Origin of the sequence: Archangium violaceum, from assembly GCF_016887565.1 — a bacterium.
Lineage (GTDB): Bacteria > Myxococcota > Myxococcia > Myxococcales > Myxococcaceae > Archangium > Archangium violaceum_B.
On record NZ_CP069396.1, the window covers coordinates 10,740,831 to 10,798,501 of the forward strand.

Annotated in this window: 43 protein-coding genes (2 of these 43 cut by a window edge); 26 read left to right on the forward strand and 17 right to left on the reverse strand. The window is 70.3% G+C overall.

What is annotated here, in order from left to right; genetic code table 11:
• A protein-coding gene (locus JRI60_RS42695) for a response regulator transcription factor (RefSeq protein WP_204221810.1) crosses the window boundary here: on the reverse strand, positions 1 to 470 show its 5' portion. 619 nt of this gene lie to the left of the window's left edge; only the first 470 of its 1,089 coding nucleotides appear in the window; it begins with the start codon at positions 468 to 470; its stop codon lies beyond the left edge, outside the window.
• A gap of 116 nt (positions 471 to 586) precedes the next feature.
• Between JRI60_RS42695 and JRI60_RS42700 the strand changes: the two genes are divergently transcribed.
• Together JRI60_RS42700 and JRI60_RS42705 are read left to right on the forward strand one after the other, a co-directional pair.
• Positions 587 to 1,789: an ABC transporter substrate-binding protein gene (locus JRI60_RS42700; protein WP_204221811.1), complete on the forward strand. Its 1,203-nt coding sequence runs from the start codon at positions 587 to 589 to the stop codon at positions 1,787 to 1,789.
• 229 nt (positions 1,790 to 2,018) lie between these two features.
• Entirely contained in the window at positions 2,019 to 2,450 is a 432-nt protein-coding gene (locus JRI60_RS42705) for a universal stress protein (RefSeq protein WP_204221812.1), read from the forward strand.
• Positions 2,451 to 2,686: 236 nt separating this feature from the next.
• Here the strand turns inward: JRI60_RS42705 and JRI60_RS42710 are convergent, their stop codons facing one another.
• Both JRI60_RS42710 and JRI60_RS42715 read right to left on the reverse strand, forming a co-directional pair.
• On the reverse strand, positions 2,687 to 2,893 hold the full coding sequence (locus tag JRI60_RS42710; RefSeq protein WP_204221813.1) for a hypothetical protein: 207 nt from the start codon (positions 2,891 to 2,893) through the stop codon (positions 2,687 to 2,689).
• A 12-nt stretch (positions 2,894 to 2,905) separates the two neighbouring features.
• Positions 2,906 to 3,112: a hypothetical protein gene (locus tag JRI60_RS42715; RefSeq protein WP_204229496.1), complete on the reverse strand. Its 207-nt coding sequence runs from the start codon at positions 3,110 to 3,112 to the stop codon at positions 2,906 to 2,908.
• On the opposite strand from JRI60_RS42715, the gene JRI60_RS42720 reads away from it, so the two are divergent.
• Both JRI60_RS42720 and JRI60_RS42725 read left to right on the forward strand, forming a co-directional pair.
• Positions 3,090 to 3,467, forward strand: a complete 378-nt coding sequence (locus JRI60_RS42720) for a hypothetical protein (protein WP_239470057.1) — start codon at positions 3,090 to 3,092, stop codon at positions 3,465 to 3,467. The two genes, JRI60_RS42715 and JRI60_RS42720, sit on opposite strands and share 23 nt — an antisense overlap.
• Positions 3,464 to 6,223, forward strand: coding sequence for a DUF4105 domain-containing protein (locus JRI60_RS42725; protein ID WP_204221815.1), 2,760 nt, complete (start codon positions 3,464 to 3,466; stop codon positions 6,221 to 6,223). The genes JRI60_RS42720 and JRI60_RS42725 overlap by 4 nt, the downstream gene beginning before the upstream one ends.
• A 2-nt stretch (positions 6,224 to 6,225) precedes the next feature.
• On the opposite strand, the gene JRI60_RS42730 is transcribed toward JRI60_RS42725, so the two are convergent.
• Complete coding sequence (locus tag JRI60_RS42730; RefSeq protein ID WP_204221816.1) at positions 6,226 to 7,806, reverse strand: DUF4388 domain-containing protein; 1,581 nt, start codon at positions 7,804 to 7,806, stop codon at positions 6,226 to 6,228.
• A gap of 86 nt (positions 7,807 to 7,892) precedes the next feature.
• Positions 7,893 to 8,696, reverse strand: coding sequence for a tetratricopeptide repeat protein (locus JRI60_RS42735; protein ID WP_204221817.1), 804 nt, complete (start codon positions 8,694 to 8,696; stop codon positions 7,893 to 7,895).
• 365 nt (positions 8,697 to 9,061) lie between these two features.
• On the opposite strand from JRI60_RS42735, the gene JRI60_RS42740 reads away from it, so the two are divergent.
• Together JRI60_RS42740 and JRI60_RS42745 are read left to right on the forward strand one after the other, a co-directional pair.
• Positions 9,062 to 14,929: an Ig-like domain-containing protein gene (locus tag JRI60_RS42740; RefSeq protein WP_204221818.1), complete on the forward strand. Its 5,868-nt coding sequence runs from the start codon at positions 9,062 to 9,064 to the stop codon at positions 14,927 to 14,929.
• Positions 14,930 to 15,069: 140 nt separating this feature from the next.
• Positions 15,070 to 16,101, forward strand: coding sequence for a metallophosphoesterase (locus JRI60_RS42745; RefSeq protein WP_239470058.1), 1,032 nt, complete (start codon positions 15,070 to 15,072; stop codon positions 16,099 to 16,101).
• Here JRI60_RS42745 and JRI60_RS42750 read toward each other — a convergent pair.
• The 3 genes from JRI60_RS42750 to JRI60_RS54785 are packed head-to-tail and all read right to left on the reverse strand — an operon-like array spanning position 16,091 to position 19,327.
• A complete protein-coding gene (locus JRI60_RS42750; RefSeq protein WP_204221819.1) occupies positions 16,091 to 16,423 on the reverse strand; it encodes a cupin domain-containing protein in 333 nt (110 codons plus the stop codon). The genes JRI60_RS42745 and JRI60_RS42750 overlap by 11 nt on opposite strands.
• A gap of 36 nt (positions 16,424 to 16,459) precedes the next feature.
• Complete coding sequence (hemW, locus tag JRI60_RS42755; RefSeq protein ID WP_204221820.1) at positions 16,460 to 17,683, reverse strand: radical SAM family heme chaperone HemW; 1,224 nt, start codon at positions 17,681 to 17,683, stop codon at positions 16,460 to 16,462.
• Positions 17,684 to 17,689: 6 nt separating this feature from the next.
• A complete protein-coding gene (locus tag JRI60_RS54785) occupies positions 17,690 to 19,327 on the reverse strand; it encodes a gliding motility protein (protein ID WP_204221821.1) in 1,638 nt (545 codons plus the stop codon).
• Between the two features lie 191 nt (positions 19,328 to 19,518).
• On the opposite strand from JRI60_RS54785, the gene JRI60_RS42765 reads away from it, so the two are divergent.
• Positions 19,519 to 22,122: a M16 family metallopeptidase gene (locus JRI60_RS42765; protein ID WP_204221822.1), complete on the forward strand. Its 2,604-nt coding sequence runs from the start codon at positions 19,519 to 19,521 to the stop codon at positions 22,120 to 22,122.
• A 125-nt stretch (positions 22,123 to 22,247) separates the two neighbouring features.
• Here the strand turns inward: JRI60_RS42765 and JRI60_RS42770 are convergent, their stop codons facing one another.
• Genes JRI60_RS42770 through JRI60_RS42790 form a run of 5 tightly spaced genes read right to left on the reverse strand, consistent with a single transcriptional unit; the run spans position 22,248 to position 30,395 of the window.
• Positions 22,248 to 27,371 carry a hypothetical protein gene (locus JRI60_RS42770; RefSeq protein ID WP_204221823.1) on the reverse strand — a complete coding sequence of 1,708 codons (5,124 nt, stop codon included), beginning with the start codon at positions 27,369 to 27,371 and terminating at the stop codon, positions 22,248 to 22,250.
• A gap of 9 nt (positions 27,372 to 27,380) precedes the next feature.
• Positions 27,381 to 27,908 (reverse strand): PilX N-terminal domain-containing pilus assembly protein, encoded by a 528-nt coding sequence (locus tag JRI60_RS42775; protein WP_204221824.1) that lies wholly within the window; start codon positions 27,906 to 27,908, stop codon positions 27,381 to 27,383.
• Between the two features lie 11 nt (positions 27,909 to 27,919).
• On the reverse strand, positions 27,920 to 29,020 hold the full coding sequence (locus tag JRI60_RS42780; protein WP_204221825.1) for a prepilin-type N-terminal cleavage/methylation domain-containing protein: 1,101 nt from the start codon (positions 29,018 to 29,020) through the stop codon (positions 27,920 to 27,922).
• Entirely contained in the window at positions 29,020 to 29,577 is a 558-nt protein-coding gene (locus tag JRI60_RS42785) for a type IV pilus modification PilV family protein (protein ID WP_204221826.1), read from the reverse strand. The genes JRI60_RS42780 and JRI60_RS42785 overlap by 1 nt, the downstream gene beginning before the upstream one ends.
• Before the next feature lie 11 nt (positions 29,578 to 29,588).
• Positions 29,589 to 30,395 (reverse strand): pilus assembly FimT family protein, encoded by an 807-nt coding sequence (locus JRI60_RS42790; RefSeq protein WP_204221827.1) that lies wholly within the window; start codon positions 30,393 to 30,395, stop codon positions 29,589 to 29,591.
• A 256-nt stretch (positions 30,396 to 30,651) separates the two neighbouring features.
• On the opposite strand from JRI60_RS42790, the gene prmA reads away from it, so the two are divergent.
• The gene (prmA, locus tag JRI60_RS42795; protein ID WP_204221828.1) at positions 30,652 to 31,524 is read left to right on the forward strand and encodes a 50S ribosomal protein L11 methyltransferase; all 873 of its coding nucleotides are present in this window, start codon (positions 30,652 to 30,654) and stop codon (positions 31,522 to 31,524) included.
• A 33-nt stretch (positions 31,525 to 31,557) separates the two neighbouring features.
• Positions 31,558 to 32,046 carry a DUF962 domain-containing protein gene (locus JRI60_RS42800; protein WP_204221829.1) on the forward strand — a complete coding sequence of 163 codons (489 nt, stop codon included), beginning with the start codon at positions 31,558 to 31,560 and terminating at the stop codon, positions 32,044 to 32,046.
• A gap of 10 nt (positions 32,047 to 32,056) precedes the next feature.
• On the opposite strand, the gene JRI60_RS42805 is transcribed toward JRI60_RS42800, so the two are convergent.
• On the reverse strand, positions 32,057 to 33,085 hold the full coding sequence (locus tag JRI60_RS42805; protein ID WP_204221830.1) for a DUF4105 domain-containing protein: 1,029 nt from the start codon (positions 33,083 to 33,085) through the stop codon (positions 32,057 to 32,059).
• Between the two features lie 156 nt (positions 33,086 to 33,241).
• Between JRI60_RS42805 and JRI60_RS42810 the strand changes: the two genes are divergently transcribed.
• The 12 genes from JRI60_RS42810 to JRI60_RS42865 all read left to right on the forward strand — a co-directional run bounded on the left by JRI60_RS42810 (position 33,242) and on the right by JRI60_RS42865 (position 47,341).
• On the forward strand, positions 33,242 to 33,547 hold the full coding sequence (locus tag JRI60_RS42810) for a hypothetical protein (protein WP_204221831.1): 306 nt from the start codon (positions 33,242 to 33,244) through the stop codon (positions 33,545 to 33,547).
• Between the two features lie 21 nt (positions 33,548 to 33,568).
• Positions 33,569 to 34,810 (forward strand): endonuclease/exonuclease/phosphatase family protein, encoded by a 1,242-nt coding sequence (locus tag JRI60_RS42815; RefSeq protein WP_204221832.1) that lies wholly within the window; start codon positions 33,569 to 33,571, stop codon positions 34,808 to 34,810.
• A gap of 69 nt (positions 34,811 to 34,879) precedes the next feature.
• Positions 34,880 to 35,614 (forward strand): 16S rRNA (uracil(1498)-N(3))-methyltransferase, encoded by a 735-nt coding sequence (locus JRI60_RS42820; RefSeq protein ID WP_204221833.1) that lies wholly within the window; start codon positions 34,880 to 34,882, stop codon positions 35,612 to 35,614.
• 126 nt (positions 35,615 to 35,740) lie between these two features.
• Entirely contained in the window at positions 35,741 to 36,010 is a 270-nt protein-coding gene (locus JRI60_RS42825; protein ID WP_204221834.1) for a GlsB/YeaQ/YmgE family stress response membrane protein, read from the forward strand.
• Positions 36,011 to 36,123: 113 nt separating this feature from the next.
• Positions 36,124 to 37,371: an RDD family protein gene (locus JRI60_RS42830; protein WP_239470059.1), complete on the forward strand. Its 1,248-nt coding sequence runs from the start codon at positions 36,124 to 36,126 to the stop codon at positions 37,369 to 37,371.
• 191 nt (positions 37,372 to 37,562) lie between these two features.
• A complete protein-coding gene (locus JRI60_RS42835; RefSeq protein WP_204221835.1) occupies positions 37,563 to 40,226 on the forward strand; it encodes a FrgA protein in 2,664 nt (887 codons plus the stop codon).
• 21 nt (positions 40,227 to 40,247) lie between these two features.
• Positions 40,248 to 41,792 carry a sensor histidine kinase gene (locus tag JRI60_RS42840; RefSeq protein WP_204221836.1) on the forward strand — a complete coding sequence of 515 codons (1,545 nt, stop codon included), beginning with the start codon at positions 40,248 to 40,250 and terminating at the stop codon, positions 41,790 to 41,792.
• Positions 41,793 to 41,942: 150 nt separating this feature from the next.
• Positions 41,943 to 43,889, forward strand: coding sequence for a tetratricopeptide repeat protein (locus JRI60_RS42845; RefSeq protein ID WP_204221837.1), 1,947 nt, complete (start codon positions 41,943 to 41,945; stop codon positions 43,887 to 43,889).
• 152 nt (positions 43,890 to 44,041) lie between these two features.
• Positions 44,042 to 44,731, forward strand: a complete 690-nt coding sequence (locus tag JRI60_RS42850; RefSeq protein WP_204221838.1) for a hemerythrin domain-containing protein — start codon at positions 44,042 to 44,044, stop codon at positions 44,729 to 44,731.
• Between the two features lie 144 nt (positions 44,732 to 44,875).
• Positions 44,876 to 45,469: a hypothetical protein gene (locus tag JRI60_RS42855; protein WP_204221839.1), complete on the forward strand. Its 594-nt coding sequence runs from the start codon at positions 44,876 to 44,878 to the stop codon at positions 45,467 to 45,469.
• On the forward strand, positions 45,466 to 46,707 hold the full coding sequence (locus JRI60_RS42860) for a M48 family metalloprotease (RefSeq protein WP_204221840.1): 1,242 nt from the start codon (positions 45,466 to 45,468) through the stop codon (positions 46,705 to 46,707). Before JRI60_RS42855 ends, JRI60_RS42860 begins: the two co-directional genes overlap by 4 nt.
• A gap of 40 nt (positions 46,708 to 46,747) precedes the next feature.
• On the forward strand, positions 46,748 to 47,341 hold the full coding sequence (locus JRI60_RS42865; protein WP_204221841.1) for a hypothetical protein: 594 nt from the start codon (positions 46,748 to 46,750) through the stop codon (positions 47,339 to 47,341).
• On the opposite strand, the gene JRI60_RS42870 is transcribed toward JRI60_RS42865, so the two are convergent.
• Positions 47,335 to 47,949 (reverse strand): O-methyltransferase, encoded by a 615-nt coding sequence (locus JRI60_RS42870; protein ID WP_204221842.1) that lies wholly within the window; start codon positions 47,947 to 47,949, stop codon positions 47,335 to 47,337. The two genes, JRI60_RS42865 and JRI60_RS42870, sit on opposite strands and share 7 nt — an antisense overlap.
• A gap of 105 nt (positions 47,950 to 48,054) precedes the next feature.
• Here JRI60_RS42870 and JRI60_RS42875 point away from each other — a divergent pair, with 105 nt between their 5' ends.
• The 4 genes from JRI60_RS42875 to JRI60_RS42890 all read left to right on the forward strand — a co-directional run bounded on the left by JRI60_RS42875 (position 48,055) and on the right by JRI60_RS42890 (position 52,352).
• Positions 48,055 to 48,624, forward strand: coding sequence for a HutD/Ves family protein (locus JRI60_RS42875; protein ID WP_204221843.1), 570 nt, complete (start codon positions 48,055 to 48,057; stop codon positions 48,622 to 48,624).
• Between the two features lie 18 nt (positions 48,625 to 48,642).
• Positions 48,643 to 49,530, forward strand: coding sequence for an ATP-grasp domain-containing protein (locus JRI60_RS42880; protein WP_204221844.1), 888 nt, complete (start codon positions 48,643 to 48,645; stop codon positions 49,528 to 49,530).
• A gap of 46 nt (positions 49,531 to 49,576) precedes the next feature.
• Positions 49,577 to 50,848 (forward strand): MFS transporter, encoded by a 1,272-nt coding sequence (locus tag JRI60_RS42885; RefSeq protein WP_204221845.1) that lies wholly within the window; start codon positions 49,577 to 49,579, stop codon positions 50,846 to 50,848.
• Between the two features lie 85 nt (positions 50,849 to 50,933).
• Positions 50,934 to 52,352 carry a sigma-54-dependent transcriptional regulator gene (locus tag JRI60_RS42890; protein WP_204229338.1) on the forward strand — a complete coding sequence of 473 codons (1,419 nt, stop codon included), beginning with the start codon at positions 50,934 to 50,936 and terminating at the stop codon, positions 52,350 to 52,352.
• A gap of 3 nt (positions 52,353 to 52,355) precedes the next feature.
• On the opposite strand, the gene JRI60_RS42895 is transcribed toward JRI60_RS42890, so the two are convergent.
• On the reverse strand, positions 52,356 to 53,201 hold the full coding sequence (locus JRI60_RS42895) for an SDR family NAD(P)-dependent oxidoreductase (protein WP_204221846.1): 846 nt from the start codon (positions 53,199 to 53,201) through the stop codon (positions 52,356 to 52,358).
• Between the two features lie 79 nt (positions 53,202 to 53,280).
• Positions 53,281 to 56,832, reverse strand: a complete 3,552-nt coding sequence (locus JRI60_RS42900; protein ID WP_239470060.1) for a hypothetical protein — start codon at positions 56,830 to 56,832, stop codon at positions 53,281 to 53,283.
• 119 nt (positions 56,833 to 56,951) lie between these two features.
• Between JRI60_RS42900 and rsgA the strand changes: the two genes are divergently transcribed.
• Positions 56,952 to 57,671: the 5' portion of a ribosome small subunit-dependent GTPase A gene (gene rsgA / locus JRI60_RS42905; protein WP_204221847.1), read on the forward strand. The gene runs 336 nt beyond the window's last position; the window shows 720 of its 1,056 coding nt (coding positions 1-720); its start codon is at positions 56,952 to 56,954; its stop codon lies beyond the right edge, outside the window.

The window sequence follows — 57,671 nt, forward strand, 5'->3', positions numbered from 1 at the left end:
TGCAGGCGCGCCTGTTCCCGCTCGGAGAATTCCATGCGCTGCTCGCGGTAGACCGTCAAACCCCCGTGCCAGTCCTGTCTCATGTCCAGCCTCACCGACATGACGTGCTCCAGGGGAGTGTCCAGCTCACGGCAGAGCTGGTACGACCGGCTGCGCGTCAGCACCTCGCGCGGTGCCATCTGCGAGTCCCGGAGCACCACGTTGGGCTGGTGCACCACCGAGCCCCGCACGAAGTCATCCCCAGCCATCTCGGGATAACGGGCCAGGAACGCCGCCAACCTGTCCGTCATCACCCATTCGTACTCGGAGAACCTGCCCGGTCTGGACACGCACCACGCCGCGTGGTCCGCCGACACGAGCTCGAACATCCATCCCTGGGCCCGGGCCAGTACCACCGGAAGCTCCAGGGAGCTGGCCAGTGACTCCTTCAGCTCGGAGATGAGCGCCCGTTCGCGCGAATCGAGATTCATGGGGTGCTGGTAAGGCTCGAGGAGATCCTTGTCCATCCCTCCCGGGAGGTACGGCATGCCAGGGGCGCCGGAGTGCGCTAGAAGGCGGGCGCCCGTGTCTCGTGGAGGAAGTCCGCATGCGCCGCCGTCCCGCCATCCCGTTGTTCCTCGCCACGCTCACCATGCTGGTGGCCGCCTGTGAGAAGAAGGCGCAGCCCGCACCCACTCCCCCGCCCGCCCCCTCTCAGGCCGCGGCCTCCCCGGGTGAGCCTCCGGCGGAGTCGGACACCGTGCTCCTGGGCCAGGTGGGCAGCCTCACCGGCAGCGAGGCCACCTTCGGCATCTCCGCGCGCAACGGCATCGCCATGGCCGTCGAGGAGGCCAACGCCGCCGGTGGCGTGAAGGGCAAGAAGCTGGCCGTGCGCGTCTACGACAGCCAGGGCAAGCCCGAGGAGGCCGCCCAGGCCGTCACGCGCCTCATCACCCAGGACAAGGTGGCCGTCATCCTGGGCGAGGCCGCTTCGTCCAACTCGATGGCCATGGCCGAGAAGGCCCAGGCGGCCGGCGTGCCGATGATCACCCCCTCGTCCACCAACCCCGCCGTCACCAAGAAGGGCGACTACATCTTCCGCGTCTGCTTCATCGACCCCTTCCAGGGCTTCGTGATGGCGAAGTTCGCTCGCGACAACCTGAAGATGAACCGCGTGGCGGTGCTGCAGGACAACAAGAGCGCGTACTCGGTGGGGCTCACGGACGTGTTCAGCCGGAAGTTCTCCGAGATGGGCGGGACCATCGCCGGCAACGAGAGCTACTCGAAGGGTGACACGGACTTCCGCGCCCAGCTCACCGCCCTCAAGAAGACAAAGCCACAGGCGCTCTTCGTGCCCGGCTACTACACCGACGTGGGCATCATCGCGCGTCAGGCGCGCGAGCTGGGCCTGACGGTTCCGCTGCTCGGCGGCGATGGCTGGGAGTCCGACAAGCTGTTCGAGCTGGGCGGCGAGGCCATCGAGGGCAGCTACTACGCCAACCACTACTCGGTGGACAACCCGGACCCGCGCGTGCAGGGCTTCATCTCCAAGTACAAGGCCGCCTACGGCGCCGTGCCCGACAGCGTGGCGGCTCTGGCCTATGACGCCGCGATGCTCTCCATCGACGCCATGAAGCGCGCGCCGGACCTGTCGGGCGCCTCCATCCGCGATGCGATCGCCTCCACCAAGAACTTCCCGGGCGTGGCCGGCACCATCAACCTCGACGAGAACCGCGATCCCGTGAAGCAGGCCGTCATCCTCAAGGTCGAGGGCGGGAAGACGAAGTTCGTCACCACCGTCGAACCGTAGGCCGCTCCCGTGGGCAGCCCATGGGCCGACGACCCTCACCCTAGCCCTCTCCCAGAGGGAGAGGGGACATACACGGTGGGCCCTGCTTCCCTGGTCTCCGGCCAGCGGCTCGACCACCTGCCAGGTCCCCTCCGGTTCGAGCCGAGTCCTGGCTTGCTCCTGAGGCGCTCCGCCCCACTCTGACTGTGTGGGGGACTCGCCCCCGGTTCATTTCCAGGGAGGAGCGGACGTGCTCAAACACATCCTCGTCGCCATCGATGGCTCGGAGACCTCGCGCAAGGCGGCGCGCTTCGCCCATGACCTGGCGCAGCAGACCAACTCGCGCATCACCCTCCTCTTCGTGCTCGAGCCCCCCCGGGTCGTACCCTTCGGGTTCCTGGACTCGGAGCTCATCTCCGGCCCCCAGCGCACCCCGGAGGAGCTAGACGCCGTGCGGCGCATGCTCGATGAGCTCGCCGCCGATCTGCCCAAGGCCCAGGTGGACAAGGTCGTGGAGATCGGCCGCCCCGCGGACACCATCGTCGCCATGGCCGATAAGCTGGGCGCGGACCACATCGTGGTGGGCGCTCGTGGCCTCAACCCCGGTGGCAAGTGGCTGCTCGGCTCCGTCAGCGATCGCGTCGTCCAGCACGCCGGCCGCCCCGTCACCGTCGTCCACTGACCCGGTGCGTCATCGCACCACGTCATACGCGTGGCTCGTGCACCCGCCTGCACACAGCCGCCAAGTCCGCTTCGCATGCACCTGGGGTGAGCCCCCGCAACCCCACGAAAGTCCGAGCCCAAACATCCGGCACGACACTCGCTAGGCTGTCGGCGCATGAACATCAAAGGGGGAAAGATGATGGGGCAGCGGACTCGGGCCGTCGGGGCAGTCGTCTGGTTGTTGGTCGCGGGTTGTCAGACGCCTGGAGCCGTGGGCTCGGGCGGCATGAGCGCCTCCGACTCGAACTCGAACTCGGGTGACTCCGGCTCTGGCAACTCCGGCAACTCGAACTCGGGCGATTCGAACTCGGGCGACTCCGGCTCTGGCGACTCGAACTCGGGTGACTCCGGCTCTGGCGACTCCGGCAACTCCAGCCAGTCCAACTCGGGCGAGTCCTCCAAGGCCGACTCCAGTCAGTCCAACTCGAGCCAGTCCGAGAGCAGCAAGACCTCGGGCCAGACGAGCGGCGGCTCCTCGAAGTCCTCGGAGGCCTCCTCCCAGAGCTCCGCGGAGAGCTCGAAGACGAGCTCGGAGAGCTCCAAGAGCAGCCAGTCCAACTCCAGCGCGGTGGTCTCCGTCACCACCATCGGCGCCACCGTGGGCGGGTTGGGGCTCCTCATCTGGCAGGCACTGAAGGTCGTTCCCGCCGCGCCCGCTCCGGCGGAGGTGGGCCAGGCCGCCCAGGTGTACCTGCGCGCGCGCACCCACCAACTCCGGGAGGACCTGGCGCTCGGTGCCGGTCCCACCATCGAGGACCTCGCCGCCATGGCGCGCATCCGCCGCGAGAACCTCCGCGTCTTCGGCCGGCTGCTGCGCGAGCACCGCGGGGAGCTGCTCACGCTCGCCGACTCCTCCACACTCACGCCCGAGCGCGCCATCGCCTGGCTCGAGCGCGTGGGTCAGCTCTCGCGCACCGACCCCCGGCTGGATGCGGATCGGCGCGCGTTCCTCGCCTCCTACGGGGTCGTGGAATGAGAGTCCTCCCAGCGCTGGTGGCAGGGCTCCTGATGGCGCTGCCCGCCAGCGCCGAGGAGACGCTCGCGGAGCGTATTCACAGGTTGGAAACGGAGCACGGACTGGTGTTGCGCGCTCCCGCCTCCGAGGACGCCGCGCTCGTGGCGGAGGTGGAGGCCGGGCTCGCCGCGCTCCCTCCCGCGCTGCGCCGTGTTCCCGGCGGACCGCTGGAGCTGGTGCTGCACCCGGATCCGGCGCCGCTCGGCATGGGCAATGAGTCCCCGAGGCGGCCGGAGTGGAGCGAGGGCCGGGAGCGCTTCCACCTCTATGCCTTCGTTCCCACCCAGGAGCGGCGCGCCACGCTGCGCACGGCCCGGCTCACCGACGCGGAGCTGGAACGGCTGTGGCGGCGGCGCGCGGTGGTGCACGCGGTGATGCAGCGCTGGGACGATGCGCGCGGATGGAGCCGCACCGCGCGCTGGCGCCGGCTGGCCGGTTGGCTCGCGCCCTTCGAGCGGCCCCTCACCTTCACCGAGGAGGCACGCCTCTCCTACGAGGGCGCCTTCAGCCGGGCACGCGGGCAGAAGAGCGCGTCGCTGGACCTGGTCACCTTCGCGGAGGAGCTCTTCGTCCCGGTGGAGTCACTCCGTGAGGAGGCGCTCTCCGTGGACGATCGGGTGCGCTGCCAGGAGCTGTCCAGATCACGGGCGCTCGGTGAGCTACTGGAGGCGGACGGGCTGTGGACGCCACCGCCGCGAGGCCACTGCCCCGCCTTCGACACATGGGCGGACGTGGGGAAGCTGTCGCACTTCGAGCTGCTGCTCGCCGTCTCCACGGGCCGGCAGCCCGAGTCGCTCTTCGGCCACCTGCTGATGAGACCCGTGTGGCGCGAGGGCGAGACGCCGCGAGGGCCGAGCTTCGAGGCGGTGGTGCAGCCCGTGGCCCTGACGGGGATGGAGACGGGAGGTCCGAGCTACATCGTGAAGGGGCTGTCCGGAGGCTTCTCGCTGGGCTTCCTCACCGCGACGCGGGGAGACCTGTCGCACGAGACGCTGGAGCTGGAGCAGCGCACCATCCGCCGCTACCGCCTGCGGCTCACCCCGAGCGAGCAGGTGCGGCTGCTGGAGCGCGTCTGGGAGATGGAGCGGCGCGGCTACCTGCCCTACTACTTCTTGACGGACAACTGCGCGAGCGCGCTCCTCTTCCTCGTCAACAGCGCGCTGGAGGGAGACCGGAGGGTGCGCACGCCCGGAGTGCTCTGGGTGCTGCCGAGTGCCACGTTGGATTCGTTCGCCCGGTTGGAAGTGACGGGTCCGGACGGGAAGCGGCAACCGCTCCTGGAGTACGTACCGGATGCGCTCGAGTCCACCGGGGAGCGCGCCTGGAGGGCGCACGAGTCACGCGAGGAAGCGCTCGATGCACTGGCCACGAAGGTGAGTGCCGAGGTGCACACGCGGCTGCGCCTGCTGCACCGGCGCCTCCAATCTCCCGAGCCGGAGAAGCGCCGCGAGGCGTGGTCCCGGGTACCCGCGCTGGTGGAGGCCGCGCTCGCCTCCGTGCCGGAAGCGGAGCGGGAGTCCGTGCGCACGCTGATCCACGCCTATGTCGCCTGGTCGGTCCGGGTGGAGCGCTCGGAGATGGACCGGGCCGAGGACGAGCGGATGAAGGTGGAGCGCAACAGGCTCGTGAAGATTCAAGGGCCGGTGCCCACGCCCCAGGACGGCCTGCGCGAGCGCCAGCAGCTCTTCGAGCGAGAGGACGAGCTGCAGCGGCGGCTCGCGGTGCTCGATCGCATCGCCTATTTCCAGCAGGCGCTGGCCACCGCGCAGCGGCGCGAGCCCACCCGGAACGAGGCCCGCACGCTCGCGCGAGCCGAGGCCGTGGAGGCCACCTTCGTCACCGCCACCGATGTGCAAGGCGAGCTCCACTCCGGGACGCTCTCCGAGGTGGACCCGGTGGACTTCCTCGAGCGCGACCACGCGCGGAAGGTGCGGGAGGAGAGCGAGCTGGCCTCGCGGGCCCTGCCGTACTCGGGCGCGGGGCGGATGTCGGTGGCGCTGGGAATGGACCGGCTCCCCTCGGGACACGCGCGGCCGGTGGTGACCCTGTGGACGTCGGGGCTGAGCGAGGCCATGGGCGAGACGTACCTGCATGGCATCCGGCCCGGGAATGATCTGCGCGTGCTCGATGGAGAGATGCGCGTGGAGCCGAGGCGCGGAGTGCCTCGCGTTCTGGACTCCCGGCTCACCCTGCTGGGCTACCGCACCCTGCTGCGGGAGCCCCCCTGGCACCGGCGCACGCTGTTCGACGAGCTGGGCTGGGGCATGGAGGCGCTGATGGAGACCCGGGAGGCGGGAACGGACCTGCGGTACCGGGCCACCGCCCAGGGCGAGGCGCTCCTGGTGGTGGACGAGGGCACCCACTTCCACCGCTACACCACGCTGGGCGTGGGGGCCCGGACGGGGATGCGTTGGGGTCTGGACGAGCTCGTTCCCGTCGTGGGCCCCCGGCTCACCTTCTCGCAGCGCGTGGGCCTACCCGGCTCGGTGGCCAACGCGGTGCGCCTGGAGGCCGCCTGGTCCCCCCTGTTCATCCTGTCCCGGGGGTTGCGGCACGAGGCGGAGGCCTCGCTCCGGATGGACCTGCTCGTCGGACACTGGGGACGCCGGGGCATCCGGCTCTCACCCCGGGCCCAGGTGCGCTGGGAGGGCACGCTCGACGGCTGGCCCTCGGGCAGGGCCGAGCCGCGCCTGGACCTGGCCGTCGAGCTGATGTGACCTCAGCGCTTCACGCGCTTCATCGTGTCCTGGATGAGGTCCACGTACCGGCGGTTCTTCGGGTTGAGCTTGAAGGCCTTCCGGTACGCGTCCTCGGCCAGCGCCCACTGGGCCTCGCCGCGCGCCGCCTCGCCCGTGAAGAACCACGCCTCCTCGCAACCCGGCTCCTGCTTCACCACGTCCGCCAGCTCCTGCAGCGCCAGCTTGCCGTGGGCCTCCGGCTTCATCAGGTAGCGCGCCCATGCCCGGTACGCCCGGTAGAGCGGCTTCGGCTCGATGTCGCACGCGTACTCGAAGTACTCGAACGCGCCCGCGTAGTTCTCCGCCTTCAGCCGCTTCATCGCCTCGTCGAACTGCGTGGTCGCGTCCAGCAGGTCCGTGCGGATGCGGAACTGCTCCGCCGTCGACGGCCGTCCCGTCCCCGCCTTCTTCTCGCGCGCCGCCTGCCTCCGCTTGCGCCACAGCGCCGCCTGCTCCACCTCCGACAGCGCTCCGTACGCCCGCGCGTACGCCACCAGCAGCGCCTCCGCCTTCTCCTTCAGGTCCGGCGTCTGGAAGCGCAGCGGCGAGAACTTGTCCGCCAGCCCCAGGAACGCCTTGCGCAGCGCCACCGGCTGCGGGTTCTCCGGCACGCCCAGCAGGTCGAAGGGATCCTGGCTCCGGTGCGACAGGAAGGCGCTCAGCAGCGCGTTCTTCACCGCCTCGTCATCATCCGAGAACGGCACGCCCGAGGGCCCCGCCGACGCGAGGGCCGCCGCGTCCACGATCTCCAGGCTGCCCGGCAGCGGCGTCAGCGCGGGGCCCGGCAGCGGCGCCGGAGTCGCGGCCACCGCCGAGGGCGCGGGCTGCGGGCGCTTGTCCACCTCCTCCGCGAAGTCCGCCAGCCCCAGCAGGCAGAAGGCATACAGGCGGCGCAGCGTGGAGTCGGTGTCCAGCCCCGAGCGCTGCATCAGCTCCGGGAAGGTGGGCCGGAAGCGCAGCGCCTGGAACAGCCGCGCGTCCTTCGAGGACAGCTTCGGCCCCTCCACCCCCGGCACCTGCGCGAAGCGCCGGTCATCCGTGAAGGTGAAGTGCGTGGCCACCTCGTCGAAGGGCATCATGCTCGCGATGCCCGTGAGGATGAGCTGCGCCGGATTCATCCGCACGCTGGTGTCCGGCGGCTCGATGTCGGCGATGAGCCGGTAGCGCGCATCCGTCCAGCGGAAGCAGTCCAGCAGGCTCATGGCCATGTTCGCCTGCATCTGCTTGTACAGGTCGAACGGGCTGATGAGCCCCTTCTGCACCAGCAGCCCGCCGATGGCGACGTCCGTCTGCACGCTCTCTGCGAGCGCCTTCTGGTAGTCCACCTCCGACAGCTTCCCCTTCTCCACCAGGAACTTGCCCAGCGTCTCGTGCAGCAGGTTGCTGGAGAACGACACCGGCGCGCCGTCCTCGAAGGTGATGCGCTTCTCGCGCTGGCGGACCTTCAGCTCCAGCGTGCACGTGCGCTCCTCGATGGACAGCGCGTGCAGCAGCAAGGGAAACGGCGTCTCGGCGAGCGCCCCCTCGCGCTGCCTCAGGACCAGGGCCGGGGTGGGAAACATGGAGCCCGCAGCTTAGAGGCCCGCCCCCGCGCCTACCAAGACCTCGTCCTTTTCCGGCGGAAGACCTGGTCAGCGACCGGGCGGCCTCACTCGCCGTCGGCCGCCATCCCCGGGTCGTCGTAGTACCCGTACCCGTCCGGCGAGGGCCCGGGGGCCTGAATCTGGCTGAGGACGGAGAAGCCGAGCGCCAGGACCACCACCAGCGCCACCCCGTAGGCGATGGGACGGCTGGGACGTGCGCGCCAGGCCCACAGCCGCTCGCGCCGGCGCTGGAAACCGGGGGCGGCCACGTACTCCTTCCAGGCCTCCTCTCGCACCAGGGCCCCTTCCCCATCCTTGCCGCTCGCGTCGAGCGCCCGCGCCAGCAGCACCCGCCCCTCCACCGTCCCGGGCCGAGCCGCGCGCAAGCGCTCCAGCGCCTCGATGGCGCCCTTCGTGTCCCCGCGCGCCAGCCGGAAGCGCCCGAGCTCCAGGTCGATGGACCCCATCTGATAGCCGGGGTCCAGCTTCGCGGCCTCCTTCAGCAGCAGCTCGCCCCGGGCCGCGTCCCCCGCGCCCAGGTACGCCACGCCGAGCAGGAACAGCGTCCTCACGTCGTCGTCCCCTGCCTCCAGGTTGGGCTTGAGCACCTCCACCGCCGCCGCGTACCTGCCCCGTCCCAGCCTCAAGTCCGCCAGTTCCACGCGCGCCTGGCGGTCATGCGGGTTGGTCTGCAGCACCCGCTCCAGCTTCGACGCACGCTGCCAGCGACCCAGCGCCCGCAGGGGACTCGGCAGAATCCCCACGGTGTAGCGATCCGCCACAAACACGAAGGCCAGCACCAGCACCGCCGCGAGCAGCGGGCTGCCCGTCACCGCGGAGAGCACCATCCACAGGAACCACGAACTCATGGGCCTCGCGTATATCAGGAGGCCCTGGCTCCGTACTCCCTACACGGAGAGTGTGGCGCGTCAGGCAGGGCGTCTGACGTGTCGGAAGGGCGTCTGACACGTCGGAGAAATCGAGTGGGGTGTGGCGAATCGCCACAGTGGCGGTCCGCCACAGTCCTCCTGCTCGCTCCCCGAGTGGGCGAATCCCGGGTTTCCCCAGGTCGTTCGCACCTGCTCGGGCCGGAATTCGCGCTCCAAGTACGTGCTGTCATATGCTGGACACAATCGCACCTCGTGGCTCCGCGCTTGCATCAGCCACGCGTGAGACCCGTTCAACACCCCACACCGTGGCCCACATGCAACCTTCCCATCCTCAAGCTCCAGCAGTGAGCCGCCTCGCGGCGCTGGCGTATGCGCCGGCCCTGCTGCTCGCTCTCGCCGTGTTGCTGCCGGCCGCCCAGGCCCGCGCGCAACAGACGTGTACCGTCACGAATGACGGTACCAATGGTGGCCAGACCACCACCTATACCAACGACACCATCGCCTGCGGCACCGCGACTGGCTCCAAGACGCAGAACCAACCGCCGTGCCTGCGCTACGAGCGAGACCTGCACGGCAACTTCGCGCTCACCGGCAATACGCTCGCGCAGGACTGCCGGCCCGCGTACCAGACGACTCCCGCGACTCCCACTCCGCTCGTCGGGACCGTCACCAATCCCAACAACTGCTATCTCTACGACAGCTCCCCGGATCTCTTCTGGACGTTGGACGACGCGGGCGGCGCCACCGCCAAGGTCCTCACCACCAGCAACGCGGCGGCGGAGTCGACGACCGCCAGCAGCCAGTCCAATCTCGTGCTGCCCGCGAAGGCCAAGGTGATGTACGCGCGCCTCTACTGGGCGGCCACCCGCTTCAACACCAGCGGCAACGGCGACCAGAAGGCGGAGCCGGACCTCACCGTCAAGCTGTCCCGGCCGGGAGTTGGTGGATTCGCCGAGAGGACCCTCCAGGCCGACGACTGGCACTACGAGTCCACGAGCGCCGGTCACTACCAGTACCAGGCCACGGTGGACATCACGGACCTCGTGAAGGGGTTCGGCGGGGGCATCTTCCGGGTGTCGGACGTGCAGGCGCTGTCGCTGGACCGCAATGGCACCATGTACTCCTTCAGCGGCTGGTGGATGGTCGTCTTCTACGAGGTGGAGGGCGTGACCAAGCGGCACCTGAAGCTGTTCGACGGCATGAAGGTCGTGACGCCGATGGGCCCGGCCACCACGGTCGTCCTCAATGGCTTCTACGTCCCGGACTACGCCGTCGACGCGAAGCTGGGCCTCGTGGCCTTCGAGGGAGAGATGCCGGGTATCGCCGGGCAGGATGACGGCGACTCGTTCTGGTTCAACGGCCAGCGGATCAGCAACGACCTGAACCCCGCGAACGATTTCTTCAACAGCTCGCGCACCTGGACGCGGCAGAAGACCGACGCGGGGACCTACACGACGATCGAGCAGACCGATACGCCGCTCACGGGGCTCGACCCGAAGCCCGATGGAGGGACGCTCAACACGGTCCCGATGAGCAAGACGGGAGATCTGCCCCAGCTCACCGGCACGCCCGGAAGCATGTCGGGCATGGATCTGGACGTGGTGGACGTCACGGTGGCCTACGGTGACAAGTGCGCCGTGACGAAGACCATCAGCCTCAACAGCGGCGGTGACCACTTCTGGCTGGGCGGCTTCATCACCTCCATCACCACCCAGGCCCCGGACTTCACCAACACCATCAAGGAGGTCACCCTCGTCGAGAAGCCGGACGGCACGCCCCGCACGGACGGCACCATCCGCCCAGGCGACACCATCGAGTACACCATCAGCACCACCAACGAGGGCGACGACCACTCCAAGGGCACCGTCCTGACGGACCGCATCCCCGACGCGCTGACCTACGTCCCTGGCACCATCCGGGTCATCCCGGTGGATGCGACCACCTGGAGTTCGAAGACGGACGCGCCGCTCGATGACGTCGCCGAGTACGACGCCCAGACGATCACCATCCGCCTCGGCACGGGCGCCACGGCTACCCAGGGCGGCCGCGTGGCCATGGGGCAGAGCACCAAGGTCTCCTTCAAGGCCAAGGTCCGGAGCGACTACACGGGCAACGTGGACAACCAGGGCTTCATCGAGGCCGGTGGCGAGCTGGGTATCGACCCGGTGAAGACGCCCACCCGCGCTCCGGATGGCGCCGGTCCCACGCGCATCAACGTCGCCATCGTCCCGGTGCCCAAGATCACCACGCCGGCCCATGGCAGCTCCACCAACGACAACACGCCCACGTACTCCGGCACCGCCCTGCCGAACACCACGGTCACCGTGAAGCTCCCGGACGGCACGGTCCTCTGCACCACAACCGCCGATGCCGCCGGCAACTGGACCTGCACCGGGACGAGGAACCTGCCCGAGGGCTCCAACACCATCCAGGTGACGGCCGAGGACGCCAGCCACAACGTGAGCCAGCCGGCCACCAGCACCTTCACGGTGGACACGGTGGCGCCCGCCGCGCCCACCATCACCTCGCCCGCCAACGGCTCCACGATCACCGAGCAGCGCCCGACGTACACCGGCACGGCCGAGCCCAACTCCACGGTCATCGTGGTCGTTGACGGCAAGGAGATCGGCCGCGTGACCGCGAGCTCGACGGGTGGTTGGTCGCTCCCCTCGCCCGACTACCTCACCAACGGCCCGCACACCGTCACCGCGACCTCGATGGACGCGGCCGGCAACACCAGCCCCCAGGCCAGCTCGACGTTCACCGTCGCCGCGACCGCGCCGGAGACCACCCTCACCGGCAAGCCGCCGAACCCCAGCTCGAGCGCCACGGGCACCTTCACGTTCACCTCGCCCACGGCCGGGGCCACCTTCGAGTGCAAGCTCGACGGCGGGAACTGGACGCCGTGCACCAGCGGGCAGAGCTACACGGGCCTGACCGATGGCGACCACACCTTCATGGTGCGGGCGAAGGATCCTGTCAGCGGCAACGTGGACCTCACGCCGGAGACGTACACCTGGAAGATCGTCCGCGACAGCGATAACGACGGCATCCCCGACAGCCTCGAGGACAAGAACAACAACGGCCAGGTCGACCCGGGCGAGACCGACCCGACGAAGACCGACAGCGACAACGACGGCATCCCCGATGGCGTCGAGGACAAGAACCACAACGGCCAGGTCGACCCGGGTGAGACCGACCCGACCAAGACCGACACCGACGGTGACGGCATCCCCGATGGCATCGAGGACAAGAACCACAACGGCCAGGTCGACCCGGGTGAGACCGACCCGACCAAGACCGACACCGATGGCGGCGGCGTGTCCGACGGCGTCGAGGACAAGAACCACAACGGCCAGATCGACCCGGGTGAGACCAATCCGCTCGACCCCGCGGACGACAAGGTGGACAACAAGGACTCGGACGGTGACGGCATCCCCGACTCCATCGAGACGGCTACCGGCACCAACCCGAACGACGCCGACTCCGATGACGACGGCATCACCGACGGCAACGAGGACAAGGACCACGACGGCGTCGTGGACGCGGGCGAGACCAACCCGCGCAACCCCGACACGGACGGCGACGGCATCCAGGACGGCACCGAGTCGGGCCTGACCTCGCCCCAGGGCTCCGGTACCAATACGAGCGTCTTCGTCCCCGACGCGGACCCGAGCACCACGACGAACCCGCTCGACCCCGACACCGATGACGGTGGCGTCAAGGACGGTGACGAGGACAGGAACCACAACGGCCGCATCGACCAGGGCGAGACCAACCCGAACGACCCCAAGGACGACAAGGACACCGACGGTGACGGCGTGCCCGACGTCATCGAGGTCGACCGGGGCCTCGACCCGAACGACTCGGACACCGACAACGACGGCGTCGCCGATGGCCGGGACGGTCTCACCGACACGGACGGGGACGGCCTCATCGACGCGCGTGACCCGGACAGCGACAACGACGGCATCAAGGACGGCACCGAGCTGGGCGTGACGCGAGGCAATGCTCCCGCGGGCACCGACCTCAACTCGCCGGACTTCGTGCCGGACGAGGATCCGTCCACCACCACCAACCCGAAGAACCCCGACACCGACAACGACGGCATCAAGGACGGTGACGAGGACCGCAGCCACAATGGCCGTTTCGACTCTGACGAGACCGACCCGAACGACCTGGACACCGACAAGGACGGCCTCCAGGACGGCGAGGAGGACAGCAACCACAACGGCCACTTCGAGTCCGGCGAGACCGACCCGAGGGACCCCGACACCGACCACGGTGGCGTCAAGGACGGCGACGAGGTGAAGAGCAACCGCAACCCGCTGGACGACATGGACGACCTCATCGTGGCCGGCCGTGGCTGCAGCACCTCGGGTGGCTCGCCCCTGGTGTGGCTGGCGGCGCTGATGCTCGCCGTGCCGCTGATGCGCTCGCGGCGCTCCTCGCGCCGTGGCACCGCGGTGGCCGGCGGGCTGCTGGGCCTCCTGGGTGTCCTGTCCGCTCCGGCGGCGGACGCCCAGGCTCCGGCCTCCTCCCCGCTGTCCCAGTCCGTCGACGTGCAGCGCTACAAGCCCGGCCCCGGTGCCACCGACATCCTCGGTGTCTCCGGCGCCAAGGTGGACGGCCACCTCGGCTGGCACCTGGGGGCCTCGCTCAACTACGCGAGCGACCCGCTGGGCTTCCTCGACCCCCGTCAGGACGACTTCATCTACCAGATCGTCGCCCACCAGGTGACGCTGGACCTGATGGGCTCCATCTCCCTGTGGGAGCGGTTCGAGCTGGGCGTGGCGCTGCCCATCACGTACCAGGCCTCGCAGAGCGACGGCACCTCTCCCGTGCCGGCCCTCCAGAGTGGCGTGACCGGCGCCGGCCTGGGTGACGTGCGGCTGGTGCCCAAGGCGCACCTGCTGTCGGCGGGCCGGTTCGACCTGGGTGTCGTCGTCCCCGTGCTGTTTCCCAGCGCGGGCGGCAAGGCCTTTCGCGGCAGCTCGAGCGTGAGTGCCCGGCCCCAGCTCATCGCCGAGTGGGGCAACGAGAACGGCCTGCGGCTGGTGGCCAACGTCGGCGCCAACCTCCAACGCGCGGAGCAGGTGCGCAACCTGCGCACGGGCAACGAGCTGATGTACGCGGTGGGCGCCCAGGTGCCCCTGTCCGAGAAGCTCGCGCTCCGGGCCAACCTCGCCGGCGCGTTCGGGCTGAAGGACCAGGACATGGAGGAGCGTCCGCTGGAGTTCCTCGCGGCGGTGCAGTACCGCATCAATCCGGGACTGGCGGCCCACGTGGGCGGTGGCCCGGGCATCACCCGTGGCTACGGCACGCCGGGCTTCCGCGTCTTCGCCGGCATCGACTGGACGCAGCCCGGTGAGCACGCCCCGCCCCCTCCCGCCAACGCGGATGGGGATGTGCTCGCGGACGACCAGGACAAGTGCCCCACCGGCGCCGAGGACGTGGACGGCTTCGAGGACGAGGACGGCTGCCCCGACCCCGACAACGACGGGGACGGCATCCTCGACACGCAGGACAAGTGCCCCCTCCAGCCCGAGACGAAGAACGGCTTCCAGGACGACGACGGCTGCCCGGACGAGGTCCCGCCTCCGCCGCCCGTGGACTCGGACAAGGACGGCCTCATGGACGACAAGGACAAGTGCCCCAGCGCCGCCGAGGACGCGGATGGCTTCCAGGACACCGACGGCTGCCCGGATCCGGACAACGACAAGGACGGCGTGGCGGACTGGGAGGACCAGTGCCCCAACCAGCCCGAGGTCATCAACGGCGTGAAGGACGAGGACGGCTGCCCCGACGAGGGCAAGTCCAAGGTGCGCCTGGAGGCCAAGCGCATCGTCATCCTGGAGAAGGTCTACTTCGCCACGGGCAAGGACGTCATCCTCGCCAAGTCCTTCGACCTGCTGAATCAGGTGGCGTCGGTGCTCAAGGCCAACCCGCAGATCGAGAAGCTGCGCGTGGAGGGCCACACGGACGACCAGGGCAACGACGCCAGCAACCTGAAGCTGTCGCAGCGCCGCGCGAACAACGTGCGCGCCTTCCTCCTGCGTGAGGGCATCGCCGCGGATCGCCTCGAGGCAGTGGGCTACGGGGAGACGAAGCCCGTGGACACCAACAAGACGGCGGCCGGCCGCGAGAACAACCGCCGCGTGGAGTTCAACATCCTGAAGGTGGCTGGCGAGGAGAGCGGGCAGACCCCGTAACCCCGTCACGAGGTCCCCGGCACACAGCCGGAGAGAAGCGGCGCGAGCAGGCAACCGACCTGCTCGCGCCGTCTCCGTTTCAAGTCCCCTCTCCCTCTGGGAGAGGGTTAGGGTGAGGGTCTTCACCCGAGGCAAGCATCGTGTCCTGTCCCCCTCCCGCCCCCCGTCGACTCCTGGTTCCCCTGCTCGTCCCACTGCTGCTGGCGGCCACACCTCCCGCTCCGGCCACGCCGGCCCCGCCCCGCCTGGATGACGCGGTGCCCGACACCTTCTCGGGCGTGGAGCGCGTGGTGGCGGTGGGAGACGTGCACGGCGACGTGGACGCGCTGAAGGAAGTGCTGCGGCTGGCAGGCCTGCTCGACGACAAGGGGCACTGGAGTGGCGGCAAGGCGCACCTGGTGCAGACGGGGGACATCCCGGATCGCGGGGAGAAGACCCGCGAGGCCTTCGAGCTGCTGATGCGGCTGGAGGGCGAGGCGCAAGCGGCGGGCGGCCGGGTGCACGCGCTGCTGGGCAACCACGAGGTGATGAACATGCTCGGGGACCTGCGCTACGTCTCCCCGGGCGAGCTGGCCTCGTTCGCGGACCAGGCCACCGGGCCGGAGACGTCCGGCTCGCCGCGCGGGTTCGATGGACATCGCGCGGCGTACGGGCCGACGGGACGCTACGGCCAGTGGCTGCGCCGGCACCCCGCGGTGGTGCGCATCGACGACACGCTCTTCGTGCACGGAGGAGTCTCGCCGGAGGTACCGGCGAAGACCCTGGCCGAGCTCAACCGCTGGGTGAGGCAGGACCTGTTCCCCGGAAACCCACCCGGCGGCGCGGCGAATCCGCAGGGGCCGCTGTGGTTCCGCGGCTACGCGCTGGGCGAGGAGCAGGGCGCGGGGCTCGCGCTCGACGAGGTGCTGAAGCGGTTCGGCGCGAAGCGGATGGTGATGGGGCACACCACGGACCGCGATGGAAAGGTCCGCACGCGCTTCGGAGGAAAGGCGGTGTTCATCGACACCGGCCTGAGCACCGGCTACGGCCGCCATCTCGCCGCGCTGGAGCTTCGCGGTGGCAAGGTCACCGCCCTCTACCGAGAGGGACGCGTGGAGTTGGTGACGCCCGTGCCGCCCCCGCTCCCGATCGCTCCCAAGCAGACCGTCCCACGCGGGCAGGTCAGCCCCTGACGCCGCGCAGGTCTCCGTGCACGGCGAGCCAGATGCACGGAGGCTCGTGTGAGGTCCACTCCACGCGGTGCCGCTCGTGGGCGGGGAGGAAGACGTAATCGCCCGGAGCGAGCTCGCGGGTCCGGCCATCCTCCCAGGCGAGCTTCGCGCGTCCCTGAAGGAGGACGACCCACTCGTCCCGCTCCTGGTCGTACCAGTGACCAGGAGGTGAGGCCTGTCCCCTGGAGACGATGCGCTCGATGAGGACGCCCCTGTCCGGCAGGAGCGGCTCGAAGGTCTCCTCCTCCGGCAACGGATTCGGGAGCGCGAACAGGTTGTCCATGCGGGTTCCTCCTCCCCTCGAACGCGGGTCCACTCACTATAGGAGCCGCGCGCTGATGGTGCTGTGCACGTCCGCGCCCGCGTCGGTGAGCACGAGCCGCCGGCCCTCGAGCCTCGCCAGCCCGTGCTGGACCAGCCGCGCCACCTCGGCCCGGCGCGGCTCCGGATCCTGGCCGTGGAGCGCGCACACCGCCTCCCAGTCCACGCCGGAGCGCAGCCGCAGTCCCATGGCCAACCGCTCCTCGAAGAGCTCCTGGGGGCCCAGCTCCTCGCGGCTGGACTCCGGTAGCTTCCCCTCTTCCGCCGCCCGCATGTACGCGTCCGAGCCGCGCAGGTCCACGTAGCGGTAGCCCGAGGGCCGCTCACCCGGCCTGGACGTGAGCAACATCCCCGTGGCCCCCACGCCCAGCGCGAGGTACTCGCCCCCCGTCCAGTAGAGCGCGTTGTGCCGTGAGTTGAACCCCGGCCTCGCGTGGTTGGAGATCTCATAGCGCCGCAGTCCGCGCGCGGCGTAGGCCTCGTGGATGGCCTTCGTCATCTCCACCACCTCCTCGTCCGGAGGCAGCGCCAGCTCCCCCTTGTCGAGCTGCCTCGACAGGGGCGTGGCCACCGCCAGCGACTCGCGCTCCACCGTCAGCGCGTAGGTGGACAGGTGCTCGGGCTCCAGCGCCGCGGCCTGGCGTGCGTCCGCCTCCACCTGCGCCCGCGTCTGCCCGTGCACGCCATAGATGAAGTCCATGGACACCACGTCGAAGCCCGCCCGCCGCGCCGTCTCGTACGCCGCCACCGCCTGTGCGCCGGTGTGCTCGCGCCCCAGCGCCTTCAGCGTCTCGTCCTGGAAGGACTGCACGCCCAGCGACAGCCGGTTGACTCCGGCCGCGCGGTAGCCCGCGAAGCGCTCGGCGTCCGCGACACTCGGGTTGGCCTCCAGGGAGATCTCCGCGCCCGGCGCCACCGTCAGCCGCGCCGCCACGCCCTCCAGCACGTGCGCCACCCAGCGCGGGTGCCAGAGGGACGGCGTGCCACCCCCGAGGAAGATGGACTCCAACGTCCGTCCTCGCAGCGAGGGCTCCGCCGCCAGCCGCGTGTCCAGCTCCGCCAGCACCGCGCGCGCGTAGCGCTCCTCCGGCACCTGCCGCACCACCGCCACCGCGAAATCGCAATACGGGCACTTCGACAGGCAGTACGGAAAGTGCACGTACAGCCCGAACCGCGCCGCCGGTGTCCCGGTGAGAGGATCAATGGGGCCCGCGAAGTCCATCTCGCGCTACTTCGCCCCGCGCAGCTGCGCGAGCTGCGCCTCCAGCCGCGCCAGCTTCATCTTGTAGCTGGCCGCCGTCTCCAGGGCCGTCTCCGCCGCCATCAGCTTGCGCTTCATCGCCGCCACGTCCTCCTTGAGCTGATCGCGCTCGGCCACCAGCTCGGCGCTCGCCCCGGACTCCTCGCGCTTCGCCCGCTCCTCCTCCAGCAATGACTCCAGCTCGGACACCCGGAGCTCCAGCGGCTGGCGTGCCAGGGCCTCCGCCTCCGGGGCCTGCGTCTTTCCCCGCGAGGCCTCCAGCGCGCCCTCCAGCATCGTCACCCGCTGCCGCAGCCGCAGCACCTGCTCCTCGGCCTCCAGGGCCCGGCGCTCGGCGTCCACCTCCTCCACCTCCAGCTCCTCCTCCGCCTCGCTCGACTCCCGCTGCCGCGCCTCCTCCCGCGCCCGGCCCAGCTCCGCCTCCACATCCGCCAGCGCCCGCGCGAGGTCCTGCCGGTCCGACTCCAGCGTCTTCAGCTCGGCCTCCAGCTCGACCACCCGAGACTGGGCCGCCGTCGTGTACTCCGCCTCTTCCCGCGCCTGCTCCTGCACGCGCGCCAGCTCCGCCTCCACGTCCGCCAGCGAACGGGAGAGATCCTTGCGGTCCGCCTCCGCCGTCTCGAACTCGGCCCGCAGCGACGCCACCTGCGTCTCGGCCTGCTCCGCCGCCTCGCCCAGCGCGGCCGCGTCCGCCTCCATCCGGTCGCGCAGCCGCACCACCTCGGCCTCGCTCGCCGCCAGTGACTCCCTCAGCGACGCGAGCTCCGCTTCCGCGGCCTCCAGCCCGGCCAGGTTCGCCTGGTACTGCTCGCGCACGGCCTCCAGCGCCCCCTGCATCTCGGCGCGCTCGGCGGCCAGCTCCCCCACCCGGTCCTGCGCCAGCGACAGGGCCTCCTTGGCCCCCACCAGCTCCTCGGCGATGGAGCCGCGCGAGCTCCGCTCGTGTTGCAGCTCCCCGGTGACGCGCGACAGCTCCGCCTCCACCTCGGCCAGCGAGCGCGACAGGTCCTTGCGATCCTCCTCCACCAACTGCAGCTCGCCCTGGAGCTCCGCCACCTTCGCCTCGGCCGCCGCCGTGCGCGCCGACTCGCGGGCCAGCGCCGCCGAGGCCTGCTCCAGCCTCGCGGGCAGCTCCTTCACCCCGGCGAGCTGATCCTGTGCCTCCATCAGCTGCTTGCGCAGCGTGGCCTCGGAGACGCGCAGCGACTGGAGCTCGGCCTCGCGCTCCTCGTACAACGCCCGCGCGCGGGCCAGCGTCTCCGTCTTCTGCTTCACCACCGCGCGGAAGTGCTCGAGCTTCTCCTCTGGCGCGCTGCCCAGGGGCATGCGCGGCTCGGGCGGCTCGGAGAAGGGGTCCGCCGAGCCCACCGGACGGGCCGTGGCGGCGGGGGGCTCGGAGGCCCGGGAGGAGCCCTGCACGGACGGCAGGGACATGGCGGGTCTGAAGGCGGCCGGAGTGGCGGCCGAGCCCTTGCGCGGCGGCAACGGCGGAGGCACGGACGGGGCCTGCGGACGCACGGACGTGGAGGCCGAGGACCCGGCCACCTCCTCTTCCAGGCTGTCACGCAGCTCCGCGAGCGGATCCATCTCCTCTGACGACCCCATCCCGCCGAGGTTAACGTCCACGAGCCCTCTTCTCCAGCGACCTCCACGGCTCGCGCGCACCCCGCCCTCCCGGCTGGTTTCCAGGCTCACAACAGGGTCGCGGTGGAGCCCCCCGGGCGTTAGGGACTGGGCGGAAAGGCCTCCGGCTCGTCTTGCCTACCCTCACTGCCGGTGACAGGTTCAGACGTTCCATGGCTCAGCGCTACACACTTCCCAACGGACTCACCGTCGTCTTCGAGGAGCAGCACGCGGCCCGGGTGGCCGCCTTCCAGGTGTGGGTCAAGGCCGGCAGCGCCGACGAGCGCCCCGACCAGGCCGGGCTCGCGCACCTGCACGAGCACATGCTCTTCAAGGGCACTGCCCGCCGGGGCCCCGGGGAGATCGCCCGCGACGTGGAGGCCCACGGCGGGGAGATCAACGCCTGGACGTCCTTCGACCAGACGGTCTACCACATCGTCATCGCCAGCCAGTTCGCCCGCATGGGGTTGGACATCCTCGGTGACGCCATCCGCTCCTCCGCCTTCGACGCCGACGAGCTGGCGCGTGAAATCGAGGTGGTGTGCGAGGAGATCAAACGCAGCCAGGACACCCCGGCCCGGCGCGCCTCGAGGGATCTCTTCTCCACCGCCTACCAGGTGCACCCCTACCGCCACCCGGTCATCGGCACCGCGGAGAGCGTGCGCAGCTTCGACCGGAACAAGGTGCTCGAGTTCTACCGGCGGCACTACACGCCTCGCAACCTGGTGCTGTCCGCCGCGGGTGACTTCACCGAGGCGGAACTGCGCCGGTGGGTGGAGGACATCTTCGGCGGGGACTGGGGCCGGCCCTACGAGGGGGGCGTGGCCCGTACGCGCGAGCCCGAGGTGGCCCGCCGCCGGGTGATGCTGCGTCCGGACGAGGTGAAGGAGGCCTACCTCAACCTCGCCTTCCTCATTCCCCAGGCGGACCACCCGGACGTGCCCGCGCTGGACGCGCTGGCGATGCTCGCCGGCCAGGGAGATGCCTCGCGGCTGGTGCTGGAGGTGAAGCGCAAGCGCAGCCTCGTCAACGACGTCCACGCGTACGCCTACACGCCGAGGGATCCGGGCCTCTTCGCCACCAGCCTCACGCTGCCGCCGGCGAAGCTGCCGCAGGCGCTCGAGGAGACGGTGCGGGTGCTGGCCGCCATGCGCACGGGCCTGGTGCCCGCGGACGAGCTGGCCACGGTGAAGGCCCTCATCGAGGCCGAGTCCGTCTACCAGCGAGAGACGGTGCAGGGCCTGGCGCGCAAGATGGGCCACTACCAGTCCTCCATGGGGGACCTGGAGGCGGAGGCGCGCTACTACGAGGCCATCGCCCGGCTCACCCCCGAGCGCATCCGCGAGGTGGCCGAGCGCTACCTGCGCTTCGACCAGGCCCTCGTCACCGGGTTGATGCCCCAGGGCGCCGCCTTCGGCGCGGAGCAGGCCGAGGAGATATTGGACCGGGTGTCGCGCGAGACGCCCGCCGCCCCACCCGAGCGCCGTGCCCCCAGGGCCTCCTCCACCGAGCCCGCGCCGCGCGTGGGCCGCACCTCGCCGGCCTCGCCGGGCCGGGTGGTGGAGGAGCGGCTGCCCTCGGGAGCGCGCCTCATCGTGCGCGAGGAGCGGGCCGTGCCCCTCTTCGCCATGCGTGCCGCCTTCCCCGGTGGCCTGCGCTACGAGACGCCGGAGACCAACGGCCTCACCACGCTGCTCGGCCGCAGCATCACCCGGGGCACGCCCTCGCACGACGCGGAGGAGATCTCCCACCTCATCGACAGCTTCGCCGGCTCGCTCTCGGGCCAGGGCGGGCGCAACTCGGTGGGCCTGCGCGGCGAGTTCCTCTCCCGCCACTTCCAGGCGGCCTTCCGCCTCTTCGCGGACTGCCTCCTCAACCCCAGCTTCCCCGAGGCCGAGGTGACGCGTGAGCGCGCCCTGCTGCTTCAGGACATCCTCACGCGCGAGGACAAGCCCAGTGGCCTGGCGTTCGATCTCTTCGGCCGGACCCTCTTCCGCTCGCACCCGTACCGGCTGTCCCCGCTGGGCGAGCAGGCTTCCGTGGAGCGGCTGGGACCGGACGCGCTGCGCGCCTACCACGCCGCGCACATGGACCCCTCGCAGCTCACCCTGAGCGTGGTGGGCGACGTGAGGGTGGACGAGGTGCTCGCCCTCGCGCACGAGGCCTTTGGCACGTCCCGCGGCCGCGCGGTGCCTCCGCCCGAGATACGGCCCGAGCCGCCCCCCGAGTCCCAGCGCTCGGACAAGCGGGTGCTGGCGCGCGCGCAGACCCACCTCGTCCTGGGCTTCCAGGGCCTGCGGGTGGGCGATGGCCGGCGGCACGCGCTGGAGGTGCTCTCCACGCTGCTCAGTGGCCAGGGCGGGCGCCTCTTCGTGGAGCTGCGCGACAAGCGCTCCATGGCCTACAGCGTCAGCAGCTTCTCCATGGAGGGCGTGGACCCCGGCTACTTCGCCGTCTACATGGGCACCAGCCCCGAGAAGGTGGAGGCCGCGCTCGCCGGCATCCGCGAGGAGCTGGCGCGCGTGCGTGACGAGCCCATCCCCGAGGCGGAGCTCGCCCGCGCCAAACAGCACCTCATCGGCACCCATGAAATCGGCCTGCAGCGCAACGGCGCGCGCGCCGCGATACTCGCGCTGGACATCTGCTATGGCCTGGGCCTGGAGAACTTCCACCACTACGCGGAACGCGTGGCGGCGGTGACGGCCGAGGACGTGCGCGCGGTGGCCCGCCAGCTCATCGACTTCGATCGCGGCGCGCTCGCCATCGTCGGGCCCTGAGCCCCGGAGGCCCTCGGGGCCTCACGCCTTCCCGCAAAAGAAAATCCCCTCTCCCACACCAGGGGGGAGAGGGGATGCGGACTCACCGGGCCTCGTCGGAGGCCCGGCTCACCGTGACTCCGGGCTCAGTCGCAGTTCTCGGAGTTCTCGTGACGGCACTCGTGCAGGTTGCGCGGCACCTCGAGCCAGTACACGTCCGGCGTCACGTTCTTCTGGTCGCGCAGCTTCTCGGTCCTGGGCGCATCACCCGGGTTGGTCACCGCCACCTCGTAGCGGATGCCGCCCGACTTCGACAGCGAGATGATGGGCGGAGCCTCGGTCGGAGGCGCCGACGTCCCACGGCCCTTGTTGGGCATGAACCCGAGCAGCTTGCCCGTGTCATCCGTCACCCGGAAGCCCTCGGACTGATCCGGCAGACCGGTGATGACGTCCGCCTGCCACGAGTAGGACATGTCACCGATGCCCGACAGCGAGCAGGCCGCGGCGCCAACACCCGCGGACGGCGCGAAGCTGGGCCAGAAGACGACGCCCGCGAGCACGGTCGAACCGGCCGCCGTGCGCTCCTGCAGACCGTTGTACCGGACGAACCAGCCCGGTCCCTCCGTCAGACCGCGCTTCGTCGAGGACTTGAGCAGCTCGGCCGCGGGCAGGTAGCGATGCGTGTCGCCCTTGGCGTCCGTGTAGGTCTGGTAGGCGCTGTCCGGAACGGTGACGTCCACCAGCGAGCAGACATTGCCCGCGCCGCAGTCGAAGCCAGGCGTGTCCGTCACGCGCAGGCTGTCGAACGAGACCGCGGTGGCCTCGCTGTTGAACTTGCGCGCCGCGCCACCGTACGCGTGGAAGCCGAAGTAGCGGTTGCCCACCACCAAGGCGTTGTCGGCGGCGGCCAGCTTCAGGTCACCGTGCGTGCTGGTGTTGAGGTTGGCCTTGGTGCACGTCCACATGCCACTGGACTTGGTGCACGAGGACTCGGTCTTCGTCGTCACCGCGTACGTGCTGCTGCCGATGGAGGAATCGGGGCAGCTGATGGTGAGGTCCGTCAGCTCCATCTTCGAGGAGCCGCACGTCGTCGCCACGGCGCCGTTCCACTTCTCGTCGTTGGTCACCAGCTGGCCACCAGAGTACTGGAGGGTGCTGGTGCGCCGCCGGCCGTTGATGTCGGCGGAGAACTCGGCCCTCACGTCGCACTTGAGCCGGATGCAGGCCAGCAGGTCGTCCGGACCGCAGTCCGCGCCCGGCGTGGTGCGCATGTGCTGGCGGTCGCCAGTGCCCACGAAGCTGCGCAGCCAGCCCGTCTCCGGCTGCAGGACGTTGGAGGCGACGTGGAAGATGGGCGCCTTCTGGTAGGCGTTGCGCGGCCCGTTGGACGAGCCGTCGTCACGCGCCATCTCCAGCGAGCGCGAGCCGAACCAGTTCGTCACCTGGCCACTGCCCCCCACCTTGCCCGGCTCCCAGAAGCGGAACGTCCACGCCTGGCCGCCCATGTCGCCGACGACCATCGTGTCGAAGAAGCCGTCCAGGTCGTACTGCACGTTCTCCGCCTTGCCGATGTCCACCAGCGAGGCCGAGGCCACCACGGGCTGCATGTGGTTGAGCACTTGCTGGTAGGCGGAGGTGGTGCCGCTGTTGGTGGGGTGGGCCTCGGCGGACCACAGCGTCTCACCCGACCAGGCGTCCACCATGTACACGCCGCGGCCGCGCGAGAGGTCCGGGCTGTAACCACCGTTGAGCACGGCGACCCACCGCTCCTCCCAGCCACGGCTGGTGTTGGGGGTGGGACCGCTGGTGGCCTCCAGGCGCACCGGCCCGATGGGCGCCGGCTTGGGCGCGAAGTTGGACCAGGACTGACCCATGGTGGACGACACGGGGTCGCACGCGTTGGGGAACATCCAGCGGAAGGGCTTGCCGTCCACCTTCAGCATCTCGCGCGGATCCGTCACGTCCAGGCCCACGTAGCGCTGGCCACCGCCACGCTCGGTGATGACGGCGAGGGTGCGGAACTCATCCGTCTGCTTGACGCCGTCCTTGGCACCCGCCAGGCCGTCCGCCCAGATGTCACGCACCATGGGCGTGCCGTCCACGAAGTACTCGTGGCCGTTCACCAGCAGGCCCAGCTTGGGCAGCAGGTCCGGCGGGATGAAGGCCCACATCTCCTGGCCGGTGCCGATGTCGTAGACGTCGTCCAGGGCGCTCGTCTTCTCCTTGTTCAGGGCCGTGCCCACGTGGATGGCGTGGAGCATGCCACCGTTGGAGCCCACCAGCGCGATGCGCTCGCGCTTCGCGTACTTCTCCCGGAACTCGTCATACGCGCCGTACTTCACCGTCGCGCTGCGCTCCGGCGACATGGGCGTGGGCCTGTAGCAGGGCTTGGCTCCGCTCGTCGCGCACAGCGGGTCGTTGGTGACGGAGGTGGAGAAGTCCTCGTAGAGCGTGGACACGCACTGGCCGCTCAAGCCCAGGCTGCACAGGAAGGGCTCGGCGGGCGGCTCCACCGTCACGGGCGTGGAGTGGAAGATGTCCGCCAGCTTGCAGGACTTGGCGGGGTTGTCCGCGCACGGGCGCTCCGTCTTGAAGGACTTGCAGGTGTCCCCGGAACCGTCCAGGCACGTCTCGGTGACCTCGATCTGCGTGAGGTTGGACTTCAGCTCGAAGACGTTCATGCCGCGCACGTAGCGGATGAGCTGGGTGGCGCAGTACTTCTGGTCCGCCTCGGTCCCGTTCCACGCGCCCTTGTTCTGCTTGGCGAAGAGCGTGACACAGAAGGAGTCACCGCCCGACAGCAGGGTCTTCTTGAGCTGGTCGACGTTGCTGACCTCGAACGCGACGGGCGGGTTGTCCGCGTCGGTGTACTTACCGTCGTTGTTCTTGTCGACGAGCGTGAAGATGCAGCGGCCACTGGTCGGATTGAGTGGGTCGTTGCGGTTGCACGACTCGTGCGCGCTGCGGTTGCCGACCGTCTCACCGAAGTCCCAGAAGGGCTGCGCCGGGGTGCCCCCCTCCAGCTTGCCATCCGAGTTCACCGAGGCCGTACGGACCTTGACCCAGGTGCCATCCACGTTCTCCTGGACGATGTTGTCGCTCGTGAAGTTCTCGATGTTCGGAGCTCCGCCGGAGAAGCCCGCCGGCTTGTCCAGGAAGAAGGTGTCGTCGCAGTCCTTGTCGTCGTTGAGATCGAACGGATCCCCCGCCGTGCTCTTGGCCTGGACGTCACTGCAACCCTGGGCGAACTCGCTGAAATAGAAGAAGCGGTAGAGGTGGCCCTCGTAAGGCTGACCGCGGCGCGGGATGAAGCGGGGCACGTACACGGACGACTGCATGCCGCCCGCCTGCACGCTGGAAATGTTGGCCGAGGCGAACGCGGTGGACAGCTGCTTCAGGTCACCGAGCGCGTCGGTGATGTGCGTGCGCAGCTCATCGGGCTTCTTGGCGGTGTAGAACTTGCCCTTGCCGGCCATGGCGATGCTCTGGAGCATGGGGCTCGAGTCACCGTAGCCGATGGTGTACGTGCGCATCGACTGCGTGCCCGGCATGTCGTCGCGCAGGTCCATGTTGGCCATGAAGAAGGCGACGTCGTCCATGAAGTTCTTGTTGCCCTTGCCCAGACCCGTCGGCCAGTTCCACGCGTTGTAGTCGCAGTCCTCCTTGGTGGCCTTGGTGCCGGTCGCGGGGTTGATGAACTGGTCGCAGTAGTTCACGCCACCCACGTTCCCGTTGTTCTCGGGATCGACCGGGTTGAACGTGAGCGGGGTGCCGTCCGGATGCTTGACGCCCTTGGCGATCAGCAGCTCCATCATCTTGGTGATGGGCACCGAGTTGTCGTAGAGCGGAGCGCCGTCCGCCAGCACGATGACGGAGTTGACCTGGCAGCTGAAGCACACGGACTTGCGGCCGTCCCACGGCGTCTCCCACGTCTGCACGCCCTTGACCCACTCATCGCTCTGAGTGGCCCAGAACTTACCCTCCGTCATGCCCGTGTAGACGGTGTCATCGTACGTGCCGCCGTTGCAGCAGCCCGGCCAGCCCCAGCCCGGGTTGAGCGGCTGCTTGAACCAGTTGAGCCACTTGTCGTCCTGGCGCTGCGAGGAGAAGTAGGCGCCCAGGCCGAACAGGGCCTCGCCGATGGAGCGCTCGTTGTTGCGGAAGATCGCCTGGTTGACGGCGGCCTTCAGCTTGGGCCGGTCGAGCTGGTCCTCGTTGATGACGGGGAAGGACTGATCGCAGCTGGGCCGCAGCGGCTCGAGGAACTGGGGCGGGTCATACCAACCATTGTTCGGACCGAAGGTGGCCACGCCCATGCGCACGTTGGGCGCGCCGGAGATGACATCCTTCAGCACCTTGCGCGCCACCACGAACTTGGGCGGACGCACGTTGAGCACGCGGCCACTGAGGACCCACTTGCGGTACGCCTCACGCGGAAGCGGCGGCTCGTCGAACGCACGCTCGGGGCCGTTGTAGCCGTAGGGCGACCACTCCGTCGGGTGCGTCACGAGCGGGCCACGCCACCAGCCCTTCGTGGACAGACACGACACGCACTCGTTCAGGATGGCGGGCTTGTAGTAGTACTCGTTCTTCCAGTTCAGCGCGCTCCAGCAGGCCGACAGCGCGTCCCCGGTGCCGTCCGTCCCGCGGTTGTCGAAGTGCATCGAGGCGGGGGACTCATTCACCACCATCGACACGCGACGGCCACGGGACTGGTAGAACAGGTTCGGGTTGAAGAACTGGGGCGAGGTGGTGCTGAAATCGGCATCCGCGTCGTAGGGGATGGAGCCGTTGAGCAGCGGATCCGAGCTGTTCTTGTCGAACCAGCTCATCGCCGAGACCAGCCCCGAATCCGTGCAGCCCAGGCCGACGTTGAGACCGGCGAAGCCATCGGCTCCGATCTCATCGGACCTGTCCACACCGGGAGGGGTCGGCACGGCGCCCGCGTCTCCGTTGACCTCGGGCAGGAAGTCCACGAAGTCCTGCATCGAGTCGTTGTTGCCGAGCAGGAAGATGGCGCTGGGCGGGCTGGAGGGGATTTCGAAGAAGTCCTTGTCGCCTCCCACCGCGGGGCTCATCATGGAATCGCCCATGGAAGCGCCGCCCGTACAGCAGGCGGCCAGCTCCGGCAGCGGCACGCTGCCCGAGCGGCTCTCCAGGGCCAGGAATCCCACGCCCCCCGCCACCACCACTCCTGCGGCCAGTCCCAGCCGGCGGCCCCAGGGCCGCTGCAGGGTGCGTCGTATGGTGTCGAAGTCGATGCGCATCATGAATGGCTCCTAGAGACCGAACCGCACAACGAACTCCACTTCGGTCCCACGACCGTTTTCGTCCAGGCAGTGTACGGTAATTTTATGCGGAACACCGCCAAACGTGGTTTTCCCGACGGTATTCGTCAAATCCCTCAGCGCCCGCCGGTCACCGCCCGCCTTCGATTGGACGGCGGTGATACCGCTCACACCGGTCACTGACACCTGCCCGATGTGGCCACTGCGCGCACAATGTGTACCTTCCTGCCCCGGGGGGCAGTTCTTGTAGGCCTCCAGCGCGCTGAGGTCCGAGTTGAGGTCCACGTTCACCGGCTTGAGCTCCACGGGCTTGCCATCGAGGAGGCTGAAGCGGGAGAGCATGTACTGGCGGCCCGCGTCCGCGCACGCGAGCAGCTCGTCACCGGTGCGCTCGTTGCGGGCCGCGCCCAGCTCGCTGTGGGAGAACGTCACCGCGGCGGCCGCCAGCAAGCTGATGACCGCCAGCAGCACCACCACCAGCAGCAGAACGGAGCCGCGTCTGTCGAGGCGTCTCATCATGTCGAATCCTCCTAGCCACCAGCGCAATTGAAATCGTCCTCGGGGAGCACGCCCTTACAGGCGTTCGTGGCCGAGTCCAGTGAATAGACCGGGATGGGCATCTCCGAGGAGCGCATGTTACGCACCTGGACGGACATCTCGGAGAGGATGCGCCGGAAACCATAGGGCGCATCCAGCTCGGGCCGGTCCGCGAAGGCGGGAATCTTGTTCATGACACCGGGGGCGATGCCCGAGTCACGGGTGCTGGTGCGCGCCACCAGGGCCACACGCACGGCGCGGATGTTGGCCGGGCTCCCCGGGTCCAGCGGCTCGTTGTAGGGGGGGTAGAAGGGATTGGGCGGATTGGCGGCGGGGTTCAGAGTCAAGATCGTGCCGTCGGCGCTCAAGAAGGTGAGGCGCATCGCCTCGATGTCCTCGGCCACCGGCTCGCCGAACGCGTCCGGGTCCTTCTCATCCAGCCCATGCCGACGGAACAGGTAGGGCCGGCTCGGCGTGCCCGGACGGCCATCATCGTCGATGAGCTGGATGGAGTAGTCGTAGACGTCGATCTTGAAGACGTTGATGGCCAGCCCACCCGAACCCGCACCGAAGCAGAAATGGTTGAAGTCATTGAGGGTGGGGAAGGCGCCGGTCCCCGGCTCGAGCTGCACCATCATGGCGCCCTTGGCCGCGGGCACGCTGAGCCGCGCATAGGTCACGGCGAGCGCACCCGGACACACCACCTGGAGGATCTGCCCCTTGCGCAGCGCCGTGGGCAGCCCGCTGGTCAGGGTGATGTTCGTGCTCGACAGGCTGGCGGCGACCGCGTTGAAGGCCGGGTCGCGCATGCGGAAGACGAGCCGGTCCGAGCGGTTGCGGGTCGCGTCGTCGCGCCAGCCGGCCGGGAAGTCGAAGGCCAGGTGCGGCTCGATGCCGTAGCCGGCCATGCGCAGGTTGCGCACCACCATCTGGTGGGTCTGCCGCAACGAGGCCTGACCGCCGCGGATGCCCGCCTGCGTGTAGAAGGACTGGGTGTAGCCGATGAAGGCGGCGGAGACCGCGAGCACCGTGACGAACGTCACGGCGGTGCCCACCAGCAACTCGATGATCGTGAAACCGCGCTGCCGCCGCATCACACACCTCCCATCTGGATGCGCATCGCCTGCGTGGTGACGACACGCTGCTCGCCCGCCTCGGTGTACAGCACCTTCACCCAGATCTGCATGCGCCGCACTCCCAGGCGCACGTCCTGCAGACGGACGATGTAGAAGCGCGAGAACTTGGTCTCCACACCGCTTTCGTCGGTGAAGGAGGGCGTGCGCAGGCCGCCGAACTTCTCGGGGCCCAGCATCATGATGGTCTCCTCGCCGTGCATGCACTCCAGGTAGGTGTCGTAGTCGCCGGAGGTGGGATCGAGCAGCTTGTGGTCCTTGTCCAGCGGATCATCCGCGCACAGCGGGTCGGACGCGCCGAGCCGCTGGTCGGTGAAGTCCCAGAGTTGAATCTGCTCGGCCAGGTCATTGGCGATGTCGGTGGCCTGCATGAGCCGGCGTGCCTGGCCGGTGGCACTGCGCGCCTGCACGAGCGCGCCGAGCAGACCGACCAGGCCCACGAGGAACACCACCGCGGCGATCAGCGCTTCGATCGTCGTGAAACCATTACGTGCGTGGAAAGGAACTCGTCGCAGCATGGGAGTCACCTCTAGGGCGATACCGATTTCGTCGTGTGCGCGTTGGCCGAGAAGGTTCGCACGAGGCCGGTATTGGTGATGACGACGGCCTGGGCGTTCTCGACTCCGCCACCGCCCGTCGGCAGGAAGGTGATGGAACCGGCGCCAGCCGGCAGCCGATTGCCCTCGGCGTCGGCGAGCACCACCGAGCCATCCGGCTCGAAGAAGACGACGCCGCGCAAGGGCTGGCCCACGCCGTCCCCCGTGCAGAAGGTGCACGCCACGTCGTTGGGGACGAAGCAGAAGGGCGGAGGGAAGGTGTCGGAGCCCGTGGTGGGGCCCTGGGCCAGGCCGATCTTCGCGTCCATCAGCGAGGTGCAGCCCGCGTGCGCCACCGAGCCGACGGCGCCCTTGAAACCATCCTTCAGCACGCGCACCGACGGGTTGAAGTGCCCCGAATCGAGCAGCGGGAAGTAGTCCTTGCCCGCGGGCGCCGGGGGCGTGCCGGGCTTCAGATCCTTCAGGCTGTTCCAGGGCGTGTCGTGCAGCACTTTCGCCAGGTTGGACCAGGAATCCACCACCACCCAGTACTCGATGGGGTTGCCCACCGCGTACTTGTCCGCGTTGATGATCACCGCCACGCGCTGGTTGCGGCCATAGGCGTGGGAGCGCGCGCTCGAGAGCACCGCGGCGAACTCCAGCGCGCCTCCCGTCAACCGCGTACGCTGGGGGAGCACCTCCAGCGCGGCGTAGGAGAGCGCGGCGAGGATGCCCACAATGCCCAGGGCAGTCGCCATTTCCACCAGGGAGAAGCCGGCATTGCGACGGGTACGCTTCATAGGGAGTCCATCAGCAGGCGCCCCCGTGAGCCATCACCATCCTCGACCGGGCGCCCAGAAACGGGTCTGAATCCAATTGACCTTCTACTGGTCCTCTGCGGGGCAGCTTACCGCAAATTCCGACGGTGGATCATCGCATCCTGGGCACCCCAGCGGGAGAGGCGACGGAGCGAGCACTCGCCTTGGGAAATTTCTTTCCCCGCTGGAGCCATCCCGGCATCTTCCGGCAAGCAACGCCAGACGCGGGAAGGGCGCAATGACGGGGACGTACCAGACACTCACGGTGGATCTGCCGGAGACGGAGTCGGAGGCGGCGCAGGATCTGCTGCACGAGGCGGGGGCGATGGGACTGGAAGTGAGAGACCGGGAAGGTCCCACCATGCCAGGAGTGCGAGCGCCCGCGGTGGGCGAGTGCATCCTGGTCGCCTACTTCGAGGACGCGCAGACGGCGGAGGCGGCCCGGGCGGAGCTGGCCGAGGCCTTCCCCTCGGCGCGAATGCAGCTGGCCGAGGAGCAGCAACAGGACTGGAGCAACGCCTGGAAGGCGCACATCAAGTCCGTGCAGGTGGGCCGGCTGTGGGTGGGTCCACCCTGGGAAGCGCAGAACGCCCCCGCCGACAAGGTGCGACTCGTCATCGAGCCGAAGATGGCCTTCGGCACCGGCGACCACCCCACCACCTCGCTGTGTCTGGGTGCGGTGGACGACTACATGGCCACCCATCCGGGTGCGAGTGTGCTGGATGTAGGGACGGGTACGGGCGTGCTGGCCATCGCCGCGAAGAAGCTGGGAGCGGGCCGGGTGGTGGGCACGGACAATGATCCGGTGTCGGTGGAGCTGGCGAAGGAGAACGCCCAGGACAACGGCACACCGGACGTGGAGCTGTCCGGCAAGGAGCTGACGGCGGTGGAGGGCACCTTCGACCTGGTGGTGGCCAACATCCTCGCCAACACGCTCATCGAGCTGGCCCCCCTCATCGTCCCCAAGGTGAAGGACAAGCTGCTGATGGCGGGCGTGCTCGCGCACCAGAAGGCGGAGGTGGAGGCGGCGTACGTGAACCTGGGACTGGTGCCGGAACCCGGCGCCCAGCAGGGCGAGTGGGTGCGGCTGGACTTCCACCGCGCGAAGTAGCCCGGCTCAGGGGCGCGGCTTAGAGTCGCCCCCATGCTGAAGCCCCACACCCAGGCGTTGTTCGACGAGTACACCTCGTCCCATCAGCACCCCACCAATCGCCTCACGCACAAGGTCGCCATTCCCCTCATCGTCCTGCACATCGTCGCCATGCTGGACTGGGTGCACCTGGTGTCCTTCCCCCTCATGCCCGGTGGCGAGCTGACCCTCGCCCACGTGGCCTGGGTGCTCGCGTCCATCTGGTATCTGCGCGCTGATGCGAAGCTCGGGGGCATCGTCTCCGTCGCCATCGCCTTCTGCATGCCGCTCGGCCGGACCCTGCCCGGCTCGCTCGTCGTCGCCATCGCCATCTTCGGGTGGCTCGTCCAGCTCGCCGGCCACGCCGTCTGGGAAAAGAAGTCGCCCTCCTTCTTCACCAACCTCGTCCACGCCCTCGTCGGACCCCTGTTCTTCGTCGCCCTGCTCACCGGCGACTACAAGCTCGGGGCGCAGGCCCAGACCGCACCCCAGTCCGCCAGGTAGGAAACCCGGCTCAGGGGAGGGTCGACGCGGCCGGGGCGGAGACGGCCGGACCCCGCCCGCGGATGCGGAGCGAGAAGTCGTCGCGCCCCTGGGCGGCGAGCGCCAACGCGTTGATGAGGTGGCGCTCGCGCGTCCGGGCGAGGTCCACGTCGGTGTCGATCAACCCCAGCTCGAAGGCGAGCTCGTCCGAGTAGGCGGGAAGCAGGGTGCGGTGGTCGTAGGGGACGTTGGTGGCGCTGACCTTCTCGAGGTGGCGCACGAGGTTGGTGGTGCAGTTGTTGGTGAGCGAGTCGTAGAACTCGGGCCGCTGCTGGAGGTCGTTCATCCGCTGAACCATGTCGAGGAAGAAGGCGGTGGTGCGCTCCTTCGACGCGCGGATGGGATGGAGGTAGACGTCGTCGCGGCGGTAGTTGCTGCGGAGCTGGACCAGGTCGCGCTCGTCACCGACGACGTAGGTGAGCTCGAACTGGCGGAACAGGCCACCGACCGCCGAGAACGTCTCACCGCGCTCGCGGCGGATCTCCACGGAGAAGACCAGGAAGCGATCTCCGGAGAACTCGAAGCTGACCATGGTGTGGGCGGCGCCCTCGAAGCCGGAGAAGGGCTCGACGATGAACCAGGCGCGGACGAGCTCGTGGGTGTCGTAGGTGGCGGAGTACCAGGCCTCGTCCCAGTCGGTGGTGCTGCGATAGCGGAAGTCGCGCAGGTCGTGGAAGGTGACGCGGGAGCCCTGGATGTCGGCTCGCGCGGAGCGGATGAGATCCGGCGCCCAGTCGCGGGTGAGCGAGGGCCGCACGGTCCGGGTCCAGGCGAACACGCAGACGCAGAGCACGGCGAGCACGCCCAACGCCCTCCCCCGGGACCCTCGGCGCCAGGCGACTCCCACGGCCACGACGAGGAGCAGGGCCACCCCATACCGCCACCAGGCGGGCCCCTGGGGTCCCACGCCGGTGAGGACGACGGTGGACACGAGCCACGTGAGGCCGAGGGCGAACAGGACGAAGAGACCGACGGTGCCGGCACGAGCGAGAAGACGCATGGACCACCAGCATCGCAGGTGTGCCGCCGCTTTGCCTCGCTCCCGATGGCTCGTCCGCCCCCCATCCCTCCTCTACGGGAGGCTCGACGGGTTGGCGGAGACCCCTGGCCGCCAGAGATTGACGGGTAGCAGACCTCCACATCCCAGGAGTCCACCATGGCAGGCAAGTTCAGCGGTCCCACGCCCCCCGCCCGGGGCTACACGGAAGCCGTCACCCAGTCGCGCGGGCCCACCGAACAGGCCGGGCGCGGTGTCCCCGACGAGCGGCGTGCCTTCTCCGAGCAGCGCGAGGGCCACTTCCCGGGCAACGCGGACGACGACACCGTGACCGGCCGCAAAGCGGGCTACGGGGCCGACCCCGGCAACACGCCTCCCGGCTCGGCGGTCGAGGCGGCGAGCGGCTCCGAGGACGCCGGCACGGAGAGCGACGAAGCACCCAGCGGTCGCGTGCAGGGCGGGTAGTGCACACACAGTAGAGGACTCATGCCAGGACAGGCCCTCTCGCGACTATTGGATCGCCTCCCCTTCGGGAGGAATGTCATCGACGGAGTCCCCGTCGCTCCACCCCAGCACCTGCCGCACCGCGAACCCACCCGGGTCTTCCAGGGGTTCGACCCGCTGCCACCGGCGGACGGTCCGCGCCAGCTCGGGACGGGCGACACGCTGCTGGTGCACCACCCCCAGCCGCGCCCGACCCGCGACCACCTTCTCCGGGTGATGACGTACAACATCCTCCTGGGTGGAACGCACCGGCAGTTGCTGGAGCGCTACTTCATCGAGCTGGAGACGAGCGGCCGGATGCCGGACGTCATCGCTCTCCAGGAGGCCAGCCAGCCCACCGCCATGGAGCTCGCGCGCGACTACGGCTTCCACGTCGCCTACCACGGCCGCGACATCGGCGGCCCCGTGGTGAACGGCAAGGCCATCCTCAGCCGCCACCCCATCCTCGAGGCCGCGCACTACACCTACGCCTTCCCCGAGGAGGCACGCGCGGCGGCCATCGCCCGCCAGGGCTTCGTGGGCGAGCTGGACGAGGACCGGGGCGCCCTCTTCACGCTGCTCCAGGTGTTCGGCCAGACGGTGGCCCTCTACTGCGTGCACCACACCCTGGGCGACAGCGGCATCAACGCCGGCCAGCTCTGGCAGCTCCAGGCCGTCCTCCACTCCCGCGACGGCGTGCCCTCCATCGCCCTGGGCGACTTCAACGCCAACATCAACGTCAAACACCACTACTCGCTGCTGCCCAACCCCCTGCGCAAGCACGAACCCACCGAGACGGTGAAGGACTACGAGTCCCGCTACGGCGACGTGCACCCCAGCGTGGGCGACTGGGGCGTGGGCAACATCGCCGACGTGCGCGTGCGCCGCGCCCTCCACGCGCTCGAGCACGAGCTGCCGGATCCGCTCCACCGCGCCCGCGAGCGGCGCGTGCGGCTGCCGGACGGCACCTTGCTGAGTCCGGAGGAGGCCCGCGAGATGCTCGTGGCCGGCAAGGTGCCCAAGGGCTCCCCGCAGTGGCTGCGGCTCCAGGACGTGGCGGACCTGTCCACCCTCAACGCCCTGCCCGACGGCACGGGCGTACCCCCCGCCACCGGCAAGCGCTTCGACACCTTCTTCGCCTCCCGCCAGCTCGAGCCCTTGCTGCTGGAGGTGGACCACTCCACCGAGGCCTCCGACCACCTGCCCTCCTTCGCCGACTTCCAGCTGCGCGACACCCGCCACTGAGTCCGCCCTGGTGGGGACGGCGGCTTCCTGCTGAAGTCGCCCCTCCCCCTTCAGGAGGAGAATCCCGCCGTGGTCCGACTCTTCGTCCCGCTCCCGGAGCCCACCCCCTCCGAGGTGACGCTCACCGGCGAGCGGCGTCACTACCTCGTCCACGTCCTGCGGCTCGGCGAGGGCGCCTCGCTCGAGGTCTTCGACGGCGCGGGCCGCTCCTGCCAGGCGCGCGTGGCCTCGGTGGACGCGGACGCGGTGCGCCTGGAGCTCGGCGAGGCCCGGCACGCTCCACCCCGGCGCCAGGTGCACATCCTCCAAGGGCTCCCCAAGGGCGACAAGCTGGAGTGGGTGCTGCAGAAGGGCACCGAGCTGGGCGCCACCGCCTTCCACCCCGTGGCCGCCGCGCGCAGCGTGGTCAAGCTCGAGCCCAAACGCGCCGAGGAGCGCACCGCCCGGTGGGCGAAGATCGTCGAGGAGGCCGCCCGCCAGTGCCGGCGCGATGACGTGCCCGTCGTCCACCCCCCTCGCCCGATGGTGGAGGCGGCACGCGCGCTCGCCCCGGGCACCACCCTGCTGGTGCTCGACGAGGAGGAGTCCGCCGTCCCCCTGGGCGAGGCCTTCCGGAGCAGCGCCCCCGGCTCCCCCGTCGCCCTCGTGGTGGGCCCCGAGGGCGGACTGGCCCGCGAGGAAGTCCAGGCACTCCGGGCGCTCGGTGGACGTCCCGTCACCCTGGGCCGGCTCATCCTCCGCACCGAGACGGCCGCGCTCGCCGCCCTGGCGGTGATGGCGCACCTGGATGGGGAGCTCGGTTAGACGGGGCGCATGCCCAGGCGCCGGGAGGACGAGCGCCCGCCGCTCGCTCCCTGCCTACCCGGTGGCTCCATCCCTATGTTTCCTCCGCGACAGCGACTTCTTCCCAAGGTCCGCAGAGAGGGATTCATGGACGCCATCTTCGCCTACATCGCCATCGGACTCGTCGTGGGCGTCATCGTGCGCATTGCCTTGCCTCCGGCGCCGCAGGTGGGGTTCTGGGGGAGCGTGTTGCTCGGCATGGTGGGAGGACTCATCGGTGGGCTCATCGGCTCGACCCTCACCCCGAATGGGGCGCTCTACGCCCTCCATCCGGTGGGCGTCACGCTGGCCGTCATCATCTCGGCCCTGATCACTGTCGGAGTGACGCTGGTCACGCGCCGCCGACGCTTCGGATGATGCCTCCTCGACGGTAACCAGGCGGGGAGCCCTGGTTTCCCGGTGGTTTTCTTGCCCCCGGCACGGAGAGGGCGTTTCATGGTGCTACAGCTCTCTCCAGCCCGGAGGAACGTTTGTCCAAGTGCTTGAAATGCGGAGCTCCGCTGCCGCCCGTCGGGGAATGCCCCACCTGCGCCGCCGCGACCCAGCCCGCGGCCCGGGCCATCCCGAGTCTCCTGGACAAGGAAATCCAGATCGACCGCCGCCGTCCGGATCGCGAAGCGCCGGCGCCCGCCCCCTCCGCGCCCCCGGGAATGATGGCCCGCGCCCCGGTTCCTCCCGGGATGAATCCGGCGAACCCGCAGGGCCCGCGTCCCCAGGCCCCGGCTCCGGCCGCGCCTCGCGCTCCGGGTCTGCCCGTGATGCCGCCGCGCCCGCAGGCCCCGGCCGCCCAGATGGCCCCGGCTCCCGCGCCCCGTCCCCAGGCCCCCGCGGCTCCCGCCGCGCCTCGCGCCCAGGCTCCCGCGCAGGCCGCCGCGCCGCGTCCTTCGGCCCCGCCCCAGGCGACTCCCTCCTTCAACCTGCCCGGCGTCGCCGCTCCGGCTCCGCGCCCGTCCGCCCCGCAGCCCGTCGTCGAGAGCGCCGCGGCTCCCGCCCCCGCTCCGCGACAGGCGTCCGCTCCGGGTCTGCCCGTGGTGCCTCCGCGCCCGCAGGCCGTGGCCCAGCAGGCGGTGGCTCATGCACCGCGACAGGTGGCCGCGGCCGAGGAGGAGGCGTCCTTCTCCGTCGATCTCGATGAGACCCTCGACGAGAGCGAGCCGGTCACCCTGCCCATGGGCGCCCCCGACAACCCGGCGCCGGTCCGCGCCGCTCCCGTCAAGGCTCCCGCCCTCCCGGAGACGGGCGTGACCGAGGTCCACGCGCGCCCGGCCTCGCTCTGGCGCCGGCTGCTGGCCTTCACCATCGACACCGGCGCCATCGGCGGAGTGGCGGCGCTCTACCTCATGCTCGCCTCCAGCGTGGCCGGCGTGCAGGCGCCCCAGACGGGCCTCTCGGGGTTGGATGCCTTCGTCATCCAGGTCCGCGCGCTCCAGTCCGTGCTGGTGCCCGGCGCCGTCCTCCTGCTGGTGCTGTCGCTCGTCTACTGCGCGGTGGCCGCCTTCCTCTGGAATGGCCGCACCCTGGGACGCCGGCTGCTCGGCTTGCGGCTCGTGGACACGCATGGGATGGCTCCGGCTCCCGGCCGCGCCGTGGTCCGCGCCATGCTCGCCAGCCTGTCCTTCGGACTCTTCCTCGCGGGCTTCTGGATGGCCCTCTTCGACCGCCGGGGCCAGACGCTGCACGACAAGCTCACGTCCACCTACGTGGTCCAGCCGAGCTAGTCCCCGGGCGCACCGGGTCTGGAGAGCAGGCAGGCGGCGCCCTTCGTCCTACACACCCCAGTTGGAGTCGGATAGAAGTCCCTTTCGGATACATCTACCCCCTTCTCCAGAGGAGAAACGGCAGGGACTTCCCGGTTTTTGAAGGATTCGTTGTGCCTGCCGGCCGCGGCTCTAAGATGCCGCGTCCCCCCATGCCTTCCCATCTTGCCCATACCCTGATCGCGCAAGGCCTCCTCTCCAGGGACAAGGCCGAGGAAGCCCTGCGGCATCAGGTAGCGCAGGGTGGCACCATCGACACCGCGCTGCTGGAGCGCCGGCTGCTGCCGGAAGCCCAGGTGCTGCAGGCGCTCGGAGATGCCTCGGGGCAACGCCCCGTCAACCTCGCCGACTTCGAGCCCAACGCGGACGTCGCCTCCTTCATCCCTCCGAAGATCGCCGAGCGCCTGTGCGTGGTGCCGCTGTCGCTCGACGGCAGCACCCTGCACGTGGCCTGCGGCTACCCGGTGCCCCAGAAGGAGCTGGACGAGGTGGGCTTCCTCCTCGGCAAGGCCCTGGAGCTCTGGGTGGCCACCGAGGTCCGCATCCGCGAGTGGATCTCCGTCATCTACCGGCAGCCGCTCGCCCCGCGCTACGCCACGCTCCTCGCCTCGCTCGACCCCGCGGCGGCTCCTCCCCCGGCGCCACCGCCCCAGGTGCAGGCCCAGCCCGCGCCGGCCCCTGCTCCGGCTCCGAAGCCCGCCGCCACCGCCGCTCCGGTCCCGGCTCCGAAGCCCGCCGCTCCGGCCCCCGCGCCGAAGCCCGCCGCCCCCGACGAGTCCGCGCTCACCATGGAAATGGTGGAGCGGCTGGCGCGCTCGGTGGCCGCCGAGCCCGTCGCGGTCGAGGAGCCGAGGCCCATCGCGCCGCCCGCACAGCCGCAGCGCACCAGCGCGCCCCCGGCCCCGCACGCCGCTCCCGTCCAGCCCGCGCGTCCGGCCGCCAACACCGCGCCCCCGGTCGCCGCGCCGCCTCCGGCCGCCATCCGTGAGCCGCTGCGCCTGAACATGTCCGAGCCCGCGCGTCCCGCGGCTCCGGCCCAGCCGCTCCAGGCCCAGCCCGCTCCCGTGGCACGCCCCGCGGCTCCGCCTCCGCAGGCCCAGCCCGCGGCTCCGGCCATCACGCGTCCGCCGGTGCAGCCGCAGGCCCAGCCTCCCGCGCCCGCGCCTCAACCCATCGCCGCCTCGGGCGGTGCCCAGCCGCGCCCGATGCTCGAGCCGCGCGCTCCGGCGGCCGCCGCGCCGCAGTCCCCCCGGGACGACGTGCCCGACTGGACGCTCGCGCAGGCTCGCGCCGCCCTCAAGGAGTCCACGAGGGACCGCGACCGGCTCATCGACACCGCCCTGCGCTTCGGGCGCCGCACCTTCGACTACGTGGCCGCCTTCGCCGTGTTGCGCGGCGCGGCCGTGGGCTGGGACGCGCGCGGCGAGGGCCTGGCGAGCGACAAGCTGTCGCTGGTCTCCGTCCCGCTCGATGCCTCCAGCGTCTTCCGCACCGTGGCCATCACCCGCGGCAGCTACGCGGGCCCCATGCCGCCGGACAGCCTGACGAAGCACTACCTGGAGCTGTTCGGCCGCCAGCCGCCCCGGACCCTCTTCCTCTACCCGGTGGAGGTGCGCGGCCGGCTCGTGGCCGTCCTCTATGGCGACTGCGGGCAGAAGCCCATCAGCCAGCGCCGCCTCTCCGACTACATCCTGTTCTGCCAGGACCTGCCCGCCGCCTTCCAGGAGCTCATCCTCTTCCGCAAGCAGAGGCTGGGGGAGCTGCGCAACTCGCTGGACTTCGACGTGGACGTGGACGAGCAGCCCGCCGCCAGCACCGGCACGGCCCCGAGCGCCCCGCCCCCCGCGATGGCCGCGGGCCTGGGGTGGAGCCCCTTCGTCACGCGCTCCGCCAACGCGCTGGGCCGCGCCGCCGCCATGGCGCCGCTGGTCATGTCCCAGGAGGAGCGGCCGCCCCCGGACTTCGGCCCCATCCTCAAACGCCTCACCGGCCCGGACGCCAACCAGCGCTCGAGCGCCATGGCCGAGCTGGCGCGCTCGCCCGAGGCCAGCGCCAAGGTGCTCGCCACCCACTTCCCCGGCCCCACGGCGTGGAGCCGCCTGCCGGTGGTGGACCTGCCCGAGGCCGACGAGCTGGGCCCCATCCCCGGCGCCCTGTCGCGGCTCGGCCGGCCCGCGGCCCAGGCGCTGGCGCCCCTGCTGGACTCGAGTGACGCGGACACGCGCTACTTCGCGCTCCTCACCGCCGGCAGCCTCCCGTACGCGGAGCTGGTGGACGGGGTGCTGCGCGGCCTCTTCGACTACGAGCCGGACATCTCCAGCGCCGCGCGCGTGGCCGCCGCCGCGCTCAAGCACCTGCCGCGCCTGGACGCCGCGAAGAAGGATCTGCGTCAGGAGCTGGGCAGCCGGGACGCGCTGAGGCGCTCGCTGGCCGCGCGGGCCCTGGGCACGCTGCACGACCGGGAGGCCATCGAGGGCCTCATCAACCTCACCGGCACCGACGACGAGATGTGCGCCCAGGCCGCCGCCGAGGCGCTGCGCGAGGTGACGCGCGCCACGTTCGGCCTGGACAAGCGCGCGTGGACGGCGTGGTGGACGGACAACCGGCAGCGCCGCCGCGCGGACTGGCTGGTGACGGCGCTGCGTCACCCGGAGCTGGACATCCGCCTGGCCGCCATCGAGGAGCTCAGCCGCGGCATCAACGACACGCTCGGCTACTACGCGGACGCCCCCGAGCCCGAGCGCGAGGCCGCCGTGCGCCGGTGGGAGAGCGCGGTGGCGGACCCCGCCCGTGCGCGTCGGCTGGCCCTGCTCTGACGCGGTGAGGACGAGGGAGTCATGACGAGCCAGGCGTGGATCAGCCTCGGGGCCTGCGCGGGGCTGCTGGCGCTGGCGGGCCTGGCGCTGGTGCGCGTGGGGCGCAGCCCGATGGCGCTGCCGCTCTCGGTGCTGTGCATCACGCTGTCCACGTGGAACTTCGCCGACTTCGCGCTGGCGCACTCGGGTGAGCCGGGCTGGCGCATCATGGCCCTGGCCGCGGCGCTGATGAGCGTGCCGTCCGCGCTGCACTTCATCCTCGCCTTCGTGGGAGAGCGGCGCCGGCTGGCGGTGGTGATGTTCTCCAGCTACGGCGTCTTCGGGGCGATGACGGTCACGGCGCTGGCGGCGCTGGGCTCGGCGCGCGTGGCCCAGGTGGTGAGCTCGCGAGGCTTCGCGCTGCTGGTGCTGGCGTTCAGCGGGCCGCTGCTGCTCGGGGGCTTCGGCCTGCTCACCCAGCACCTGCGCCGCGAGGTGCGCTCCACCGAGCGCACCCGGGCGGGACTGCTGCTCACGGGACTGGCGCTGCTGGTGACGCTGCTGAGCACGGACCTGGTGGCGGTGCTGGGCCAGGACGTGCCGCGCCTGGGCAACCTGGGCACGCTGCTGGGCCTGCCGGCGATCGCCGTGGTGGCGCTGCGCCTGCGCCTCTTCGGACGGGATTTGTCCAACGTCCACGCCATGTACGCGCTGCTGCTGGCGCTGATGGGCGTGCTGTCCTACCTGGCCGTCTTCCAGTTGTTCGCCGCGCAGTACGGCGCGCTGGTGGTGGGGACGGCCGCCATCACCCTGGTCCTGCTGGCCACCATGCGCCGGGGCGTCATCGCCTACGTGGCCCAGCGCGAGCGGCTGGAGCAGATGGCCACCCTGGGCCGCTTCTCCGCGCAGATGGCGCACGACCTGAAGAATCCCATCGCCGCGCTCAAGGGCGCCGCGCAGTACCTCAAGGTGGAGCACGCCCAGGGCCGTCCCTGGGACGACAAGGGTGACTTCCTGGACCTGCTGCTGGAGCAGGTGGAGCGGCTGGACCGGGTGGTGAGCACCTACCAGCGCCTGGGGAGGGTGGAGCCGTTGCGAGCGCCGCTGGACCTGAACGAGCTGGTGGCGAGCGTGCTGTCCCTGCAGGCCTTCACCGGACGCCCGGAGGTGCAGCTGCGGCGCGAGCTGGCGGTGGATCCGCCGCGCTGCTCCGGGGATTGGGATCTGCTGGCCAACGCGCTGGAGAACCTGGTGCGAAACGCCTTCGAGGCCATGCCGCGCGGAGGCACCCTCACGGTGCGGACCCAGGTGGTGGGTACGGGCCTGGTGCTGAGCGTGGAGGACACGGGCGAGGGCATGAACGTGCGCACGCGCGAGCGGGCCTTCGACGACTTCTACACCACCAAGGCCATGGGGAGCGGACTGGGGCTCGCCTTCGTGCGGCGGGTGGTGGAGGCCCATGGCGGACAGGTCTCGCTGACGAGCCACGAGGGGCGAGGCACCACCGTGACGCTGCGCCTGCCGGCCTCCGAGGCACCCGCCGGTGTGCCCGTATCCGGACAGGGCGCTCCCTGGCCGAGCTGCTGAGGAAGACTCGCGGCCGGACGCGCTCCCTCCTCTCACAAAAAGCACCGGGTCACTCCTTCCAGCGGGAGGCGCGCCGCCAGCGAATCCGCACGGCCGCACGCCCGTCCACCGGGCCGCGTGGGGCTCCCATTCCACCCCCCTGGAGCCATGATGAACCCGTCCGTCGGCCCCCTTCCCTTCGAGGCGTCTCACCCCCCCACCCTGCTCGTCCTCGAGGCGAAGACCGGCCAGGGCCGCCGCGAGCACGTGGACACCTGGCTGCGACAGGCCCGGCGGCGAGGGGCTCGGACCTGGCACCTCTCCTGCGACTTCGACGAGGACGGCCCGTGGGCGGGACTGCGACAGCTGCTGGGCGAGCTGCTCCCCGAGTTGCGGCGCGGCGCGCCCGAGCTCGTCAGCCGGCACGACTACGAGCTGCTCACCGTGCTCCCGGCCCTGCGGCGCGAGATGGAGGTGCGCCATGCCTTCCTGACGGACTCCTCCATGGGAGACGAACGGGTGCGCAACTACCCCATGGATCGCGCCTTCCACGTCATCCACGGGCTCGTGGAGATGCTGGCGGACTGGAACGAGCGCTCGGGCGCCGCCCCCTGGGTCATCGCCTGTGAGGCGTTCGACCGGGCCAGCACGCTGGTGCAGCGCTTCTTCCTGGAGCTCATCCGCCGCCGTGGCCAGCGGCTCCAACTCACCCTGCTGCTCACCGTGGAGCCTGGAGCCAGCCAGGCGCTGGCCGATGTGCTCGCGACCGGAGCCACGCCCCCCCAGGTCGTGCACCTCCCGCTTCCGGACGAGCAGCCTTCCCGGTTGCCTCCAGAAGAGGCCCACCGCCGCGCCGAGGCGCTGTCACGACAGATGGGAGACGATCTCATCGAGCAGGAGCTGCACCTGCCGGAGCTGATCCGCCTCTGGGAGCAGGCGGAACAGACGGACAGCCTGCGCCGATGTCGCGCGATCGCCTTCGGGCTGGCCAACCACTACGGCCTGTACACGGACGCCCTGCGCTACGGCCAGAAGCTGCTCGACGAGCTCGACGTGCTCGAGCGGGAGGATCCCGAGACCTTCTGGATGGCCGTGGGCAACCTGCTGAACTGCTATCTCGCCTCCGGGAAGCCGACCCAGGCACTCGAGCTGGCATCGAGGATGGAGGCCCACCTCCACGACCCGGCGAAGCTGTTCCGCATCCACTACGTCCTGGCCATGCTGTACGGGCGCTTCCTGCCGAAGGCGGACCTGGACAGGGCCGAGGCCTACCTGGAGCAGGCGTTGACCGAGCTGGAGGCGGCCCACCTGCCCGCCGTGCAGTACCACTTCCACCACGTGTTCAACCGCAACGGGTTGGCGCTCATCCGCCACCGGCAGGGGCAGGCCTGGGAGGCCATCGCGCTGTGCCAGCAGGGAGCCGCCCGGCTCGAGGCGCACCTGGCGCCCCACCAGCACCGGCTGCACCGCTCGGTGCTCCAATACAACGTGGCGCAGGTCTACGCCGCCATCGGCGAGCCCGAGCAAGCGGTCGCGCAGTACACGGCGGCCATCGAGATGGACCCCCACTACTCCGAGTACCACAACGAGCGCGGCAGACTGCTGATGCGGATGGGCCGGCTGGAGGAGGCGCTCGCGGACTTCCGGCTCGCGGAGGAGCTGAGCCCGCCCTACCCCGAGGTGCGCATCAACCTGGGGCAGAGCCTGCGCCTGCTGGGACGCATGGCGGAGGCCTTCGAGGCGTACAGCAAGGCGCTCGACCTGAATCCGGGCTGGCTGCTGGCACGCATCGGCCGCGCACAGACGGCCGAGGAGCTCGGACGAACGGACGAGGCGGTGGCGGACTACACCGCGGCGCTGGAGCTCGAACCGGCCCAACCCCTGGTGCTCGCCAACCGGGCCACCCTGCACTACGAGGCAGGCCGGCCCGAGGCGGCCCTGACGGACCTGAACGCGGCGCTCGCGCTGGCGCCCGAGGTAGCGGACCTCCACCTCAGCCGAGCCCGCGTCCTGAGCCTGCTGGGCCACACCGCGGCGGCGGCGGAAGCGCTGCGGACGTACCGGCGCCTCTCCCCCGAGGAGGAGGAGGAAATGGAGCTCGAAGCCGGAGCGATGTGACCGACCCGCATGGCAGTCCTGCTCGCCTGCCCTCCAGCCCGCCGAGGCCACGTCCACGACACATCGCGGCACGAAGCGCGCACAGTCGCCACCCTTCCAAGCGACACGGGCCAGACGGTTCTGGCCTCCCACTTTGGGAAGGGAGACGTTCAATGGATGCCATCGCGCTCCTGAAGGCGGACCACAAGACGGTGGAGACGCTCTTCCGCAAGTTCGAGCAGGCCGGCCGCAACGCGAGGAAGCTCAAGCGCAAGCTGGTGGATCAGATCGTCCGCGAGCTCGCCGTGCACGCGGTCATCGAGGAGCAGGTCTTCTACCCGGCGGTGCGGAACAAGGCCGAGGCGCTGGAGGACGAGGTGCTCGAGGCGCTCGAGGAGCACCACGTGGCCAAGTGGCTGCTGAAGGAGCTGGAGAACCTGCCGCCGGAGGCCGAGCGCTTCGACGCCAAGGTGAAGGTGCTGATGGAGAACATCCGCACGCACGTCTCCGAGGAGGAGAAGCACCTGTTCCCGCAGGTGCGCAAGGCCTTCAGTCCGAGCGAGCTCAAGGACATGGCGGAGGCGCTGATGCTGGCGAAGAGGGCGTCTCCGACGAGGCCGCACCCGCGCGCGCCGGACACGCCGCCGGGCAACCTGGTGGCGGGCGCGGTGTCGTCCGTGCTCGACATGGGCAAGGACGCGATGCGGGCCATGCGCCGCAAGGCCGAGGACCTGTCGCCCCTGCCCTCCACGAACAAGCGCACCCGCAAGGCGCGCGCCCGCAAGGGCGCCTCGAGCAGCACGCGGCAGGCGGGCAACGGGCATGCGCAGGACCTGAGCCCCGAGTCCTCGTACCTGATGTGAGCGGCCCCTCATCGGGCAGCTCCGCGAACGTCACAAATCCGTGGTGGCGGATCCCTCTTTTCTGAAGGATCGCCCCACGGCGTTCATCGCCCGGCGCGGTCCTCCCACCTTCTCTTCTCACGAAGGCAAGGAGGCTCCCCGGCCATGGATCCCCTCACGCTGCGTTTCATCGAGCGGCTCACGGCCGTGCTCCTGGGTGGAATGACCATCTACCTGGGCTTTCGTCTCTTCCGTTCGGTCCCGAAGCAGCGAGACAGCAGCGGCAAGGTGACGCTGCCCCTCAACACCTCCATCGCGGTGACACGGGTGGGCCCCGGTGTGCTGTTCGCCCTGTTCGGCATCGTGGCCGTCGGGCTCTCCCTGCTTCGTCCCCTCAACCTCTCCTCGGAGGAATCGGGAGGAGACGGAACGAGCTATTTCTCGAAGCCCGTCACCCGGAGCGAGGAGGCCCGCGCGAACGCACGGGCGCAGCTGCGCCGGGACATAGGCGTCCTGAACAACATTCCCCAGCAACTGCGCGAGGACCTGGCTCCCGAGGATCGTGGCGCGATCTCTCGGAGCCTCACCCGCGTGAAGCTGTCCCTGATGGAGTCCGTCTGGGGCACGCCCCAGGAGGGCTTTGGCGACTTCGCCCAATTCGAGCAGTGGGTGCGGGACGGAGAGAAGGAGCCGCCTCCCGCCGAGATGGAACAAGCGCTCGCGCTGTACCGCTACGGCCGCCCGGGAGGCACGCCATGAGGCGTGTCATCCCTCTCCTCGTCACCGTGCTGGCGCTCCAGACGGCGAGAGGCAACGACCTGTCGCGCATCTACGAACCCGACACCCTGGAGCAGGCACGTCCCGACCTGGAACGCACCACCCGGAAGATCCTCGACCAGGGAATCTGGCCCGTCCTGGAGGTCGAGGAGAAACGCCAGCTCGGAGGCAAGCCCCCGTTGGCATTCCCGCTCTACGGAGAGGAAGAAGCACGGATGAATCCGCTGAGCGTCTACGCCCACTACGGGCGCCGGGAGATCGTCTATCCCGTGCTGTCGCTGAAATTCCTCGAGGATCTCTGCACCGCCTATGCATGGTTGCAGCTCAATGGCTATGGCGTGGAAACGGTCTCGGAGTACACCGCCATCCTCCGTTACAAAGAGGAACCGCCCGGCGGTTTCCCACCTCCCTTGCAGGCCCTCGGCATTCCAGCCGATGCACGGGCCGACTCCCGAGTGGATGAGCTCGCTCGCGCGCACTTCGTGACCGCCCGGCTCTTCATCCTCCTGCACGAGATGAATCACCTCATGCAGCAGCGCGCCCACGGACTGTCGGCTCCGTCCATCGAGAAGGAGAAGAAGGCGGACCGGTTCGCCATCACGGTCATGCAGCGTGCCGACCTGCCTCCCATTGGCGTCCTTGTGTTCTTCATGGTGGACGCCCACTGGTCGTCTTACCCCCAGAACGAGAAAGCGACCCATCCCCTGACGGGTGAGCGCGTCCGCGCCCTGGCCGACGCCGTGGAGGACCCCGATCTGAAGAAGCTCTTCCAGGATCTGGGGAGCCTCCTGGACGATCGAGACATCCGCACCGGCTTCGTCAGCTCGGGCCAGACGGGAGACCTCGCGGCACTGGCGCCCCGGCACCCCGGAGAGCTGCCCCGCCTCCAACACTCTTCAACCCCCTCCACCCACTCTGTCACCTTCGATGGCGTCTACCGCGGAGAGCTCACCCAGAGCCCCGACCCAGCCCCCGTTCCCATGGAGATGGTCCTGGAGCGCACGGGCTCGGAGGTCCGGGGCCGCTACAACTTCGGACTGGGAATCGGAACCATCGAAGGCACGGTCGATGGAGACAGCCTGAGCTTCCAATGGCAGTGGGGCATCAACCAGGGAGAGGGCGTCCTGAAGAGCCAGGGGAAGGACGCACTCACTGGCACCTGGGGATACCAATTGAACAAGACCGGTGCTGGCACCTGGACCGGACATCGGGTCCGGTGAAAGGGCTCGCACCTTCCCCTCCCCAACCCAGGAGCACGCCATGAAATGGAAATTCCATCGGTTCGTCGTCCTCGGCATCGCGCTCATCGCCCTGCCGGTCCTGGCCGCGCAGGCCGGGCCCCCGAGTGGAGACACCGGAGCGGGCACGAAGAGAATCACCGTGAACGGAGTCCAACTCGATGACCAGGCGGTCCGGTCCCTGGAGGCGGCCTATGGCCCCCTGGCGAGCGGTGACGTCTGGTACGACCCGCTCTCGGGCCTCTGGGGATTGTGGGGCGGCCCGGCGGCCGGACAGATCGCGCCAGGACTGAAGCTGGGAGGCCCCCTGCCCTTCGATGCCTCGGGAGGAAGGACGGACTTCATCATCAACGGACGAGCCATCCACCCGAGCGAACATCAAGCCCTCATCGCCATGTATGGACAGGCCATCCCCGGACGCTATTGGTTGGACGGAGCGGGAAACTTCGGCGTCGAGGGAGGCCCCGCGCTGTTGAACATCCATGCGCTGGGCGCGGGCCGTGGAGGCCAGCCCTCGTACTATTCCGGACCGGGAGGAACGATCTCGAGTGACGGCAGGTGCACCCTCATCAACACCGCTGGAGGGGCCAGTGTCCTCACGGGGGATTGTCAGTGAGTGCCCTCGGGTGAGCTCTTGAGGACCATGAGCTCGCCCTTGCCCACGGGGGCGAGCACGTGCGTCGCGCGAGGCTCCTGGCGGATGCGCTCGATCAGCGGCTCCATCTCGGCCGCGTGACTGAGGGCGTTGTCCACGACGAGCAGGCCGTTGGGCCGGAGCCCGCGCCACAGGTCGGGCCACCACGTCGCGTACGGCTTGCGGTCGGCATCGAGGAAGATGAGATCCCAGTGCTCGGAGTTCCCTCGGGCCAGTAGGGCACCGGCATCCTCCGTGCGCAGCTCCACCACGCCACTCAGACCCGCTCGCTCGAGGTTGTGTGCGGCGAGCTGGGTCTTCCGGGCGTCCACGTCGAGGGTCGTGACGCGACCACCCACCGCCGCGGCCGCCGACGCGAGCCACACGGTGGAGTAGCCGTTCGAGGTGCCGATCTCCAACACGCGCCGGGCGGCCATCGAGCGCACGAGGACCGAGAGGAACACGCCCGTATCCGGCGTGATGTTGAGCATCCTCGACGCCCGGTCCTGGACGGTCGCGTCGTTGTGCTCCCCGAATGTTTCGAGCTCTTGCAGCAGGCCACTCAGGCCAGGGGGATACCAGGTCGACATGGCCGTGACATAGCCCGCGCCCGCTCCGCGATGCTTCGAGACTCCTCGGGGGTGCCAGAGTCGGGCATCTCGCTCCGAGTGCCCGGCCTTATGATTCGGCGGATGATGAGACGACTCGGACCTGCCGACTACCGCGACATGCCCTGGAAGAACGGGGGCGGCGTCACCCGCGAGTTGCTGAAGCTGCCACATCCGTCCGACCCGGCCCGCTTCCTGGCGCGCCTGTCGATCGCCTCGGTCGCGGCACCTGGACCCTTCTCCGTGTTTCCGGGTGTCGACCGCGTCCTGATGATCCTGGAAGGAGCGGGCGTGGCGCTGTCCTTCGGAAGTGGGCCGGAGGTGGTGCTCGACCGGCGCTGGCGACCGCTCGCGTTTCCAGGCGAGGCGGAGGTCCAATGCCGGTTGCTCGGGGGTCCGGTGAGGGACTTCAACCTCATGGTCGACCGGGCCTCGGCCGAAGCCACGCTCGCGGTGGTGCACCTGGGTCCGGGCGAGACACGGACCCTCGCGAGCGCCAGCACCGTGTTCCTCCATGTCCTGGAAGGACAGGCGTCCGTGCAAGGGACACCGCTGGCCGTGGAAGAGACGCTCTGGATGGAGGCTCCCGCGACGCTGGCCGTACGGAGCGACGCGGGGGTGGTCGTGGTCGCCATCCACCTGAACCGCCGGACGTAGGGTAGATCTAGGGTCGCCATGTCCGCGAACTGGAACTCCTTCGACGTCGCCCTCGTCACCTCATCTGCCTTCCCCGAGTGTCTGCCCGACGAGAAGCTCCTCACCGACGCGCTCGCCGCACGGGGAGTGAAGGCCGGGCCGGTCATCTGGGACGATCCAACGGTGGACTGGAGCCGATTCCGGCTCGCGCTCATCCGCACCGCCTGGGACTCGGACGCGCGCCGTGACGAGTTCGTGCTCTGGGCCGACCGCGCCGGCGCCCGCTGCCCGCTGTGGAATCCGCCCGAGGTGCTCCGCTGGAACACGCACAAGGGCTACCTGAGGGAGCTCGAGGCGCGCGGCGTGCCCATCGTGCCCACCGCCTGGATGGAGCGCGGCACGAAGCCGGACGTGGGCGCGCTGCTCGCGGAGCGCGGCTGGACCGACGCCGTGGTGAAGCCAGCCGTGTCCGCGGGCGCTCGAGACACACTGCGGGTGCGCGGGCCCGGAGACCTCCCCGCCGCACGAGCACTCGTGGAGCGAGTCCTCCCGCACAAGGACATGATGGTGCAGCCGTACCTGGCCTCGGTGGAGAGCTACGGGGAGCGCTCCATCCTCTTCCTGGGTGGCGAGCACACGCACGCCATCAAGCGGCCTCCGGCCCTGTCCGGCGATCCCGGGTACGACGCCACCGCCGCCGAGCCCGCGCCTTCGGCCGAGGACGAGCGCGCCTTCGCCCGTCAGGTGCTCGCCGCCACCGGCTTCGAGCTGCTCTACGCCCGGGTGGACGTGGCGAGGGACGAGCGGGGCGGGCTGCGCTTGATGGAGCTGGAGGTGACCGAACCCAACCTCTTCCTCCGTCAGGGAGGACCACGCGCGGTGGAGCACCTGGCGAACGCCATCGTCCACAAGGCGCGCGGGCGCTAGCAACACGTATACTTCGGACCCGGTTCCCCCTCCCCGCGAGTCCTCCTTGATCGAGTCCGAGGCGGCCCTTCCCGCCGCCACCCAAGAGCGTTGGTCCTGGCCTCCCCTGTTCGGCCTCCTCGAAATCCAATTCGGCGCCGCCGTCGGCTTCCTGCAGACGGCCGTGCCCTACTGGTTGGCCAGGGACGGCATGCCGCTGGCCGAGATTGGCCTGCTGTCCGGCACCGCCTTCTCGCCCCACGCCTGGAAGCTGCTCTGGGTGCCGCTCATCGACCTCGGTCCGTGGCGGCGGGTCTGGTACGGCGTCTCCACGCTGCTCACCGCACTATTGCTCCTGGCGTGCGCGCTCCTGCCCGAGCCGGCGAAGCACCTCGGGCTCTATACGCTGTTGCTCACGGGCCTGCAGGCGGCCGCGACGACGGCGCACGCGGCGCTCAATGGACTGATGGCCATCACCACGCGCATCGAGGACAAGGGCCGCGCCGGTGGGTGGCAGATGGCTGGCAACGTGGGCTCGACGAGCCTGCTCGGCGCCCTCGCCATCTGGCTGGCCAGCGCCTTCTCCCGGCAGGTCACCGGGGTGGTGCTGGCGCTCCTCGTGCTCGCGAGCGGCGCCGGCATCTTCTGGGTCACCGAGCGCGAGGACGCCGCCAGGGCCGAGCGCGCCTCCGTGCTGCGCGCCGCCTGGGAGCGGGCGAAGGGCATCGTGGTCGACCTCTTCCGCACCGCCTTCAGCCGCGACGGCCTCATCATGCTGGTGCTGTGCCTCATGCCGGTGAGTTGCGGGGCGCTCACCAACCTCTTCAGCGCGATGGCGGGCGACTATCAGGTGTCCGAGCACGTGGTGGAGCTGGTGAACGGACTGGGCATGGGCGTCACCGGAGCCCTCGGCTCGCTGCTCGGCGGCTGGCTGTCGGACCGAATGAACCGCAAGCTCAACTACGCGCTCATGGGCGGAGTCACCGGGCTGTGCGCGCTCGCCATGTCGGCCGCGCCGATGACGCAGACGACGTACATCTGGGGCACGCTCGCCTACAGCTTCGCCAACGGAGCCTCCTTCGCGGCCTTCGCAGGCATGGTGCTGGAGATGGTGAACGAGGGCGCGGCGGTGACCACCAAGTACACGCTCTTCGTCGCGGCCTCGAACCTGGCCATCAGCTACGTCACCGCCCTGGACGGCAACGCGTCGCGCTTCCAGGGGATCGGCACACGCGCGAGCATCGCGTTCGACGGCCTCATCACCTTCGCCGGCATCACGGTGGTGGTGGCCATCTTCCTGATGTTCCTGCGCAAGAAGCCGCGGCCCGCGCTCGCCTGAGCGGGTGCGTGTCCGAGGCAGGCCCCGGTTGGCCGGGGAAGAAGACACCGGGTAGGCTGGAAACCATCTCTGGATGAGGAACACCGTGGCCGAGTTGCTGAAGGGAAGTGTGTTGCTGGTGGATGACGACCCCGCCGTGGCCAAGGTGCTCGGCGCGCTGCTGGGCCAGGCGGGGCTCACCGTGCACACGGCCTCCAATGGACAGGAGGCGCTTGCCCTGCTGGGCCGCAAGCCCATCGACGTGGTGGTGAGCGACGTGCGCATGCCCGGCATGGGCGGCATGGAGCTGCTCGCCGAGGTAGGGCGCTCCTGGCCGGACGTGCCCGTCATCCTCCTCACCGCGCACGGCACGGTGCCGCTGGCGGTGGAGGCCATGAAGGCCGGTGCCGCGGACTTCGCCCTCAAGCCCTTCGACCGGGAAGAAATCCTCTTCAGCATCCGCAAGGCGCTGCTGCGCGCGCAGCAGCAGGAGGGGGTGCGTCCGATCGCGAAGGAGGCCAGTGGCTTCGTGGGGCGCAGCTCCGCCATGTCCGAGGTGCAGGCGCTGCTGTCGCGGGCGGCCACGGGCACGGCCACGGTGCTGCTGCGCGGCGAGTCCGGCACGGGCAAGGAGCTGGCCGCCAAGGCGGTGCACGACACGAGCCCCCGGCACAGCGGCCCCTTCGTGAAGCTGCACTGCGCCGCGCTGCCGGACACGCTGCTGGAGAGCGAGCTGTTCGGCTACGAGAAGGGCGCCTTCACCGGCGCGGCCACCCGCAAGCCGGGCCGCGTGGAGCTGGCCCATGGGGGCACCCTCTTCCTCGACGAGATTGGCGACATCACCCTCCAGGTGCAGGTGAAGCTGCTGCGGCTGCTGCAGGAGCGCGAGTTCGAGCGGCTCGGCGGCACGCAGACGCTGAAGGTGGACGTGCGCTTCGTGGCGGCCACGCACCGCAACCTCGAGGAGATGGTGCGCAAGGGCGAGTTCCGCGAGGACCTCTTCTACCGGCTCAACGTGGTGCCGGTGTGGCTGCCCCCGCTGCGCGCGCGGCCCGAGGACATCCAGCCCCTGGTGCTGCACTTCCTCGACGTGCACGCGAAGGCCAACGGCAAGCCGCCCTTCACCCTGACGCCGGAGGGACTCGCCGCCCTCCAGGCCCAGCCGTGGCCCGGCAACGTGCGCCAGCTCCAGAACTTCATCGAGCGTCTGGTGGTGCTCTCCGACGGGCCCATCATCACCGGGGACGACGTGAACCGCGAGGTCGCGCGGCAACCCGGCATCGTCCCCGTCGCCCCGGCCCCCACGGCGGCGAGCCCCGCGCCCAGTGCTCCGGCGCTCCCCACGATGGGAGCCCCCGCTGGCGGCGAAGGGCGCACCCTGGAGTCCCAGCGCAAGGAGATGGAGCGGCAGGCCCTGGTGGATGCCCTGAAGCGCGCGGGAGACAACCGCACCCTCGCCGCGCGCCTGCTCGGCATCAGCCGGCGCACCCTCTACAACAAGCTCGAGGAGCACGGGCTGGTGTGAGCCTCAGTCCTTCGTCGCGACGATGGGCGCCGTGGCCATGGCCTGGTAGTCCGCGAAGGCGGGCACATGGCAGGAGAATCCACCGTCCACCACCAGGGTCTCCCCGGTGATGAAGGCCGCCGCGTCCGACGCGAGGAAGACGACGGCCTCGGCGGCGTGCTCGGGCTCGCCCACGTAGGGCGTGAGGTGGTGGCGCTTGAGCGACTCCAGGATTTCGGGAGTGATGGCCGAGCGCACCGCCGCCGTCAGCACCAGCCCCAGCGCCACGGCGTTGCAGCGGATGCCCTGCTTGCCGTACATGGTCGCCACGTACTGGGTGAGCGAGTTGAGGCCCGCCTTGGTGGTGCCATAGGCGGCGCGCACCACGTCACCGTGCAGGCTCGCGGCGGAGGACGTGTTCACGATGGCCCCGCGCCCGCGCTTCATCATGTGCGGAATGGCGTGCTTGCAGCCCAGCATCACGCCCGTCAGGTTCACCTGCAGCGAGCGCTCCCAGGCGGAGAGTTCGAGCGACAGCAGGTCCCCATCCTTGCCCAGCGCGTCCGGGCCCGACGCCACGGCGTTGTTGTGGAGGATGTCCAGGCCGCCGTACGTGTCGACGGCCGCGGCCACCATCTTCAGGATGTCGCTCTCCTTCGAGACGTCGACCTCCACCGCCAGGGACTGGCCGCCGCTCCGGGTGATGGACCCGGCCAGCCGCCGGGCCCCCTCACCGTGGATGTCCGCGACGACGACCCGCGCTCCCTCGCGGGCCATCAACTGCGCGGTCGCTCCTCCAATGCCGACCCCGCCTGCTTCGTCCATCGTGGCCCCGGTGATGATCGCGACCTTTCCATCGAGCCTGCCCATGATGCCCCTCCCGTTTGACGATTGCCCGTCCACGCTGGCGCGCGGCCGCGACCGGAGTCAACCGGATGCACCCGGAGCGTCAGCGGCCCTGCTCGACCATCTCCCGGGGCGGAAACACGAGCTGCGCGGCCCCCGATACCAGCGGTGAAACATCCGCCTGTGACGCGGTGAGCCGTGCCAGCCGCTCCGGCGTCCATCCGCGTCCGGTCCTCGCGTCGCGCACCAGGCACCACACGGCGACGCGCCGCGCCTCCTCGCTCCGGCTCGCCCGCAGCCGGGTCTCCACGGGCTCGAGAGCCTCCTCGGGCAACGCGTCCACCACGCTCCGGCACGTCTCCAGCGCGTCCGCGTTCAGCAGACCCGCCTCGCCCAGTTCCACCAGCCACTCCGCGAACGCCGCGGGCTCCATGGCGGCGGCCGCGCAACGCACGCGCAGAGAGGCGAGCCGGGGCTCATGCGCCAGCGCCCGCACCGCCGCGTCCGCCGCCTGGACGTACACCGCGCGCCGCTTCACCGGCAGCGCCAGCAGCACCTCCAGCGCCACGCTCAGCGCGCGGCGGTCCCCCACCACGGCGGCGAGCATCCCCTCCAGCCGCTCCATGTCGTGCTCGTCCGAGCGGTGCAGCAGGGCCCCCATCGCAGCGCGCACCTCGTCGTCGTACCGCGAGCCCAGCCGCGCGCCGCAGGCCGACAGGAACGTCCGCTCCACGTCCCGCACGGCCAGCCGCGCCGAGCGCTCGAGCAGATCGATGCGGGCCTCGGCTTCCGGCCGCTGGAGCACCCGCCCCAGCAGCGCCGATAGCTTCCGATCCGTCGCGTCGGTGAGCCGGTCCGGGGGGATGTCGCCCACCCGCGAGGCCATGACCTGGTCCGTGCCGCTCACGGCGCGCTCGAAGACGCCCCACGTCGGCTCGCGATCGAGGTGGTCCCACAGCGCGCGCAGCATGGCGATGCGCACGTCCCGGTGGAGCGGCGTGGCATCCAGGGCGATCAACCGCTCGTAGGCGGCGTCCGAGCGCAGCTCTCCCAGCAGCCGGACGATCTCCTTGGCCACGGTGACCTTCGTCATCGGCGCTTCCGCGAGCAGGGCGGCCACCCGCGCCGGAGGCATGCCGGCGAACGCGCGGCGCAGGCCGTAGATGGCGATGCGCGCGCGGGCATCCCCCAGGCAGCCCAGCAGCGTGGGGACGCCCTGGCCCTGGTCGCAGCGGGCCATCACGCGCAGGGCCTTCTCCTGCACGGCGGCACGCGAGTCCTCCGCCAGCGAGCACAGGTAGTCCATGGGCGCGTAGTCGAGCGCCGCGAGCAGGGACACCGCCCAGAGCACGGTGGGGGTATCCCGATCCGTGTCCGCGCACAGGGCCGCGAGCGAGCGCGAGTACGTCGTGTTCTGCGCGGGCGTCCACCGGAAGAAGCCGCCATGGAAGGGCAGCAGCCAGCGCGTCTTGCCCGTCGCGTAGTGCCCGGTGATGACCCGGTCTCCCAGGAAGGGCCCGAGCAGGTCCTGCCTCCGCCGGTGCAGGTGGAGGTGCACCACCGGCAGGCACACGATGCTCTCGTCCCGCGCCAGCAGCTCGGGCAGCAGCCGGTCGAAGTCCCGGATGGCCCGGTGCTGGAGCAGCTCCAGGGCCCAGCGGACGAGGCCGTTGTTGAGCTGAAGGGACCGCACCACCACCCGCTCCAACGCGGCGAGGAGCTCCGGGTGGAGCGCGTCCTCCGCCTTCTCCGAGGCGACCAACGCGAGGACCTCGTTGAACCACCCGTGGTCGTACCAACGGCGGAGCATCCCGCCGAGCGCAGACTCGAAGCGCTCCCGATCGTTGCGGGAGGCCCACTGGGCAAGGGTCAGCGCCAGGTTCGACCACGGGGCCTCGTCACGCACGGTCGCGAACAGCTCGCACAGCCCCGGTGCCAGCTTCGCCCGCTCGCCCAGGCTCCGCGCGAGCTCCAGCAGGGGCCGCCCGCGCTCGCGCTCCGCCCAGATGCGAGCCACCGCGAGCAGGTGGGGCGCCGCCGCGCGGACGTCGTCATCCGACAGGTGGACGCCGAGCCGGGCGTCCTGGATGGAGCCGCGCTCCTTGAGCAGCGTCCCGAGCCACTTCGCCCCCCACACCGGATCGAGGCGGAAGGTGCGCAGCAGCAGGGTCTCGGCCGCGCTCGCGGTGGCGTGCGACAGGTCGGCGGCGTCGAGCGCATCGCGCAGCATCCGGCCGATGGACTCGGTGTGCTCCCGGCGCCAGACGCGGCGGGGCCACCGGGCGAGCGTCTGCAACATCGCCATGCGCACGGGGTCCTGCTCGTTCTTGCGCGCGAGCACCAGGGCGATGGCCTTGTCCACCAGGGCCGTCTCGGCGGGCCGGAAGCCCGGGATGGCCAGCACCGTGGCGAGCGCCGCGCCCCGCATCTCGCCCTCGGGGTGGCCGATGTAGCTCTGCAGCGCGGAGAGCGCCTCGTCCCAGGGCAGGAAGCGCGCGTAGGGCATGCGCTCCGTCGGGCGGGTGCCCAGCGCCACCACCTCGTGCAGGTGCCGCCGCGCCTCGCGCTCCTGGAGCTCCGCCGGCAGCTTCGCCAGCACGTGGACCGCGATGACGCCGTTCGCGTTGCGCTGGGCGATGCTCCACCGGGTGAAGACGCGGTCGCGCGTGGCGGGCTCGGAGATGCGCTCGAACAGCGCGGTGCCCCAGGCCGGCCCGGCGTCCACGGCCGCGCACCAGGCCTCGGTGACGGCCTGGCGCTGGGACTCGGACAGCTTCTCGAGCAGCTTGTCGGCATCCCCCAACGCGAAGGGATCGCGCCGGACGAGCCACCCGAGCGACGCCTCGTCGAGCCGGTGCGCGACGCGGGAGAACAGCGCCGAGGGAACCTCGAGCGCATGGCGCTGGAGGAGCGCCATCACCTCCGACGGCCTCTGCTTCACCAGGAACTGCCAGGCGCCCGGGTAGGGGTGGATGCGCCGGGACAGGAGCAGTTCGAAGAGCTCCAGCGCCCGGTCGGGCACGAACTCCGCGATGCGCTCGAGGCTCCAGTCCACCAGTTGCCGCGTCACCGGGTCCGCCTCGCCGGGCACGGCGCGCAGACGCTCGGCGAGCACCGCCCCGAGCGTGTCGGGGTAGTACCGGGCCAGACGCGACCAGAAGCGCACGCTCGGCTTCTCCAGCGCGCGGGCGAGGTAGCGGCGCAGGCCCTCCGGAGAGCCCAGGGGGACCACGTCCGCGAAGGAGTGGACGCCGGGGCGGGTGGCCAGCCAGTCGAGGTACTGGTCGATGACGGCGCGGCGCTCCTCCTGGACCAGGGAGCGCAGCAGCGCCTCGTCACGGCGCATGGCGTAGGCCATCCGCAGGGCCTCGAGGGCCTGCACGTCATCGCAGGCCAGGGCCACCAGCCGGAACGCCAGGGAGCGCACGAGGCGGGACTCATCGGAGGTGGCGTGGAGCACCCGCCCTCCCTCCCGCCAGGAGTACTGGGCCACCAGGGCCAGACGCCGCTCGAAGGTGTCGCCTCGCGACATCTCGTCGAGCTGGGCGCGCACGCGGGCATCATCCCGCGCGCGTTGGCCCAGCTCGACCATGCGCTTCACGCGGCCATCGTGGTGGGAGGCGGAGAGCTCACTGCGAAGGTCGGAGAGGTTCATGGGGTGTCTGGGAGGATGCCCGGGCGACGGACGCCGCGTCCAATCCCACCTGACACGCGCGCGCCCTACCCCAACCCCGCCAAGATGGGCATAGTCTGGGCACCGAATGAGCACTGAGCATGGATGAGCAGGCCTTGGAGAAGCTCGGCTGGGGACCTTCCTACCAGGAGGCCTGGCGCTCCCGGGCGAGCGAGGGCGAGGAGCCGGCGCGCATCGGCGCCGACTATGGGGTGGAGTACGTGCTGTACTCGGCGCGTGGGGATCTGCGCGCCACCGTGCCGGGCCGGCTGCGCATGGCCATCCGCAAGGGAGAGTCCGTGCGCCCGGTCGTCGGAGACTGGGTGACCTTCGAGCCCCGCCTCCAGGAAGGCACCTCCCTCATCCAGGCCGTGCTTCCCCGTCGCACCCAGCTCGCTCGCAAGGCCGCTGGCCGGACCGACGAGGAGCAGGTGGTGGCGGCCAACGTGGACGTGGTCTTCATCGTCTCCGCGCTGACGCGCGACCTCAACCCGCGGCGGCTCGAGCGCTACCTGGCGCTCGCCGGGGACAGCGGGGCCTCGCCCGTGCTGGTCCTCACCAAGGCCGACCTCTGCGAGGACGTGGCCGCGACGCGCGAGAACATCGCCACCCTGGCCCCGGGCGTGCCCCTGCACGTCGTCAGCAGCGTCACCGGCGAGGGGCTGGACGTGCTCTGGCGCTACATCGGCGGCAACCGGACGGTGGCGCTCATCGGCTCGTCCGGGGTGGGCAAGTCCACGCTCATCAACCGCCTGCTGGGCTCCACGCGCCAGGTGGTGGGCGAGGTGCGCGAGGACGACAAGGGGCGGCACACCACCACC

Coding starts and splice junctions, on each gene's coding strand:
- JRI60_RS42800 (WP_204221829.1), top strand. CDS start 31,558: ATGCTGAAGCCCCACACCCAGGCGTTGTTCGACGAGTACACCTCGTCC.
- JRI60_RS42700 (WP_204221811.1), top strand. CDS start 587: ATGCGCCGCCGTCCCGCCATCCCGTTGTTCCTCGCCACGCTCACCATG.
- JRI60_RS42850 (WP_204221838.1), top strand. CDS start 44,042: ATGGATGCCATCGCGCTCCTGAAGGCGGACCACAAGACGGTGGAGACG.
- JRI60_RS42865 (WP_204221841.1), top strand. CDS start 46,748: ATGAAATGGAAATTCCATCGGTTCGTCGTCCTCGGCATCGCGCTCATC.
- JRI60_RS42750 (WP_204221819.1), bottom strand. CDS start 16,423: ATGGACAACCTGTTCGCGCTCCCGAATCCGTTGCCGGAGGAGGAGACC.
- JRI60_RS42805 (WP_204221830.1), bottom strand. CDS start 33,085: ATGCGTCTTCTCGCTCGTGCCGGCACCGTCGGTCTCTTCGTCCTGTTC.
- JRI60_RS42775 (WP_204221824.1), bottom strand. CDS start 27,908: ATGATGAGACGCCTCGACAGACGCGGCTCCGTTCTGCTGCTGGTGGTG.
- JRI60_RS42730 (WP_204221816.1), bottom strand. CDS start 7,806: ATGTTTCCCACCCCGGCCCTGGTCCTGAGGCAGCGCGAGGGGGCGCTC.
- JRI60_RS42880 (WP_204221844.1), top strand. CDS start 48,643: ATGTCCGCGAACTGGAACTCCTTCGACGTCGCCCTCGTCACCTCATCT.
- JRI60_RS42810 (WP_204221831.1), top strand. CDS start 33,242: ATGGCAGGCAAGTTCAGCGGTCCCACGCCCCCCGCCCGGGGCTACACG.
- JRI60_RS54785 (WP_204221821.1), bottom strand. CDS start 19,327: ATGGGGTCGTCAGAGGAGATGGATCCGCTCGCGGAGCTGCGTGACAGC.
- JRI60_RS42790 (WP_204221827.1), bottom strand. CDS start 30,395: ATGAAGCGTACCCGTCGCAATGCCGGCTTCTCCCTGGTGGAAATGGCG.
- JRI60_RS42770 (WP_204221823.1), bottom strand. CDS start 27,371: ATGATGCGCATCGACTTCGACACCATACGACGCACCCTGCAGCGGCCC.
- JRI60_RS42825 (WP_204221834.1), top strand. CDS start 35,741: ATGGACGCCATCTTCGCCTACATCGCCATCGGACTCGTCGTGGGCGTC.
- JRI60_RS42815 (WP_204221832.1), top strand. CDS start 33,569: ATGCCAGGACAGGCCCTCTCGCGACTATTGGATCGCCTCCCCTTCGGG.
- JRI60_RS42765 (WP_204221822.1), top strand. CDS start 19,519: ATGGCTCAGCGCTACACACTTCCCAACGGACTCACCGTCGTCTTCGAG.
- JRI60_RS42840 (WP_204221836.1), top strand. CDS start 40,248: ATGACGAGCCAGGCGTGGATCAGCCTCGGGGCCTGCGCGGGGCTGCTG.
- JRI60_RS42855 (WP_204221839.1), top strand. CDS start 44,876: ATGGATCCCCTCACGCTGCGTTTCATCGAGCGGCTCACGGCCGTGCTC.
- JRI60_RS42835 (WP_204221835.1), top strand. CDS start 37,563: ATGCCTTCCCATCTTGCCCATACCCTGATCGCGCAAGGCCTCCTCTCC.
- JRI60_RS42785 (WP_204221826.1), bottom strand. CDS start 29,577: ATGCTGCGACGAGTTCCTTTCCACGCACGTAATGGTTTCACGACGATC.
- JRI60_RS42735 (WP_204221817.1), bottom strand. CDS start 8,696: ATGAGTTCGTGGTTCCTGTGGATGGTGCTCTCCGCGGTGACGGGCAGC.
- JRI60_RS42780 (WP_204221825.1), bottom strand. CDS start 29,020: ATGCGGCGGCAGCGCGGTTTCACGATCATCGAGTTGCTGGTGGGCACC.
- JRI60_RS42715 (WP_204229496.1), bottom strand. CDS start 3,112: ATGAGGAGCCCCAACCCGCCCACGGTGGCGCCGATGGTGGTGACGGAG.
- JRI60_RS42860 (WP_204221840.1), top strand. CDS start 45,466: ATGAGGCGTGTCATCCCTCTCCTCGTCACCGTGCTGGCGCTCCAGACG.
- JRI60_RS42845 (WP_204221837.1), top strand. CDS start 41,943: ATGAACCCGTCCGTCGGCCCCCTTCCCTTCGAGGCGTCTCACCCCCCC.
- hemW (WP_204221820.1), bottom strand. CDS start 17,683: ATGGACTTCGCGGGCCCCATTGATCCTCTCACCGGGACACCGGCGGCG.
- JRI60_RS42725 (WP_204221815.1), top strand. CDS start 3,464: ATGAGAGTCCTCCCAGCGCTGGTGGCAGGGCTCCTGATGGCGCTGCCC.
- prmA (WP_204221828.1), top strand. CDS start 30,652: ATGACGGGGACGTACCAGACACTCACGGTGGATCTGCCGGAGACGGAG.
- JRI60_RS42895 (WP_204221846.1), bottom strand. CDS start 53,201: ATGGGCAGGCTCGATGGAAAGGTCGCGATCATCACCGGGGCCACGATG.
- JRI60_RS42875 (WP_204221843.1), top strand. CDS start 48,055: ATGAGACGACTCGGACCTGCCGACTACCGCGACATGCCCTGGAAGAAC.
- JRI60_RS42900 (WP_239470060.1), bottom strand. CDS start 56,832: ATGAACCTCTCCGACCTTCGCAGTGAGCTCTCCGCCTCCCACCACGAT.
- JRI60_RS42870 (WP_204221842.1), bottom strand. CDS start 47,949: ATGTCGACCTGGTATCCCCCTGGCCTGAGTGGCCTGCTGCAAGAGCTC.